Annotated in this window: 39 protein-coding genes and 1 other RNA gene; 28 read left to right on the top strand and 12 right to left on the bottom strand. The window is 40.5% G+C overall.

The genetic code is table 11. The features are described from left to right. Nucleotides 1-78 precede the first annotated feature (78 nt). Both J8L71_RS18540 and J8L71_RS18535 read left to right on the top strand, forming a co-directional pair. Nucleotides 79-528 carry a hypothetical protein gene (locus J8L71_RS18540; protein WP_247655282.1) on the top strand — a complete coding sequence of 150 codons (450 nt, stop codon included), beginning with the start codon at nucleotides 79-81 and terminating at the stop codon, nucleotides 526-528. Then, entirely contained in the window at nucleotides 525-1091 is a 567-nt protein-coding gene (locus J8L71_RS18535; RefSeq protein ID WP_247655281.1) for a hypothetical protein, read from the top strand. The genes J8L71_RS18540 and J8L71_RS18535 overlap by 4 nt, the downstream gene beginning before the upstream one ends. Before the next feature lie 111 nt (nucleotides 1092-1202). Here the strand turns inward: J8L71_RS18535 and dapD are convergent, their stop codons facing one another. From dapD to map, 3 genes are all read right to left on the bottom strand, one after another. Next, complete coding sequence (dapD, locus tag J8L71_RS11610; RefSeq protein ID WP_211000670.1) at nucleotides 1203-2030, bottom strand: 2,3,4,5-tetrahydropyridine-2,6-dicarboxylate N-succinyltransferase; 828 nt, start codon at nucleotides 2028-2030, stop codon at nucleotides 1203-1205. Between the two features lie 9 nt (nucleotides 2031-2039). Continuing rightward, the gene (gene glnD, locus J8L71_RS11605; RefSeq protein ID WP_211000669.1) at nucleotides 2040-4658 is read right to left on the bottom strand and encodes a [protein-PII] uridylyltransferase; all 2619 of its coding nucleotides are present in this window, start codon (nucleotides 4656-4658) and stop codon (nucleotides 2040-2042) included. A gap of 66 nt (nucleotides 4659-4724) precedes the next feature. Beyond that, complete coding sequence (gene map, locus J8L71_RS11600) at nucleotides 4725-5543, bottom strand: type I methionyl aminopeptidase (RefSeq protein ID WP_283241009.1); 819 nt, start codon at nucleotides 5541-5543, stop codon at nucleotides 4725-4727. Between the two features lie 239 nt (nucleotides 5544-5782). On the opposite strand from map, the gene rpsB reads away from it, so the two are divergent. From rpsB to J8L71_RS11530, 14 genes are all read left to right on the top strand, one after another. Beyond that, the gene (gene rpsB, locus J8L71_RS11595) at nucleotides 5783-6511 is read left to right on the top strand and encodes a 30S ribosomal protein S2 (RefSeq protein ID WP_058548383.1); all 729 of its coding nucleotides are present in this window, start codon (nucleotides 5783-5785) and stop codon (nucleotides 6509-6511) included. Between the two features lie 103 nt (nucleotides 6512-6614). Beyond that, on the top strand, nucleotides 6615-7466 hold the full coding sequence (tsf, locus tag J8L71_RS11590) for a translation elongation factor Ts (protein WP_211000668.1): 852 nt from the start codon (nucleotides 6615-6617) through the stop codon (nucleotides 7464-7466). Nucleotides 7467-7624: 158 nt separating this feature from the next. Next, the gene (gene pyrH / locus J8L71_RS11585) at nucleotides 7625-8374 is read left to right on the top strand and encodes a UMP kinase (protein ID WP_211000667.1); all 750 of its coding nucleotides are present in this window, start codon (nucleotides 7625-7627) and stop codon (nucleotides 8372-8374) included. Nucleotides 8375-8387: 13 nt separating this feature from the next. Next, the gene (gene frr / locus J8L71_RS11580) at nucleotides 8388-8945 is read left to right on the top strand and encodes a ribosome recycling factor (protein WP_058548380.1); all 558 of its coding nucleotides are present in this window, start codon (nucleotides 8388-8390) and stop codon (nucleotides 8943-8945) included. A 100-nt stretch (nucleotides 8946-9045) separates the two neighbouring features. Beyond that, the gene (locus J8L71_RS11575) at nucleotides 9046-9807 is read left to right on the top strand and encodes an isoprenyl transferase (RefSeq protein WP_211000666.1); all 762 of its coding nucleotides are present in this window, start codon (nucleotides 9046-9048) and stop codon (nucleotides 9805-9807) included. 22 nt (nucleotides 9808-9829) lie between these two features. After that, nucleotides 9830-10696 (top strand): phosphatidate cytidylyltransferase, encoded by an 867-nt coding sequence (locus J8L71_RS11570; protein ID WP_211000665.1) that lies wholly within the window; start codon nucleotides 9830-9832, stop codon nucleotides 10694-10696. Continuing rightward, nucleotides 10693-11898, top strand: a complete 1206-nt coding sequence (gene ispC, locus J8L71_RS11565) for a 1-deoxy-D-xylulose-5-phosphate reductoisomerase (RefSeq protein ID WP_211000664.1) — start codon at nucleotides 10693-10695, stop codon at nucleotides 11896-11898. The genes J8L71_RS11570 and ispC overlap by 4 nt, the downstream gene beginning before the upstream one ends. 1 nt (nucleotide 11899) lies before the next feature. Beyond that, nucleotides 11900-13252 (top strand): sigma E protease regulator RseP, encoded by a 1353-nt coding sequence (gene rseP / locus J8L71_RS11560; protein WP_211000663.1) that lies wholly within the window; start codon nucleotides 11900-11902, stop codon nucleotides 13250-13252. A gap of 95 nt (nucleotides 13253-13347) precedes the next feature. Further along, nucleotides 13348-15819, top strand: a complete 2472-nt coding sequence (gene bamA / locus J8L71_RS11555; RefSeq protein WP_211000662.1) for an outer membrane protein assembly factor BamA — start codon at nucleotides 13348-13350, stop codon at nucleotides 15817-15819. An 11-nt stretch (nucleotides 15820-15830) separates the two neighbouring features. Beyond that, nucleotides 15831-16349, top strand: coding sequence for an OmpH family outer membrane protein (locus tag J8L71_RS11550; protein WP_211000661.1), 519 nt, complete (start codon nucleotides 15831-15833; stop codon nucleotides 16347-16349). A 7-nt stretch (nucleotides 16350-16356) separates the two neighbouring features. Further along, a complete protein-coding gene (gene lpxD / locus J8L71_RS11545; RefSeq protein WP_211000660.1) occupies nucleotides 16357-17379 on the top strand; it encodes a UDP-3-O-(3-hydroxymyristoyl)glucosamine N-acyltransferase in 1023 nt (340 codons plus the stop codon). A gap of 26 nt (nucleotides 17380-17405) precedes the next feature. Further along, nucleotides 17406-17858, top strand: coding sequence for a 3-hydroxyacyl-ACP dehydratase FabZ (gene fabZ, locus J8L71_RS11540; protein WP_211000659.1), 453 nt, complete (start codon nucleotides 17406-17408; stop codon nucleotides 17856-17858). Between the two features lie 2 nt (nucleotides 17859-17860). Then, nucleotides 17861-18631 carry an acyl-ACP--UDP-N-acetylglucosamine O-acyltransferase gene (lpxA, locus tag J8L71_RS11535; RefSeq protein ID WP_211000658.1) on the top strand — a complete coding sequence of 257 codons (771 nt, stop codon included), beginning with the start codon at nucleotides 17861-17863 and terminating at the stop codon, nucleotides 18629-18631. A gap of 145 nt (nucleotides 18632-18776) precedes the next feature. Further along, nucleotides 18777-19169 (top strand): septal ring lytic transglycosylase RlpA family protein, encoded by a 393-nt coding sequence (locus tag J8L71_RS11530; RefSeq protein ID WP_211000657.1) that lies wholly within the window; start codon nucleotides 18777-18779, stop codon nucleotides 19167-19169. Here J8L71_RS11530 and cydC read toward each other — a convergent pair. From cydC to J8L71_RS11505, 5 genes are read right to left on the bottom strand one after another with little or no spacing between them, the layout of a single operon-like run. Further along, nucleotides 19152-20894 (bottom strand): thiol reductant ABC exporter subunit CydC, encoded by a 1743-nt coding sequence (gene cydC, locus J8L71_RS11525; RefSeq protein ID WP_211000656.1) that lies wholly within the window; start codon nucleotides 20892-20894, stop codon nucleotides 19152-19154. The genes J8L71_RS11530 and cydC overlap by 18 nt on opposite strands. Beyond that, nucleotides 20887-22659, bottom strand: a complete 1773-nt coding sequence (gene cydD, locus J8L71_RS11520; RefSeq protein WP_211000655.1) for a thiol reductant ABC exporter subunit CydD — start codon at nucleotides 22657-22659, stop codon at nucleotides 20887-20889. The genes cydC and cydD overlap by 8 nt, the downstream gene beginning before the upstream one ends. Further along, on the bottom strand, nucleotides 22649-22813 hold the full coding sequence (gene cydX, locus J8L71_RS11515) for a cytochrome bd-I oxidase subunit CydX (protein ID WP_058548368.1): 165 nt from the start codon (nucleotides 22811-22813) through the stop codon (nucleotides 22649-22651). Before cydX ends, cydD begins: the two co-directional genes overlap by 11 nt. 12 nt (nucleotides 22814-22825) lie before the next feature. Further along, entirely contained in the window at nucleotides 22826-23965 is a 1140-nt protein-coding gene (gene cydB / locus J8L71_RS11510; protein ID WP_247655280.1) for a cytochrome d ubiquinol oxidase subunit II, read from the bottom strand. Further along, the gene (locus J8L71_RS11505; RefSeq protein WP_211000654.1) at nucleotides 23962-25545 is read right to left on the bottom strand and encodes a cytochrome ubiquinol oxidase subunit I; all 1584 of its coding nucleotides are present in this window, start codon (nucleotides 25543-25545) and stop codon (nucleotides 23962-23964) included. Before J8L71_RS11505 ends, cydB begins: the two co-directional genes overlap by 4 nt. 297 nt (nucleotides 25546-25842) lie before the next feature. On the opposite strand from J8L71_RS11505, the gene lpxB reads away from it, so the two are divergent. From lpxB to J8L71_RS11475, 6 genes are all read left to right on the top strand, one after another. Continuing rightward, nucleotides 25843-27000 (top strand): lipid-A-disaccharide synthase, encoded by a 1158-nt coding sequence (gene lpxB, locus J8L71_RS11500; protein WP_211000653.1) that lies wholly within the window; start codon nucleotides 25843-25845, stop codon nucleotides 26998-27000. Then, nucleotides 26990-27592, top strand: coding sequence for a ribonuclease HII (gene rnhB, locus J8L71_RS11495; protein ID WP_211000652.1), 603 nt, complete (start codon nucleotides 26990-26992; stop codon nucleotides 27590-27592). The genes lpxB and rnhB overlap by 11 nt, the downstream gene beginning before the upstream one ends. Before the next feature lie 3 nt (nucleotides 27593-27595). Then, complete coding sequence (gene dnaE, locus J8L71_RS11490) at nucleotides 27596-31087, top strand: DNA polymerase III subunit alpha (protein ID WP_211000651.1); 3492 nt, start codon at nucleotides 27596-27598, stop codon at nucleotides 31085-31087. Nucleotides 31088-31103: 16 nt separating this feature from the next. Next, nucleotides 31104-32060 (top strand): acetyl-CoA carboxylase carboxyl transferase subunit alpha, encoded by a 957-nt coding sequence (gene accA, locus J8L71_RS11485; protein WP_211000650.1) that lies wholly within the window; start codon nucleotides 31104-31106, stop codon nucleotides 32058-32060. A gap of 92 nt (nucleotides 32061-32152) precedes the next feature. Continuing rightward, the gene (gene tilS, locus J8L71_RS11480; RefSeq protein ID WP_211000649.1) at nucleotides 32153-33457 is read left to right on the top strand and encodes a tRNA lysidine(34) synthetase TilS; all 1305 of its coding nucleotides are present in this window, start codon (nucleotides 32153-32155) and stop codon (nucleotides 33455-33457) included. Beyond that, nucleotides 33457-33798 carry a hypothetical protein gene (locus tag J8L71_RS11475; RefSeq protein WP_211000648.1) on the top strand — a complete coding sequence of 114 codons (342 nt, stop codon included), beginning with the start codon at nucleotides 33457-33459 and terminating at the stop codon, nucleotides 33796-33798. Before tilS ends, J8L71_RS11475 begins: the two co-directional genes overlap by 1 nt. Before the next feature lie 68 nt (nucleotides 33799-33866). Here J8L71_RS11475 and J8L71_RS11470 read toward each other — a convergent pair whose 3' ends face one another. Beyond that, complete coding sequence (locus J8L71_RS11470; RefSeq protein ID WP_211000647.1) at nucleotides 33867-34763, bottom strand: GGDEF domain-containing protein; 897 nt, start codon at nucleotides 34761-34763, stop codon at nucleotides 33867-33869. Between the two features lie 133 nt (nucleotides 34764-34896). On the opposite strand from J8L71_RS11470, the gene J8L71_RS11465 reads away from it, so the two are divergent. Next, a complete protein-coding gene (locus J8L71_RS11465; protein WP_211000646.1) occupies nucleotides 34897-36870 on the top strand; it encodes a monovalent cation:proton antiporter-2 (CPA2) family protein in 1974 nt (657 codons plus the stop codon). 15 nt (nucleotides 36871-36885) lie between these two features. On the opposite strand, the gene J8L71_RS11460 is transcribed toward J8L71_RS11465, so the two are convergent. Next, a complete protein-coding gene (locus J8L71_RS11460; RefSeq protein ID WP_211000674.1) occupies nucleotides 36886-38031 on the bottom strand; it encodes a patatin-like phospholipase family protein in 1146 nt (381 codons plus the stop codon). Nucleotides 38032-38244: 213 nt separating this feature from the next. On the opposite strand from J8L71_RS11460, the gene J8L71_RS11455 reads away from it, so the two are divergent. The 5 genes from J8L71_RS11455 to J8L71_RS11435 all read left to right on the top strand — a co-directional run bounded on the left by J8L71_RS11455 (nucleotide 38245) and on the right by J8L71_RS11435 (nucleotide 43703). Then, entirely contained in the window at nucleotides 38245-39120 is an 876-nt protein-coding gene (locus J8L71_RS11455; RefSeq protein ID WP_211000645.1) for a DUF3014 domain-containing protein, read from the top strand. A 138-nt stretch (nucleotides 39121-39258) separates the two neighbouring features. Next, nucleotides 39259-39355, top strand: an RNA gene (gene ffs, locus J8L71_RS11450) — signal recognition particle sRNA small type. A gap of 400 nt (nucleotides 39356-39755) precedes the next feature. After that, a complete protein-coding gene (locus J8L71_RS11445; protein WP_211000644.1) occupies nucleotides 39756-40157 on the top strand; it encodes a zinc-ribbon domain containing protein in 402 nt (133 codons plus the stop codon). A gap of 48 nt (nucleotides 40158-40205) precedes the next feature. Further along, on the top strand, nucleotides 40206-40481 hold the full coding sequence (locus J8L71_RS11440) for a hypothetical protein (protein ID WP_211000643.1): 276 nt from the start codon (nucleotides 40206-40208) through the stop codon (nucleotides 40479-40481). 462 nt (nucleotides 40482-40943) lie between these two features. Continuing rightward, a complete protein-coding gene (locus J8L71_RS11435) occupies nucleotides 40944-43703 on the top strand; it encodes a hybrid sensor histidine kinase/response regulator (protein WP_211000642.1) in 2760 nt (919 codons plus the stop codon). Between the two features lie 25 nt (nucleotides 43704-43728). Here J8L71_RS11435 and J8L71_RS11430 read toward each other — a convergent pair whose 3' ends face one another. Beyond that, nucleotides 43729-44418 carry a DUF1826 domain-containing protein gene (locus tag J8L71_RS11430; protein WP_211000641.1) on the bottom strand — a complete coding sequence of 230 codons (690 nt, stop codon included), beginning with the start codon at nucleotides 44416-44418 and terminating at the stop codon, nucleotides 43729-43731. After that, nucleotides 44418-45617 carry a zinc metallochaperone GTPase ZigA gene (gene zigA, locus J8L71_RS11425; RefSeq protein WP_211000640.1) on the bottom strand — a complete coding sequence of 400 codons (1200 nt, stop codon included), beginning with the start codon at nucleotides 45615-45617 and terminating at the stop codon, nucleotides 44418-44420. The genes J8L71_RS11430 and zigA overlap by 1 nt, the downstream gene beginning before the upstream one ends. Nucleotides 45618-45734: the final 117 nt, after the last annotated feature.

The following is a 45734-nucleotide window of genomic DNA, read 5'->3' as shown; positions in this document are numbered from 1 at the left end:
GAACTGTGGGAAGTCCAATTGTTTTGTATAAAAGAGTTAGACTCGGACTTTATATGAGGATTATTTTGGGCTTTAAATATGGAATATGTTTATCATTACACTTCTGCCGATGGTTTAAAGGGAATTTTAGAGAGCAAAAGTTTATGGGCTACTAACGCAGAATATCTAAATGATTTTAGAGAAATAAAGCAAGGCATTGATAGAATCAAATCGCTTAGGGGGAGTTTGTCTGAGTTTTCACAGATCAAACTCGAAGAAATTTATGCTAAATACAAAAATATACCTTTAGATGTTACCCAAAAAGAAATGCGAAGTAAGGACGTGCACCTCGCAAATCAATTTTTAAATTTCCTATGGAATATAATTGATAATAATACCATTGATGAAATTTATACTACTTCATTTACAACTAAGAGTGATAGCCTAAACCATTGGCTAACTTACGGGTCAGAGCAAACTTCATATTGCATAAAGTTCAATAAAGAAAAGCTATTTGATGATGAGTACTTTAGGCAAAGAAAATTTTGAGTGGTTATGATTATGTTGATTACCAACCAACTGAGGAGATGCTTCATTCTTTAATTGAAGAACACTATCTGCCAGAGGTTTTAAGTTACGTGTTAGATTCAAATTTAAATGAAAATGACCTAAATGAAAATGACCTAAATGAAAAATGCGCTATTACTGCAATTGAAATTTTTAATGAAGCGATTTTTAAGATTGCTAGCATAAAAGATCAAGCGTTCGAATATGAAGAAGAGTTTCGTTTTACTCTTTTTTACCCTGGTTTAGTCTCATTAAATGAGAATACTGAAAAGTGTTATTTTGATTTTATAGACTCTTCTGATATCGATTTTATGGAGCTTGAAAATGGAGTGAAAGAGTTTTTTCCTTTATGCTACAGAACCTTAAGTTCTGGCGTTATAGCTCCATATAGAGCGATACCTTTTCCTAAAAATTCAATTGAAGAGATTATAGTTGGCCCATCAGAGAACAAAGACTTGGCTGTTAAAGGCTTGAGGTCTCTTTTGAGTTCATTAGATTACAATGTAAAAGTTTCTAGCACTGAAACTTCATTTAGAAGAATTTAAAAAGCCCTAAACCCAAAGGGCTTAGAGCTTTTTATATACAATTAAAGTTCAGGTAAAACACTTAACTTCAACGTATCGTTGGGTTTCGTTTCACTCAACCCAACCTACGTTTTATTCATCAATTGAGCGAAGTAGGGCGTTTATGCCTACCTTTTCACGTGTTTGCTTATCTACTTTTTTCACGATAATTGCAGCGTATAGGCTGTGGGTGCCATCTTTTGATGGTAATGCACCTGGCACAACTACAGCGCCTGCTGGTACGCGGCCGTAGTGAATTTCGCCAGTTTCACGGTCGTAAATACGGGTGCTTTGGCTGATGTAAACGCCCATTGAAATTACAGCGCCTTCTTCTACTACTACGCCTTCAACAATTTCAGAACGTGCGCCAATAAAACAGTTGTCTTCAATGATGGTTGGGTTAGCTTGCAGTGGCTCTAAAACGCCGCCTATGCCAACGCCGCCAGATAAATGTACGTTTTTACCAATTTGTGCACACGAGCCTACAGTGGCCCATGTATCAACCATGGTGCCGTCGTCAACGTATGCACCAATGTTTACGTACGATGGCATAAGTACGACGTTTTTACCTACAAAGCTGCCTTTGCGGGCTACCGCATTGGGAACTACGCGCATGCCGCCTTGCTGAAATTGCTCCGGCGTGTAGTCGCTAAATTTAAGCGGTACTTTGTCATAAAATTGGTTTACGCCGTCGTTCATTGGTTGGTTGTCGCGAATACGAAACGACAGTAATACGGCTTTTTTAAGCCATTGGTGTACAACCCATTCGCCTGATATTTTTTCAGCAACGCGGGCAGCGCCGCTATCTAGTAGTTCTAGTGCATCGATAATAGCTTGTTTAACATCGCTAGATACGGTGCTTGGGCTAATGCTGTCGCGGTTGTCCCACGCGTTTTCTATCATGGTTTTTAAATCTGACATGGTGTGTCCTTATTCTGTTTCGGCGTTGAATTTTTTACGTAATGCCTGATGAATTTTAACTTGCTCTTCATCAGTCAGCGCTTGATATTCGTTATTTGATACAACAAAGAAATCCTCAGCACGTTCACCTACCGTTGTAATGCGGGCAGCATGAATGTGTAATAAATGCGCTTGGAAAACTTCGGCAATTTTGGTTAATAAGCCAGGTATATCTACGGCCTGTATTTCTATTAAACTGCGGTCTTTGCGTGCATGAGGGCGCAGCACAATTTTCGGTTTAATATTAAAGTCTTTAAATCGTTGTGAGCGATTCTTTTTAAATCGAATCTTTTTACGTGGTTCGCTAAGTGCCTGCTCAAGGCCGCGTTTAATAGATTGCGCGCGGCTGCTTGCAATAGGTTCACCATTTACTTCAAGTATTACAAAGTTAAATAGTACGTAACCGTCTTTGGTGGTAAGTACTTGAGCATGTTGTATTTGTGCTTTTTTAGTACCAATTACACTCACTAAGCGAGCAAACAACGGCCCAGAGTAGGGGCTGTATACAAAGACTTGTGTTCCACCGTGCATGGCTTTATCTGATACAACGACACTTGGCTGGCTCAAATCGGTGCATTTAAGCAGATGTTCACTGTGCCACGATATTTGTTGCTCACTAAAAGCGGTAAAGTAATTTGCTTTAAAACGGCTCCAAATTAAGTCTATTTGTTCTTCAAAATGACCTAAATTAAGTAAGCGCTGTTTAGCTTGGTGCTTTTTATCGCGAATTTGGTCGCGTTGATCCATAGGGTTTTCAAGCCCTAGGCGTAGCGCACGTTGAGTATGTAGGTAGAGCTCGCGCAGTAACGTGTTTTTCCAGTCGTTCCATAAGTTGTCGTTGGTTGCGCGAATATCGGCAACGGTTAAACAATATAGGTAGTCGAGCTGGCGTTCTGTTTTTACGCGTGATGCAAAGTCTTTAATTACACCAGGGTCGTTTATATCTTTACGCTGTGCGGTTACCGACATTAGTAAGTGATTACCAACAAGCCAAGATATCAGCTTGCCGTCTGACGATGGGAAGCCATGTAATTTAGAAAAAGCAATGGCATCCACTGAGCCAAGCTCTGAATGATCTCCACCACGGCCTTTAGCAATATCATGAAATATTCCGGCTAAATAAAGTAGCTCGGGCTTATCCATACGGGTCACTATTTCACTACAAATAGGAAACTCACTGATACCGGTTTTATCAAAAAATTGGTAAATATTTTTAATGAGCTTATGGGTGTGCTCATCTACTGTGTAGGCATGAAATAAATCAAACTGCATTTGCCCAAATATATTTCGCCACTGTGGTAAATATGCGGCTAGCATGCCGTGTTTGTGCATAAGCGTAAACGCGCGGCCCATGCCATTAGGGTGTTTTACCAAGCGTAAGAATGCTTCGCGACACGCAGCGTAATCTTGTAAATCGCCCAATAGACGCCTGCGAACTTGGCGAATTGTGCGTATGGTGCTTGGGTAAATATGAGTGATTTCAGGGTTGTCAGCTATGTGTTCAAATAAAACAAACAGCTGGTCGCGCCTAAAAAATACAGATGGATTTTTTACTCTTATTTGATGGCCAACGCGTTCAAAATTTCTATCAAGTTCTACAACTGGCGCTTCTATGGTTTCTGGAATAATGCTTTGTTCAAAGTACGAAAGTAGCATTTGATTAAGCTCGCGCACGCGGCTCATGATTCTAAACAAACGCTTCATCATGCGCTCAACCGATGATTTACCATCACTACCAAAACCTAAAATTTCTGCAGCATTAGGTTGGTGATCAAACAATAATCGGTTTTCTGAGCGACCTGCAGCTAAATGCAGCGCAAAGCGAATATTCCATAAGTTCTCTAAGCACTCTGAAAGCTCCTGAAACTCTTCATGAGTTAAATAGCCGTGGCTTATTAGCTCTTGCAGTGTTTCGGCTCTAAAGTGTTTTTTAGCAACCCAAATTATAGTTTGTAAGTCGCGCAGGCCACCTGGGTTTTCTTTTATATTTGGCTCTAGGTTATACGCTGTGCCGTGGCATTTTTTATGGCGAAGATTTTGCTCTTGCACTTTAGCAACAAAAAACTCACCTGAGCGCCAAACTGGGGTTTCGATAATATGCGTTTTGAGTTTTTCAAACTCAATGTGGTTACCAAAAATTAGGCGGCTTTCAAGCAAGCTGGTGGCAAAGGTAACGTCTTCACGTTTTTGCTCAATGGCTTGCTCAATGGTGCGCACACTGTGGCCTATCTCTAAATTGAGATCCCAAAGCATGGTAACAAATTGGCCAATTTTTTCGCATATTTCTTCGCTAGGTTGTTGAGTTACTAGCAATAAAAAGTCGATGTCGGAGTAGGGGTGTAATTCACCACGGCCGTACCCGCCTACAGCAATAAGCGCTAAATCAGGTTCGCGCGCTAAATCGTAAACATGAAATAACTTTATTAGTAGGCGGTCAATAAACTCAGCCCGGGCATTAATTAAATTACCAACCGGTTGTTTAGAAAATTCGTTATGTAACCATTTATAAAAATAGCTAGAACAATCGCGATAATCAGTAAGTTGCTCAGCATCGCTAAGCAACTTTTTTACTTTGTTGGGTAATGCCACGTGGGCTGGCTCCTTGTTGAACCTTTCACACGGATAAGGTTTTTCTTATCAAGTGTTTCGGTTTTATTAGTGTTCTATGATCCGCTCGATAGTATCATCTGATCGAAGCGTTAAAATTTCAACTCCATTTTCAGTCACTAATAATGTGTGTTCCCACTGCGCAGACAAGCTACGGTCACGTGTAACAACAGTCCAGTCATCTTTAAGCAGTTTACATTGACGCTTACCTGCATTAACCATTGGCTCAATCGTTAAACACATACCTGCTTTGAGCGTTTCACCTGTACCCGCTTTACCGTAATGCATTACTTGTGGCTCTTCGTGAAATTCGCTACCGATACCATGGCCGCAGTATTCACGAACAATTGAGTAGTTAAAGCTTTCTGCATATTTTTGAATAGCTTCGCCAATATCACCTAAACGAACACCTGGTTTTACCATTTTAATAGCAAGGTATAAGCTTTCTTGTGTTACTTCTGCAAGGCGCTTACCTTGAATGTTTGGTGTACCTACGTGAAACATTTTTGAGGTGTCGCCGTGGTAACCATCTTTGATAACGGTAACGTCAATATTTACACTGTCGCCATCTTTTAAAGCTTTGTCGTTTGGAATTCCGTGGCAAATTACGTGGTTTACTGAGGTACAAACCGACTTAGGAAAACCATGGTAATTTAGCGGAGCAGGAATCGCTTTTTGCACATTTACAATATAATCATGACAAATTGTATTTAACTCATCAGTAGTTACACCTGGCACTACATGTGGTCCAATCATTTCTAGCACGTCTGCCGCTAAACGCCCGGCTATACGCATTTTTTCAATTTCTTCAGGGGTCTTGATCACAGCGCTCATTGAGGCTCCAAAGTTGCGTTTTTTAACATTTATCGTCGCACAAATTTTGCACGCGACGTTGAGTATTTAATTTTAATATGGTATAAAGCGCGCCGTCTTTTTACAAATAAATTCTTAAATGATTTTTTGTATTTAAGGCAAACACAATTTTATTTTAACACACACACGTATCGTCACATACACTTGGGTGCATTTGAAGTTTAAATACTTCGGTGTTGGTGCTATGGGATATGTGGAGGCCTAACCCTAAACAACTATAGAGGATCTATAAAATGGCAAACGTTTCAATGCGCGATATGCTTCAAGCTGGTGTTCACTTTGGTCACCAAGCACGTTACTGGAACCCTAAGATGAAGCCTTTCATCTTCGGCGCACGTAACCGTGTACATATCATCAACCTTGAGCAAACAGTACCAATGTTCAACGACGCACTTAAGTTTTTATCAAGTGCTGCTGCAAACAAAGGTAAAGTTCTTTTCGTTGGTACTAAGCGCGCAGCAAGCGACGCAGTTAAAGAAGCCGCTTTACAAAGCGACCAGTTCTTCGTAAATCACCGTTGGTTAGGTGGTATGTTGACTAACTGGAAAACTGTACGTCAATCAATCAAGCGTCTTAAAGACCTTGAAGTACAAAGCCAAGACGGTACTTTCGAGAAATTAACTAAGAAAGAAACGTTAATGCTTAACCGCGAAATGGAAAAGCTTGAAAAGAGCCTTGGTGGTATCAAAAACATGGGCGGTCTTCCAGACGCGCTTTTCGTTATCGATGCTGACCACGAGCACATTGCTATCCGTGAAGCAAACAACCTAGGTATTCCAGTTGTTGCAATCGTTGATACTAACTCTAACCCAGACGGTGTTGATTACATCGTACCTGGTAACGATGATGCTATCCGTGCAATCAACCTTTACACAAGTGCTGTAGCTACTGCTATCACTGAAGGTCGTGAGAACAACATTGTTGCTCAAGCTGAGAAAGACGACTTCGTAGAAGCTGAGTAATTAGCTGTCATCAAGTCTTCATCTTTTTAAGGTGAAGACTTGCTATTCTTGTCGAGCGGGTAACCCGCTTATCTAACCTGATTTCAGATTTGAGGATTTACTAATGGCTGTAACTACTGCCCTAGTTAAAGAATTACGCGAGCGTACTGGCGCTGGCATGATGGATTGTAAAAAAGCGTTAACTGAAACTGATGGCGACATCGAGTTAGCGATTGAAAACATGCGTAAAAGTGGCGCTGCGAAAGCTGCTAAAAAAGCAGGTAACATTGCTGCTGAAGGTACTATCATCATCAAGCAAAATGCTGGTGTTGCTGTACTTGTTGAAGTTAACTGTCAAACAGACTTCGTTGCAAAAGACGTAAGCTTCTTAGCATTTGCTAACAAAGTTGCTGACGCTGCAATCGCAGAAACAATCTCTATCGAAGACTTACAAGCTAAGTTTGAAGAAGACCGTGTTGAGCTAGTGACTAAGATTGGCGAAAATATCAACGTACGTCGCCTGCAGTACATCGCTGGTGAAAACCTAGTTGAGTACCGTCACGGTGAGCGTATTGGTGTTGTTGTTGCGGGTGTTGCTGACGAAGAAACACTTAAGCACGTTGCAATGCACGTTGCTGCTTCAAGCCCTGAGTACTTAACGCCTGCTGATGTTCCTGCAGACGTTGTAGAAAAAGAAAAGCAAGTTCAAATCGACATCGCGATGAATGAAGGCAAGCCTGCTGAAATCGCTGAGAAGATGGTTGTTGGACGCATGAAAAAATTCACTGGTGAGGTTTCTCTTACTGGTCAAGCTTTCATCATGGAACCTAAAAAATCTGTTGGCGAAGTTCTTAACGAGAAAAACGCAACAGTTACTGGCTTTGTACGTGTAGAAGTTGGTGAAGGTATCGAGAAGAAAGAAGAAGATTTTGCTGCTGAAGTTGCTGCTCAAATTGCAGCCGCTAAAGGCGAGTAAGATTAACTATTTGTGATGCATAAGGAAATTAGATGCAATTAAAGTACTATTTGGTTTTGCGTCACGCATAGAAATTCTTTAAAATAACCGCGCTTTTATGTTTATCATAAGCGCGGTTATTTTTTATCCATATTTTAATAAAAGTTGGCCCCAATACTATGACTATCAATCGTAAACCTATTTTTAGACGTGTTCTTCTCAAATTAAGTGGTGAAGCTTTAATGGGAGACGAAGGCTTCGGCATCGACCCAAAAGTATTAGATCGTATGGCTCAAGAGATTAAAGAGCTGGTAGAACTCGACGTAGAAGTGGGTTTGGTTATCGGCGGCGGTAACTTTTTACGAGGCGGATCGCTTGCAGAAGCAGGTATGAACCGCGTAGTAGGCGATCACATGGGCATGCTTGCAACCGTTATGAACGGCCTTGCAATGCGTGATGCGCTGCACCGTGCATTTGTAAACTGTCGTTTAATGTCGGCAATCCCACTAAACGGTGTATGTGACGCTTATAACTGGGCTGAAGCAATTAGTTTATTAAAATCTGGTCGTGTTGTTATTTTTGCAGCCGGTACAGGTAACCCTTTCTTTACTACTGATTCTGCAGCGTGTTTACGCGGTATCGAAATTGAAGCTGACACAGTAATTAAAGCAACAAAAGTTGATGGTGTTTTCAGTGATGACCCTGTTAAAAACCCAGACGCGACGCTTTACCGTCACTTAAGCTACAATGAAATCATTGATAAAGAATTAAAAGTTATGGATTTAGCGGCATTTACTTTAGCCCGCGATCACAATATGCCATTGAGCGTATTTAATATGAATAAATCAGGCGCGCTAAAACGCGTAATTATGGGTGAAGAAGAAGGAACACTTATCTCTTCACAAGCCTCAGATGAAGTAATCAAATAATTAGGATTGAACCGTGATTAACGATATTCAAAAAGATGCGCAAGAGCGCATGCAAAAGAGTGTAGCAGCATTAGGTAGCCAATTATCTAAAATCCGTACTGGACGTGCTCACCCTGCAATTTTAGACGGCATTATGGTGTCGTACTACGGTGCAGATACACCACTTAACCAAGTAGCTAACGTGACGATTGAAGATTCACGTACACTTGCTATTGGCGTATTCGATAAATCTTTAGCGCAAGCTGTTGAAAAAGCAATTATGGCATCTGATTTAGGTTTAAACCCTATGTCGGCAGGTACGGTTATTCGTGTACCTCTTCCTCCACTTACGGAAGAACGTCGTAAAGATTTAATTAAAATTGTGCGTGGCGAAGTAGAAGGCGGCCGTGTAGCTGTTCGTAATATTCGTCGTGATGCAAATGGTGATGTTAAATCTTTGCTTAAAGAGAAAGATATTTCTGAAGATGAAGCGCGTCAAGCTGAAGATGCAATTCAAAAGCTTACAGATAAGTTTATTAAAGAAATGGATGCTCAATTAGCAGCTAAAGAAACAGAATTAATGGAAATCTAATCCATTAAATAACCTACACTTTAGGTTGTTAAATATATTAGTTTTGAAACGCCGTCTGGGGTATACTAGGCGGCGTTTTTTTATGGAATAGTCAATATTTATGGTTCTAGACGCTGACACAATTTCACAGCAAAGTTTACCTAAGCATGTTGCCATCATCATGGATGGGAACGGACGTTGGGCTCAAGCTAGAAATAGACCTCGTGTGTACGGGCATAAAAAAGGCGTGGACGCTGTTCGTCAATCAGTTCAGTTTTGTACTAGGTTGGGGATACAATCGTTAACCCTATTTGCTTTTAGTAGTGAAAACTGGCGCCGCCCAGAAGATGAAGTAAATACTTTAATGGAGCTTTTTTTGTTTGTTTTAACAAAAGAAGTTAAAAAGCTTCATAAAAATAATGTAAAACTGACCATTATTGGAGATTTATCACGGTTTTCAGAAGGCCTGCGCAGTAAAGTAGACGCTGCTCATAAGTTAACTGAAAATAACACCGGACTGTGTTTAAATGTTGCAGCAAACTACGGTGGACGTTGGGATATGGCTAATGCAGCTAAACAGCTTGCTTTGCAAGTGGCGCAGGGCACACTCAACGCAGAAGATATTACAGAAGAGCGCTTAGCGCAGCATATGAGCATGGCAGATCAGGCTGAACCTGATTTACTCATTCGCACAGGTGGCGATGTTCGTATTAGTAACTTTTTACTATGGCAAGCTGCTTATGCAGAGCTTTACTTTACCGAGACACTTTGGCCTGATTTTAATGAAGCAGCATTTGCTGAGGCCATTGCGTGTTACGTTGCCAGAGAGCGACGTTTTGGTTGTACGGGCGAACAAATAAAACAATTACTCGCTCAAACCTAAAAATAGAATAAGGGTCACAATTTTGTTAAAACAACGCATTTTAACCTCGCTCGTGCTAGCACCGTCTGCACTGGGGCTGGTTTTTTACACACCACTTACGTTATTTAGCTACTTTGCAGGTGCAATTGTAATGCTAGGCGCGTGGGAGTGGTCAGCATTTATGGGCTTATGTGGAAAGCTTAAACGTGGCGCTTTTGTTGTGCTAATAGCGGCTCTGCTTGGCTTACTTAACTTACATTGGCCGATTGAGTCGTTATGGGTTAATGGAAAGCTAGCTGGGGATGCAAATTATATATTTACACTGTCCTTTGCGTGGTGGATTGTAGCCAGTTACTTAATTTGGCGTTATCCAGCTATGGCTAAAGCGTGGAATGAAGGTTTAGTTATGCGCGGTATTGCCGGGCTACTAACGCTTGTGCCGTTATGGCTTGCGCTTAATACTCTTCGTAGTGCGCAGTATGCTGAATCGACTCACTTTGGGTCAGTACTTATTTTAGTGGTGTTAGGCATAGTATGGAGTGCTGATATAGGCGCTTATTTTTCTGGTAAAAGCTTTGGTAAGCACAAGCTAATGCCTAAAGTGAGCCCCAATAAAACGATTGAAGGTTTAGCCGGTGGTGTTGTTGCTTCAATCATTTTTGTTTTAGCTTTTTGTCACTTTACTGATGTCGATTTAGTTGTGTGGCCTATATATGCTGTGATGACTGCATTTATTGCGTTATTTTCTGCTGTTGGCGATTTGCTAGAAAGTATGTTTAAGCGCGAAGCCGGCTTAAAAGATAGCGGCAGCTGCTTACCAGGTCATGGTGGTATTTTAGATAGAATTGATAGTTTAACTGCAGCAGCGCCAATATTTGTGATGTGTTATGCATGGACCTTGAGTTTATGAGTCAGAAGCAACAACTGGTTATTTTAGGTGCTACAGGTTCAATCGGTTTAAGCACATTAGATGTAGTAGCCAGAAATAAAGAACTATTTGACGTATTTGCACTAACTGCCGGCCAAAATGCTAAAAAAATGGCCGAGCTGTGTATTGAGCATGAACCGTTGTATGCTGTTATGGCTACGCAAGCGGCTGCAGAGGAGCTTAGCTCTCATTTAAACAATACGCCTTGCCAAACTCTAGTTATGCACTCAGTGCAAGCTATGAGTGATTTGTGTGCTCATCCTGATGTAGACACTGTCATGTCGGCTATTGTGGGTGCTGTTGGTTTATTACCTACGCTTAGCGCTGTAGAAGCCGGTAAAAAAGTATTGCTTGCCAATAAAGAATCGTTAGTAATGTCAGGGCAGTTGTTTATTGATAAAGTAAAACAGCACAACGCGACCTTATTGCCGATTGATAGTGAACACAACGCTATTTTTCAGTGCCTACCTCATTCATTACAAAATGCACAAAGCGATAAAAATCTGCAAGATAACGGTGTAAGTAAAATTTTGCTTACCGGTTCTGGTGGGCCATTTTTAACACGTGATATAAATACCCTAAAAGATGTAACAGTTAGTGAAGCCGTTGCACATCCTAATTGGTCTATGGGTCAAAAAATATCTGTAGATTCAGCGACTATGATGAACAAAGGCCTTGAGTTTATTGAGGCTAAATGGCTGTTTAACTGCAATACCAGCGACATAGATGTTGTCATCCACCCGCAAAGTATTATTCATTCTATGGTGCAATACCACGATGGTTCTATTTTAGCGCAAATGGGCAACCCTGATATGCGCACGCCTATCGCACATGCACTTGCATATCCTGAACGAATAAATGCAGGCGTTAAACCGTTAAATTTCTCTGATATATCTGATTTTTCATTCACCAAGCCTGACTTTTCTCGCTATCCAAATTTACAATTAGCGATTGATGCGTGTAGTGCAGGTCAGGGCGCTACCACAACGGTTAATGCTGCAAATGAAATTGCTGTTGCGGCATTTTTAAAAGGCCAAATTGGTTTTACTGATATATACAAAATAAATGCACAAACGCTTGAAGTTGCAACGTATACCAATGTACAAAGCTTGGATGAAATTTTAGAGTGCGATAAATTAGCGCGTATTAGCGCTTCAGAATTTATAACAAAAGTGGCGCATTAATATGTTTGATTTTTTTTGGAATCTTGGCTCATTTATTTTAGCGCTTGGTATTTTAGTGGCCATACATGAATATGGTCACTTTTGGGTTGCTCGTAAGATGGGTGTTAAAGTGCTGCGCTTTTCAATTGGTTTTGGTAAGCCGCTTTTAAAATGGCACGATAAATACAAAACCGAATACGTAATAGCAGCTATACCGCTAGGTGGTTACGTAAAAATGCTCGATGAGCGAGTGGACGAAGTACCTGCAAACGAGCGTCACTTATCGTTTAATGCTAAATCGGTTCAAGCACGAATAGCTATTGTAGCAGCGGGGCCTATGGCAAACTTTTTGTTTGCAATTGTAGCGCTTGCAGCAATGTACATGGTGGGCGTGCAGTCGGTTAAGCCTGTAGTCGGTAGTATTACTGAGGGAAGTAGAGCCGAGCAAGCAGGCATTATGCCTTCGCAACATATTATAAAAATTGGCGATGACGACATTACTACATGGCAAGATGCTACATTTTCACTTATGTCTAGTTTAGGTGAGCAAAGTGTTGACGTGACTGTACGTGATGAAAACCTTCAAACACGTGTTAAAACGCTTAATTTAGATGGCTGGAAGCTTGATCAGCAAGATGTGCCACCACTAAGCTCTCTTGGCATCGTGCCATTTAGACCTCAAGCTACGCTCACAATCGCAGCTGTGACTAAAAACTCAGCAGCAGAACAAGCAGATTTACAAGCTAAAGACATCATATTGGCTGTAAACGGCGAAACTATAAGCAATTGGCAGCAATTAGTTAATCTTATTACGCAATCGGCTAACAAATCTTTACAATTTAGTGTAAAAAGACAGGATAGTATAAAAACCATTACCGTGACTCCGCAAGGACGAATTGATGATAATGGTGTTGAGCAAGGCTTTTTAGGCGTTGCCCCTGTTGTTCAACCATGGCCAGATGGCTACGTTGAGACTAGACATTACGGCCCACTCGATAGTATCGTGCGAGGCACTAAAGAAACTTGGCGCTTAATTACCCTTAGTTTTGACATGATTGGTAATTTAATTACAGGCCAGGTTTCGGTTAAAAATTTAAGTGGTCCTGTGGGCATTGCCGTCGGTGCTGGAACCAGCGTGAGCTATGGCTTAGTTGCCTTTTTGAGCTTCTTAGCTCTGATAAGCGTTAACTTGGGTGTATTTAACTTATTACCCTTACCAGTGCTTGATGGCGGACACTTAATGTATTACATAATTGAACTTTTTCGTAAAAAGCCGGTCTCTGAAAAGACACAAGAGTTTGGTTTTAAAGTGGGTGCCTTGCTGCTCATTTTTCTAACATGTTTCGCTTTGTTCAATGATGTATCGCGTTTGTAGTTATAGCGTGACAATTACTAATTAGAACACGATTGTAAAGCATCATTAAATTGATGTTATGCGGTAATACAGTTGTAAAGGATAAAGATAATAAAATGGCTATAAAAAAACATTTGGCAGTAACAAGTTTATTGGGTGCAAGCTTTGCAGCCCTAGGCCAAAACTCCTTTATTGTTGAAGACCTAAAAGTTGAAGGTTTGCAGCGTGTAGCACTTGGTGCAGCGCTTACGCATATTCCTATTAACGTAGGCGATAACGTAGATGACTATACGATCTCAAAAACAATAAAGTCACTTTATCGTTCTGGGCACTTTGACAACATAAAAGCGCTTCGCGATGGCAACAACGTTATTTTTAAAGTAACTGAGCGTCCTACAATTAGCTTTATTGAGTTTGAAGGCAATAAAGATATTAAAGACGAGCAGCTTAATGAATCTCTAGATCAGCAAGATATTCGCCAAGGTGAGCCACTTGATAAAACCGTTATCGATAATATCGAAAAGGGCCTAGTTGAGTTTTTCCACAGTATTGGTAAATACAACGCTAAAGTAGATATCAGCGTTACTAAACTGCCACGTAACCGTGTAAAGCTAAAACTTGAATTTGATGAAGGTGATGCCGCATCAATTCGTCAAATTAACTTAGTGGGTAACGAGCTATTTTCTAATGAAGAGCTTTTAAAACTTGCTGAATCGCAACAAGATTTACCGTGGTGGCAGTTTATGGGCAGCGATCGCTACCAAAAACAAACCATTGAAGGTGATTTAGAAAAAATTCGTAGTTACTACCTAGACCGTGGTTACCTACGTTTTAATATCGATTCAACGCAAGTATCAGTGAGCCCTGAACGTGAATCAGTTTACGTTACAGCTAACTTAACTGAAGGCGTAAAATATACCGTTAAAGGTTTTGACTTTATTGGTGATTTACTCGGACGCGAAGATTTAATTAAAAGCGTTATTCCACTTCGTGCAGGTGAGTTATATAACGGCTCAGTAGTGACTTCATCAGAAGAATTTATTAAAAGTTACTTAGCACGATTCGGTTATGCCAATGCTGAAGTACGTACAATTCCTGAAATTGATGACGAAAAGCAAGAAGTTCAGCTAACACTTTCGGTAAACCCGGGTAAACGTGTATACGTTCGTCGTATCATTGTGGGTGGTAACCAAAACACAGCTGATGAAGTTCTTCGCCGTGAGATGACACAGCTAGAAGGTGCATGGTTATCTAATCAAAACCTTGAGCGTTCAAAATTACAAATCCAGCGTTTACCGTATATGGAAAACGTTGATTTTAACGTAGTACCAGTACCTGGTGTTGACGATCAGGTCGATGTAGATTTTACAGTTAAAGAGCAGTCAGCGGGTAGCTTTAATGCGGGTCTTGCATATGGTTCATACCTTGGTCTGCAGTTTAATATTGGTGTGACTGAATCTAACTTTTTAGGTACGGGTAACCAAATCGGTTTAAATCTAAATACTTCTGTAGGTTCTGAAAGCATAAGCTTATCTTACACTGACCCTTACTTCACGCCAGACGGCGTATCGCAAGGTAGTAGTATTTTTTACACTAACTACGATGCAAGTAAATTTAGCTTAGTAGACTACAAATCGAAAAGTTACGGGATAGGTACCAATATTGGTTTCCCAATTGATGCTGTAAATCGTGTGAACTTTGGTGTTCGTTGGATAAAAGAAGAGCTTTCAGATATTGCCGAGTACGAACAAACTCGTGTTCTTCGTGAAACGTTCCTAGATCCAGAAAATCCTGATGCTGGCTTTGACTTTACCAAATATGAGCTAAGTGTAGGTTGGTCGCGTATTACCGTTAACCGTGGTTTATTCCCTACGGCGGGTTCGCGCCAAACCTTAAATTTAACAGCCACTACGCCTAACTCAGACCTTCAGTACTTTAAGCTGAACTACGACTCGCGTTTTTACTGGCCAATATCAAACGATCATCGTTGGGTATTCTCAACGCGTGCAGCGCTTGGTTACGGTAATGGTTATGGGACCACAAATGGTTATGAGCAAACATTACCATTCCAAGAGTTCTTCCAAATTACAGAGATGGAACTACGTGGCTTTGACCGTAATACAATATTACCACGTGCCGTATCACGTATACCGCAATCTATTCCGGGTACTCCTGGTGCTGATGGCACAACAACAGGTAGTATAGGTGGAGCAGATCAGTTCGATATATTGATTCCACAAGGCCGTATTGGTGGTAACGCTAAAGCGGTAGCGGGTATGGAGCTAATTGTTCCTACGCCGTTCTTAGATGAAGAAAATACCAGTTCTGTACGTACAAGCTTCTTTGTAGATGCTGCGAACGTATGGGATACTGAATTTAGCGTAGACCGCTATCAAAACTTAGCGCCAGATGAGCGTGCTAAATTAGATGACTACTCAGACCCAATGCGTTTTAGGGTTTCAACCGGTCTTTCATTACAATGGATCTCTCCGATGGGTCCAATGTTGATCAGTTTTGCGTATCCATTGCAAAAACAAGAAGATGACGATACGAAAACGATCAGCTTTAACATTAGTAACACTTTCTAAAGGAGTTTTTTGTGAAAACATTATTTAAATCAACAGCAGTAGCAGTTTTAGCAACATTAATGATGGGTACTTCAGCAAGTGCATTTGCACACAAAGTAGGTATCGTTGATATACAAGAAATCTACAAGCAAATTCCTCAAATGGCTAAAATTGAACAATCGCTACAAACTGAGTTTGCAGAGCGCCGCCAAGAACTTGAAAAGTTACAAGGCGATATTCGCTTTGAAGCAGAAAAATTTAAGCGCGAAAGCACAACGATGAGCCAAGCTCAAAAAGATGCATTACGTGACAAGATTCAGGGCATGCAAAAAAATCTTGCTGAACAAGGTCGTCCTTTAGAGCAAGAAATTAAAGCACGCCAAAACCAAGAGCTTGCTAAAGTTCAAGGTGTGATCATCAAAACAATTGAAGAAATTGCTAAAGATGGCGACTTCGATGAAGTTAAAGTTAAAGACACAACGATCTACTTTAACCCTAAAGAAGTAACTGATCTTTCATCTAAAGTTGTAGCAGCTGTTAGCAAGAAATAATCACTCTATGCAAAATTATACGCTTTCGCAAATTGCGGAACTTCTAGGCGCCGAGCTTCAAGGTGATGGCGCTTTAGAAATAAAAAAAATAGCGACACTTGCAAATGCCCGTACTGGGCATATTGCATTTTTAGCGAACTCAAAATATCGTACGCAGCTTGAAACTACACAAGCTAGTGCTGTAATAGTTAGCCAAGCTGATGCTGAATTTTTTGAAGGCAGTAAAGTGATAGTTGCTAACCCCTATGTGAGTTACGCAAAACTAGCGCAATTTATGGATACTACGCCTCGCTCGGCCTCTACAGGTATACACCCAAGTGCAACTATTCACCCTTCAGCTATTGTAAGCGACAGTGCCGCGGTAGGCGCTAATGCTGTAATTGAAGCTGAAGCTGTTATTAGTGATAACGCGCAAATTGGTCCGAACAGTTTTATCGGAGAACGTGTTAAAATAGGCTCTGGCACTAAGCTTTGGCCTAGTGTGACTATTTATCACGATGTTGAGATTGGCGCAGATTGTTTGTTTCAAGCAAATAGTGTTGTTGGTAGTGATGGATTTGGCTATGCCAATGAGCGCGGGCAGTGGGTAAAGATACCCCAACTTGGCTCAGTGATTATAGGCGACAAGGTTGAAATAGGCGCAAGCACTACTATTGACCGTGGCGCACTAGATAACACCATTATCCATAGCAATGTTATTATTGATAATCAGTGTCAAATAGCACACAACGTTGAAGTTAACTCGGGCACAGCGATTGCTGGCTGCACCGTACTTGCAGGAAGCGTTACCATTGGCAAGAACTGTCAAATTGGCGGCATGACTGCAATTAACGGTCACATGTCTGTATGTGATGGTGTTATAATTACTGGTATGAGTATGGTGACTAAATCAATCACCGAACCAGGTGTTTACTCATCAGGTATGCCCCATACAACTAATAAAGAATGGCGTAAATCAATTGCTCACTTGCGTAACCTTTCAGACATGAAGTCACGTCTTAAAGCGCTTGAAGCATTGGCTAAGTCATAACGTTGAACACTAATAAGGATGCTATTTTGGCAAACGAATTAAATAGCCTTGATATTCAAGAAATTTTAAGTTTATTACCACACCGTTATCCGATGCTTTTAATTGATCGTGTTATTGACTTTACGCCTGGCGAGTCACTACATGCAATTAAAAATGTGTCTATTAACGAGCCTATTTTTACTGGCCATTTTCCAAATCAGCCAATTTTTCCTGGTGTGCTAATATTAGAAGCAATGGCGCAAGCCACTGGTTTATTAGGGTTTAAAACTGTAGAAAACCGTAGCGATAACGAGCTTTACTTATTTGCTGCTGTAGATAATGCGCGTTTTAAACAACCAGTAGTTCCTGGCGATACAATGCATCTGCATGTAGAGTTTTTAAAAGAGCGTCGCAATATATGGAAATTTGCCGCTGAAGCAAAAGTCGATGGCAAAGTAGTATGTAGTGCCGAAATTATGTGTGCGAGAAGAGAGTTTTAATAGTGATCCATTCTACAGCAATAATCGAACCTGGCGCTAAACTAGGCAACAATGTCTCAGTTGGTCCGTATAGCTATATTGGCAATGATGTTGTGATCGGTGATGACTGTATTATTGAGTCTCACGTTGTTGTTAAAGGGCCATCTATTATTGGCTCTGGAAATCATATTTTCCAATTTGCGTCAGTAGGCGAAGCCTGCCAAGACAAAAAATACAACAACGAGCCAACCACATTAATCATGGGTGATAACAACGTTATTCGTGAGTGTGCAACTATCCACCGAGGTACTATTCAGGATCAAGGTGTAACTAAAATTGGTAGCAACAACTTATTTATGGCTTATACCCATGTAGCGCACGATGCTGTGATTGGTGATAACGTTATTTTTGCTAATAACGCAAGTGTTGCAGGCCATGTACACGTAGGCGATTGGGTTATCTTAGGTGGTAACTCGGGTGTTCATCAGTTTTGTAAAATTGGTGACCACGCATTTATTGGCATGTACTCAGGTGTTAATAAAGACGTGCCTCCATTTGTTACTACTATTGGTATGCCAGCAGGTCCTGCAGCAATCAACAAAGAAGGCATGAAACGCCGTGGCTTTGAAAGCGATGAAATAATGGCAGTACGCCGTGCTTATAAAGCATTTTATCGTAAGAGCTTAGGTGTTGATGAAGCAATTTCATCACTAAGTGAAGACGCTGCAAAGTATCCTGCAGTGCAAACCATGATAGATTTTGTTAAAGGCTCTGAGCGCGGCATTGTAAGATAATTACAAGCTTTGCTTTGAGCATTAAAACCACCGTAGATGATAAATCGAAGGTGGTTTTTTATTGCCCAGAGTTTAAAGCCAATTCAGTTAATACTCAGGGTACTCAAGTTAGTATGCGCTTAATTTTTATAATAAAAGCCATTCTATGCGTTTACCTAAGTTAGTTGTCACTCTTTTTATTACTTCAGTTTTAGCCGCTTGTAGTAGCCAGCCACTCATTAAGTCATCTACAGGAGAAATAACTCAAGTAGGAAAAGCATCTTTTTATGCTGATAAATACCACGGAAGAACAACTGCTAATGGAGAGCGTTTTAGCCAGCAAGCTGCAACAGCTGCTCATTTAGAATTCGATTTTGGTACTAAGGTGGTTGTTACTAACCTTGCTAATAATAAATCAGTCATAGTAAGGATAAATGACAGAGGCCCTTATGTACGTGGCCGTATTATCGATTTATCAAAAAGCATGTTTAAAAAGATAGCCGACCCTAAAGTCGGCGTTATTGACGTGTCTGTTAAGATATTAAAACCGGGTAGTTAGTGCCACATAATCTGGATAAGCGCTACTGATCTCTTTATGAGAGCCTTGTGCAACCACTTTACCGTCTTCTAACCATATAACATTATTCATTTGAGCAAGAAGAGCAGGGTCGTGGGTAATTGTAAGTACGCTTGCGTTACCCATTACCTGCATAATGGCGTTCATTACGGTTTGCTTAGATTGGTTATCTAGCCCTTCGGTAGGCTCATCAAGTACTAAAATAGCGGGGTTTTGTAATAAAGCCTGAGCAATCGCTATACGCCTTGATTGGCCTTGAGAAACGCTTCTGCCTCCGGTACCTAAACGTGTTTTTAAACCTTCTTGTAAATCATTAAACCAAGGCTCTAGCTGCGCAAGTTTAATGGCTTCAAGCATTTCTTCTTTTGTCGCACTTGGTGCAGCATAGCGTAAATTTTCACTCAGGGTGCCATCAAAAATATGGTGCTGCTGCGCTAATATATTTATAACGCTTGCGCGGGCGTCATTGCTTAGTGAGTGTAGTTCTTGCGAGTTATTTTGATCACTCAACGTAATGCTGCCTTGCTGAAGAGGCCATAGCCCAGTTAGCAAATTTACAAGCGTAGTTTTACCGCTGCCGCTTCTACCTACAATGGCTACTTTTTGTTGCGCTTTTAGCACAAAGCTCACATCAGTTAATGCATTATGCTCATCGTATTTATAGCTAATGTTATTAAGTATTAGAGCGGTATTATTTTTATCGAACTGAGTATCAATTAAAGCGCTGTGATTGTTGCTCTGATCAGACACTTTATCTTGAAGTGTAAACAGTCGCTCTGCGGCTTTGAGTACATTAGGTAGCTCTATAAAAGCATTTGGGAGGAGCAATACACTTTCAAAGCTTGCCAATACAAATAGGCTTAGCATAGCAAGCTCTACATTTACCATGGCCCCGCTGTAAACCAATGGCACAATAGTAACGATAGCGCCTAGCATAGCTAATTGCACTACCAGCAAGCTTAAGCCATCACTGTTTGCCAGTGCTTTATGGCGACTATAAAGTTGCAGGTTGTACTGTTCATTCAAATCATCACATTTTGAAATTTGATTGCCACCTGCTTGATAAATACTAAGCTCTCTAAGGCCTGTTAGCGTATCTGAAAGTTCAGCTCTAAGCTGAGCACTTAATTGTGTTTCTTTATGGCTATTTTTATTTAATTTAGCACTTAATAAAGCTGGTAAAACAACACCAATTAATAAAATGCCAGTAAAACAAATAAGCGCAACGTTTGCGTTATAGGCCGCCATAAACACCATAATAATAGGTATGCTTAATAGCGCTACTAGCATAGGCAGTAATATATTTAAGTAAAATTTATCTAGGGCATCAACATCGTTTTGTAAGCGGTTTACTAAATCTGCGCTGCGACTCATTGCTAAATCTACATTGTTTAGCTTACTTAGCGTTGCAAACATATTTACGCGAATTTCGCTAAGCAATAAAAACGTCGCGTTATGCGTTACTAAGCGCTCACCATAGCGTGATGCGATACGAACAATCGCTAAAAATCGAATAGTCCCTGCGGGTGTAAAGTAGTTCATTTGCACGCCAGCAATACCTGCAGCTGCCATTGAGGCTAAAAACCAACCCGATATAGCGAGTAAGCCCACGTTTGCAAGTACAGTTAAAGTGGCTAAAAAAGTACCCAGCAACATAGCTTTATAGTGCGGGCGGCAAAGCTTTAATAGCCTAATAAAATTAGTCATTATCAGATCCTTGCACTTGAGTGCTTAGCAGTGTTTTAAACGCACCATTTTGCTGAGCAAGGTGTGAGTATGTGCCTTGCTGCGCTACCTCACCATTTTGCATAACAATAATATTGTTAGCATTTTTTACTGTATTAAGGCGATGAGCTATAACCAGTACCAAATGTGTTTTTGCATAATCGTTTATTGCACGCTGAATAAGCTGCTCTGTTTGGCTATCAAGATGTGCCGTTGGTTCATCGAGTACTAAAATAGGCGCTTGTTTTAAAAATGCACGAGCAAGGGCAATACGTTGCTTTTGTCCGCCAGAAAGCCCTTCGCCTTGCTCGCCTATCAATGTATTAAAGCCATTAGGTAATGTGTTTATAAAATCTAAAGCGCCAGCTTGGTGTGCTGCTTGCTCAAGCTCTAATTGTGAAGCGTCTGGTTTTGCTATTTTGATGTTATCGCTAATGCTTTGATAAAATAGCGTTGGCGTTTGCGGGATCCAGGCAATTTTATTTTGTAGCATATTAATATTAGTTGCATCTAGTGGCTTGTCATTAATACTGATTTGCCCAATCACCTGAGGGTGAAACCCTAATAGGCAATCAAATAAAGTGCTTTTACCTGAGCCACTCGCACCAACTACAGCTACTAAGCCTTTATTGGGTAGGGTTAAGTTTATATTTTTTATACCTTCATTACTGTTTGGGTATGTAAAATTTAAGTTGTTAATGCTTATTGTATTTATAGGCTCGCTAACGTATGCATTGTTTTGTTGTGACTGTTCAGGAAGGGGCGCATTTAAAATAGTTACCATGTCGGCTGCAGCGCTAATACCTTGCAAGCGAGCGTGGTAGTGGCTGCCTAATTGGCGAAGTGGTAAATAAAATTCAGGCGCAAGTAGCAGCACTACAAAGCCGGTTGCAAAATCTAGCGTGCCAAAAAATAGCCTAAAGCCAATTATTACCGCAACGAGTGCCACGCTAATAGTGGCTAAAAATTCCAGCGCAAATGACGATAAAAAAGCAATTTTTAATACATCGAGTGTGGCGTGTCTAAAATCATCAGAAATTTTAGCAATATGTTTAAGCTCAGAACGGGTGGCATTAAATAGCTTAAGTTGCGTCAAACCTTGTATGCGGTCAAAAAAGTAGTTACCTAAAACGGCAAGTTGTTTCCAACGTTTTTGATTTAAATCTTCAGCTTTAGATCCAACTAAAATCATAAAAAAGGGAATAAGCGGAGCGGTTAGTAAAAATATTAAACCCGCTTTATAGTCGGTTGGAAAAATTACCACCAAAATTGCTATAGGAATAAGGGCACTGTAAGCAACACCAGGCAAGTATTTAGCGTAATAGTCGTGCAATGCTTCAACGCCATCGTGCAAGGTGTTAAGCGTTGCTCCTTGACCATGTTGTTCAATGTAGCTAGGCCCTAATTGGGTTAATTTGGTTAATAAGGTTTGGCGCATAGCCGATTTGATTTTAAGTGCAGCAAAGGCACTTAGCCTTTCACTTAGTGCTAAAAAAAGCGCTCGTAGTAAAATAATGCCTGCAAGTGGCCATAGTAAATGGGTTACTTGAGCAAGGCTTTCACCTTCAAACATTACATTATGAATAGTTTGGGCGAGTAAGTAAGCCCCTGCAATCATTAAAATAGCGTTAAAAGTACCCAGTGCAATGCTTAACTTTAACCACATTGCAGCGGGTTTACTTTGTAGCTTTAAAAATGCGCGCAGAGACTGCTGCTGCGCGCGATCTAATCGAGGGTTAGTCGTCATTTTTAGCTGAGTTTTTCTCGTTTAATAAATCGTGCATAGGTTGTTCATCATCAGCTATGCTGTTTTTATTTTGGTGAAACTCGTACCACATTACGTTTATTACACCTAAGGTACAGGCTAAAAGTACACCTAAAATCCAAGCAAAATACCACATACTTTAGTCTCCTTAGTAGCTACCGTGAGTGTTGTTTTCAATTTCATCTACCGTTACTCTGCGCCACATTTTTACGTAACACCACGTGGTGTAGGCCAGTATTAGCGGTATAAAAATAACTACGGCAACAAACATAATATTCAGCGTTTTATGACTAGATACCGCATCCCAAATAGTTAAGCTAATATCAGGATTATTAATTGAAGGCATAATGAATGGGAATAGTGATACGCCCGCCGTCATAATAATGCCTATTAACATGACACTTGTAGAAACAAGGCCAAGCGCAGGCTTATTAATTTTTGAGAAAAACAATGCGCTTAGTGCCATTACAAACCCTAAAATAGGGAAGGTCATTGTCCATGGTCGTTCACTGTAGTTATTAAGCCAAGCACCTTTTGCTGTAGTTACCACTTTAGCTAAAGGGTCTGCATGGCTTTGCGTGTCCGGCATAGAGATAATTTGATAGCCATTAATATTAGCAACCCAAACACCAGCTCCAGCAAACAGTACAATAAATACCATTAGTGCATAGCGACCATATTGCCCTGAACGTTCAGCTACTGCATCGGCGGTACGTAGTTGTAACCACATACCAGCATGAGCTATTAACATAGCCACACTAATTAAACCTGCAAGCAAAGCAAAAGGATTTAATAAACCAAAAAACGAGCCTTGGTAACTTACACGCAATAAGTTATCAATATTAAACGGTACGCCTAAAAACAAGTTACCAAACGCCACACCAAATACTAAGGCCGGAATTGCACTGCCTGCAAACAAGCCCCAATCCCAGTTGTTACGCCAGCGTTTAGAATCTATTTTAGAGCGGTAATCAAAACCAAGAGGTCTAAAAAATAATGCAAATAGCACCAGCATCATAGCAAAGTAAAAACCCGAAAATGCCGCTGCATACACCATAGGCCACGCTGCAAATAAAGCACCGCCTGCGGTAATAAACCATACTTGGTTACCATCCCAGTGCGCGCCAATGGTATTAATTACTGTGCGACGCTCTGAGTCTGTTTTACCTACTAGGCGTAGCAGCATAGCCACGCCCATATCCATGCCATCGGTAATAGCAAAGCCAATAAGTAACACACCAATGAGCAACCACCACAGCATTTTTAATGTTTCATAATCAAAAATCATAATTGCTCTCCTGCATCTTTATCTGCTTTATTTGGTAACTCAAAGTGGTATTTACCAGTATGTAATGAGCTTGGCCCTTGTTTAATAAAGCGAACCATTAACCAACCTTCCACAATAGCCAAGCCAGTGTAAAAAATAATAAACCCAGTTAAGCTAATTAAAATATCGTTTACCGTCAGTGACGAGGTCGCTAAAAAGGTCGGCAAAATTTCAGATATTGCCCAAGGCTGACGGCCATACTCGGCAACAATCCAGCCAAATTCAATGGCAATCCAAGGCAGTGGAATACTCAGTACCGCAGCCCACAGTAACCAGCGTTTTTGCTCAATAATACGGTGTGCATTGTAGTAAAATGCCAATATAAACACTGCCAACATAGCTACGCCACAGGCAACCATTATTCTAAACGACCAGAACATAGGGCCAACGCGAGGGAAGGAGTCTTTCACTGCTTTTTGAATTTGCTCCTCGGTCGCATCTACTACATTTGGCGTGTAGCGTTTAAGCAATAAGCCATAACCCAAATCGTCTTTAAGCGTATCAAACTTGGCTATGTTTTCAGGTGTATTGTCACCACCTCTTAGTTTTTCAAGGTATTCGTAAGCAATCATGCCATTACGTATACGTACTTCGTGTTGCTTTTCTAAATCAGAAATACCTGTTACTTGCTCATCTAAAGAGCGTGTCGCAATTAAACCAAGTGCGTAAGGGATTTTTACCGCCGCATGGGTTACTTGCTCGTCCGAATCAGGAAAGCCAATAGCTGTAAATGCAGCAGGGGCTTCTTCTGTATGCCACTCTGCTTCTATTGTTGCTAGTTTTACTTTTTGAACTTCGCCTACTTCGTAGCCCGATTCGTCACCTAATAAAATCACACATAGTATGGAAGCTAAACCAAAGCCCGATGCCACCGAGAACGAGCGCTTAGCAAAGGCTAGATCACGGCCTTTTAATATGTACCAACTACTTATACCTAGCACAAACATAGAGGCTGCTACATAACCCGCCGATACGGTATGAATAAACTTAACTTGAGCTACTGGGTTAAATACAAGCTCAGCAAAGCTAGTCATTTCCATACGCATAGTTTGATAGTTAAATTCTGCCCCTACCGGGTTTTGCATCCAACCATTAGCAATCAAAATCCAAAGTGCCGACATGTTCGTACCCAGTGCCATTAAAAATGTTGCACCTAAGTGTTGGCGTTTAGTTAACCTATCCCAGCCCAAAAAGAACATACCCACAAAGGTTGATTCTAAAAAGAATGCCATTAAGCCTTCAATAGCGAGCGGCGCACCAAATACATCACCCACATAATGCGAGTAATAAGACCAGTTAGTACCAAACTCAAACTCCATGGTAAGGCCCGTTGCCACACCAATTGCAAAGTTAATACCAAACAACTTTCCCCAAAACTTAGTCATGTCGCGGTAAATCTCGCGGCCGGTCATAACATAAACCGATTCCATAATAACTAATATCCAGGTCATACCTATGGTTAAAGGTACGAATAAGAAATGGAAGAGTGCGGTAACAGCAAACTGTAATCGCGATAGATCCACAAAGGTTTCATCTATCATTTTTAGCTCCTTGAGGGTGACGGGTTAACAAGGCAATAAAATTGGCAAAGTTAAATTTAATAAACTTTCAGTAATTACTGAAAGTTTGGAATATTATTTACTTTTGCACAATTTTTGTCAATAAACATATTAGAAAAACTTAATATATATTTACCATGCTACATCAGTATTAAAAACAAACAATCTTTTGTGGAGGTTTTAGTTACAAAAACCATCAATTTAAAGCGTTTAATCAAACACTAAAACACGGTAAACTAAACCTTATGAACGCCTGGTTTACTTGTGAAATAAAATCGAATGAATAAAGAAAAAAAACAACTACGTATTGGTATTGTGGCAGGTGAACTGTCGGGCGATATTTTAGGTGAAGGTTTAATTAAATCACTTAAAGTACATTTCCCTGATGCTATTTTTGAAGGGATTGCTGGGCCTAAAATGCAGGCTCAAGGCTGTAAAACACTCTACGATATGGATGAGCTGTCGGTAATGGGGCTTGTTGAAGTATTAGGGCGCCTGCCTCGCTTACTAAAAATACGCAAACAGCTCGTACAGCATTTTGTAGATAATCCACCCGATGTATTTATTGGTATAGATGCCCCCGATTTTAACCTTCGCGTTGAGAAACCATTAAAAGAGGCAGGCATTAAAACTATTCAATATGTGAGCCCGTCTGTGTGGGCATGGCGCGAAAAGCGTATTCACACAATAAGTGCTGCTACTAACTTAGTGCTTGCATTATTGCCGTTTGAAAAAGAATTTTACGATAAACACCAAGTTCCTTGTACATTTGTAGGGCATACACTTGCTGATGATATAGCCCTTGAGCACGACGACAGCCAAGCGCGTGCAGAGCTAGGGCTAAGCCTAGGTGATAAAGTACTTGCGTTACTGCCGGGTAGTCGAGGCTCTGAAGTCGGTTTATTAAGCGAAACCTATATAAAAACGGCAGCAGAGCTGCAGGCGCAAAATCCAAATCTTAAAATTGTGGTGCCACTGGTAAATGCAAAGCGCAAAGCCCAGTTTATTGATATTTTAAATGCCACAGCACCTAACCTTAATATTAGTTTGCTAGATGGGCAATCAAAATTAGCGATGCAAGCGGCAGACGCCATTTTACTTGCATCGGGCACGGCAACACTTGAAGGCATGCTTTATAAAAAGCCAATGGTAGTAGGTTATAAAATAAAGCCGATGAGCTATTGGATTTTTAAAACTTTATTTACCTTTAATATTAAGTATTTTTCGCTGCCTAACTTATTGGCCGATGAAGAGCTTGTGCCTGAATTTTTACAAAGCGAATGTAATGTAGCCAATTTAACAGGTGCACTTACGCCTATGTTAAATACCGATAACAAAGAATTAAAAGCACGCTTTTTAGCTATTCACGAAAAAATTAGATTAAATGCCAGCGAACAAGCAGCTAATGCTGTGGCGGAGTTAATAAATGCAAATTGAACGACCTAACGTAACCTTTATTGCCGGTGTAGATGAAGTAGGGCGCGGCCCGCTTGTAGGCGATGTAGTTACCGCTGCGGTAATACTCGACCCTACTAAACCTATTGCAGGTTTAGCTGACTCAAAAAAGCTAACAGATAAAAAGCGCCAAGCTCTTGCTTTAGAAATAAAAGAAAAAGCACTGTGCTATGCATATGGCCGTTGTAGTCCAACTGAAATTGATGAATTAAATATTTTACGCGCCACCATGCTTGCTATGAGCCGTGCAGTTGAGGGGCTAAGCACACAGCCTGAATTTGTATTTATAGATGGTAATCGTTTACCTAAGTTAACTATGCCCGCGCAAGCTGTTGTTAAGGGCGATAGCTTAGTGGCCGAAATATCAGCGGCGTCTATTTTAGCAAAAGTAGCGCGTGATGATGAAATGATTGAACTCGATGCACGCTACCCACAATATGGGTTTGCAGGGCATAAAGGTTACCCAACGAAAGCGCACTTTGCAGCACTTGAGCAATATGGCGCTATAGATGAACACCGTAAAAGTTTTAAGCCTGTGCAACGCGTATTAATGCAAGCTAAGGGTGAGGCGTAAACCATGGCTGCACCAGATTTTGTACATTTACGGGTTCACTCAGATTTTTCGATGGTTGATGGCCTGGCCAAAACCAAGCCAATAGTCGCTAAAGCGCAAGAGCTCGAAATGCCTGCGCTTGCTATCACTGATCAAATGAACTTTTGTGGTTTAGTGCGGTTTTATGGCGCCACGCACAATGCGGGTATAAAGCCGATTGTGGGTGCTGATTTTTGGCTACTTAGCCCTGAATTTTCAGATGAACCATGTCGTATAACTATTTTAGCGAAAGACAACGACGGTTATAAAAATATAACGCTATTGATATCTGAAGCTTACCAGCGCGGGCATGTATTTCATCGCCCCGTAATTGACCGCGAGTGGCTAATAAAGCACAAAGAAGGGCTTATTATTCTCTCGGGCGCTAAAGATGGCGATTTAGGTAAAGCGCTTTTAAAAGGCAATCCGGGCGTTATTGAATCTGTTGTTAGCTTTTACAAGCAGCACTTTAGCGATCATTACTATTTAGAGCTTGTACGAACTAACCGCCCTCTTGAAGAAGACTACTTACACATGGCGGTAGAGCTTGCAGCCAAAGAGCAGTTACCGGTTGTAGCCACTAACGAAGTGGTATTTTTAAAGCCTGAGAACTTTGAAGCGCACGAAATTCGCGTGGCCATTTTTGACGGTTACACGCTTGATGATAAACGCCGCCCTAAACGATTCTCCGAAGAACAATACCTTAAAACGCCAGAGCAAATGGCTGAGCTTTTTAGCGATATTCCAGAGGCGCTACAAAATACCGTAGAAATAGCCAAACGCTGTAATGTAACGGTGCAATTAGGCACTTACTTTTTACCCGATTACCCTACGGGTTCATTAAAAATAGAAGACTTTTTAGTTAAAGTTTCAGAAGACGGCCTTGAAGAGCGACTACAGTTTTTATTCCCAGATGAAGAAGATAGAAAAGTAAAACGGGTTGAATACGATGAGCGTTTAGCTGTCGAGCTTGGCGTAATTAACCAGATGGGTTTTCCGGGTTACTTCTTGATCGTAATGGAGTTTATTCAGTGGAGTAAAGATAACAATATACCGGTAGGCCCTGGGCGTGGTTCTGGTGCAGGTTCATTAGTAGCATATGCACTTAAAATTACCGATCTTGATCCGCTTGAATTTGATTTACTCTTTGAGCGATTCTTAAACCCTGAACGTGTATCAATGCCCGATTTCGACGTCGATTTTTGTATGGACAGGCGCGATGAAGTAATTGATCACGTATCGGCGTTGTATGGCCGTGACGCGGTATCGCAAATTATCACCTTTGGTACTATGGCGGCAAAAGCGGTAATACGTGATGTTGGCCGTGTACTTGGTCATCCGTATGGGTTTGTTGATCGTATTTCGAAGATGATCCCCGGCGATCCAGGTATGACCCTTGCCAAAGCGTTTGAAGTTGAGCCGCGTTTACAAGAAGCCTACGACGGTGACTCTGAGGTAAAAGATTTAATCGACATGTGTCGCATCCTAGAAGGGTGTACACGTAACGCCGGTAAACATGCGGGTGGCGTAGTAATATCGCCAACCACTATTACCGACTTTGCTGCACTTTATTGCGATGACGAAGGTAAGTTTCCGGTTACCCAGTTTGATAAAAACGACGTAGAAACTGCAGGCCTTGTTAAGTTCGATTTCTTGGGTTTACGTACCTTGACCATTTTGCAGTGGGCTGTGGATATGACCAACGTGCGAATGCAGCGCGAAGGTAAGGACCCTGTCGATATCAACACCATTCCACTGGATGATAAAAAAAGTATAGAGCTATTACTGCGCGCCGAAACAACAGCAGTGTTTCAGCTAGAGTCGCGCGGCATGAAAGACTTAGTACGCCGCCTTAAACCCGATTGTTTTGAAGATATGATTGCACTCGTGGCCTTGTTCCGCCCAGGTCCACTGCAATCAGGCATGGTAGATAACTTTATCGACCGAAAACTCGGCCGAGAAGAAATTTCTTACCCCGACGCGCAATACCAACACGAAAGCTTAAAACCAATACTCGATCCTACGTACGGCATTATTTTGTATCAAGAACAAGTAATGCAAATAGCGCAGGTGCTCGCAGGCTATACGCTTGGTGGCGCCGATATGTTACGTCGTGCAATGGGTAAGAAAAAACCCGAAGAAATGGCAAAACAGCGTTCAACGTTTGAAGATGGCGCACGCAATAATGGTATTGACGGCGAACTCGCCATTAAAATCTTCGACTTGGTAGAAAAGTTCGCAGGGTATGGTTTTAATAAATCTCACTCGGCGGCCTATGCACTTGTTTCGTACCAAACGCTTTGGATGAAAACGCATCACCCAGCTGAATTTATGGCTGCGGTGATGTCGGCAGATATGGATAACACCGACAAAATAGTAATTTTGGTAGATGAATGTGAAAACATGAAACTCACCTTATTACCGCCAGATGTAAACGCCGGTGAGTTTAAGTTTACGGTAAACCTGCAAGGCGAAATTGTTTACGGTATTGGCGCAATTAAAGGCGTAGGTGAAGCGCCGGTAGATGCTATTTTAGAAGCACGCGCAAAAGGCGGCCCGTTTAAAGACTTATTTGATTTTTGTGCCCGTGTAGATTTAAAACGCTTAAATAAACGTGTTACCGAAAAATTAATTTATGCCGGTGCACTTGATCAGCTCGGCCCAGAAAAAACCCAAGCAGGGCGTGCAACATTACTGGCAAGTTTAAAAGATGCTATGCGCGCAGCCGATCAGCACAATAAGGCAGAGCAGCTTGGGCAAAGCGATTTATTTGGTTTATTAGCCACCGAGCCTGATGAGGTAGAGCAAGCCTTTATAAAAGCCACGGGCCTTACAGATAACCAATGGCTTGAAGGTGAAAAGGATACGCTAGGCCTTTATTTAACAGGGCATCCGATAAATCAGTACCGAAAAGAACTTAGGTATTATACCAGCGGTAAGCTGGTGGATTTACAGCCAACTAATCGTGATGTACTCTCTACAGCGGCTGGTTTAGTTATTTCAGCGAGAACCTTAATTAATAAAAAAGGAAATCGCTGGGGGCTAATAACTTTAGATGACAAGAGCGCCCGTATTGATGTACGCTTGTTTCCAGAACAGTTCGAAATGTACCAAGAAATGCTTCAAGTTAACAATATCTTGGTAATATCTGGACAGGTCAGCTTTGATAACTTCTCCGGTGGCATTACAATGACCGCCAGAGAAATAAACACCATTGCTCAAGCGCGTGAAAAACGTATTAAAGCGATTAAAATGACGCTGAACATGGTGCAAATCGAGGCAGGTTTCTTCGATAAATTACAAAAAGTACTCGAACCTTATAAAATGGGAACGTGTCCGATCAAGGTTTATTACCAACGCCCCGATGCGTTGGCACAATTAACCCTAGGGATCGAATGGTGTGTTACGCCGAGCGACGACTTAATTCATAAGTTATCACTCATGGCGGCACAAGATGTAGAACTAGAATTTAACTGATTAGGTAGTTTAGAGCATGAGCCTCAATTATCTTGATTTTGAGCTTCCGATTGCAGAATTAGAAGCAAAAATTGAAGAATTACAAAGTATAAGCCGCGCTGGCGAATTAGACCTTGAGTTAGAAGAGGAAGTCAGCAAATTAAAAGAAAAAAGTGCTAAGCAAAAAGAGGAAATATTCTCAAATTTAGGCGCTTGGCAAGTATCGCAGTTAGCGCGTCATCCGTTGCGTCCTTACACTCGAGATTATATCGAGCGCATTTTCACGGAATTTGACGAGTTTGCAGGCGATCGTACTTTTGCTAACGATCCGGCTATTTTAGGCGGTGTTGCACGTTTAGATGGCGAACCAGTCATGGTTATTGGCCAACAAAAAGGTCGCGATACAGCTGAAAAAATTAAGCGCAACTTTGGTATGCCAAAGCCAGAAGGTTACCGCAAAGCATTACGCTTAATGGAAATGGCTGAGCGTTTTAAAATGCCAATTATGACCTTTATCGACACACCAGGTGCTTACCCAGGTGTTGGCGCTGAAGAGCGTGGTCAGTCTGAAGCAATCGCACGTAACCTAAAAGTAATGGCGGCGCTTAAAGTGCCGACTATTTGTACGGTTATTGGTGAAGGCGGCTCAGGTGGTGCATTAGCGATTGGTGTTGGCGACAGAGTTAACATGTTGCAATACAGCACGTACTCTGTAATTTCGCCAGAAGGCTGTGCCTCTATTTTATGGAAAAGCGCAGATAAAGCACCCCTCGCAGCAGAAGCTATGGGTGTAACCGCTGAGCGTGTTAAAGAGCTTGATTTGATCAGCAACTTAGTTGATGAGCCTTTAGGTGGCGCACATCGTAATTACGATGCAATGGCGCGTAACTTAAAAGCTCGTTTACAGCGTGACCTTGCAGATTTACAGGCACTTTCGCTTGAAGACATGCTTGATCAGCGTTATAAACGTTTAATGTCATTTGGTTACTGTTAATTAAGTAGCTATCGCATTAAATGTTAAAAAAAGCCGCTTATGCGGCTTTTTTGTTTTAAAATACTAGCAACACAAATTTTATAGCGTATTACATGCAATCATCAGCCATTTATCAACAAGTTAAACACGTACTTGCGCATTTTTTTAAGCAACAACAGTATAACTTTACTGTAGCGCTTTCGGGTGGGGTTGATTCTGTTGTATTGCTTCATGTGATGCACTTGCTAAAGCAAGAAATGCCAACGCTAAACGTAAGTGCTATTTATGTTAATCATGGTTTAAGTCAACACGCTCAAGACTGGCAACAATTTTGCCAAACATTGTGTGCTGATCTCAATGTGCCTTTTAATGCAGCTGCGGTGCACATAGAGCAAAAAACACGAACAAGCCTTGAAGCGCAAGCACGTGATGCGCGTTATAAAGCACTTGATGAACTAAGCGCACCTGAAAGTATTATTTTATTAGGTCAGCATTTAAACGATCAAATAGAAACATTTTTACTGCGCTTAAAACGTGGCTCGGGCCTAAAAGGCTTAGGCGCTATGCAGCAAACTCGCACTCTTAGTAGTGGGCGTATATGTTTTAGGCCGCTTATAAATGTAACGCGTAGTAATATTGAAGCCTTTGCCGCTGAGTTTAATATTAACCACATTACTGATGACTCAAATACGGATGAACGCTTCGATCGTAATTTTTTACGCGCAAGTGTAGTGCCATTACTCGCTGAGCGCTTTAATGGTTTTGAGCAATGTGCGGGGCGAAGTATAAGTTTATTACAGCAACAGCAAGCGCTTCTTGATGAGTATACACAAATTGATTTAAGCCAAAGTTTAAATGAGCAGCAAGGTTTGTGTATTAACCAAGTAACTCGTTATAGCGATGTACGAACAGCAAATGTTATGCGTGCTTGGCTAGCGCTATTTACTCAAGTTATGCCTTCGCAAAAACAGTTGTCGCAAATAATAAACCAAGCTTGCAATGCTCAAACTGATTCGCAAATGCAGATTGATTTAAACGATGGGCAAATACGCCGTCATCAAGAATATCTATATTTTGTTGTACCGCGTAAACCATTAAGCAATGAACTTTTAATCTCAGATGAGCTAACACTTAGTGACGGCCGTTTATTATTAAAACAACGCGGTAAAGGTGTGCGTGAGCCATTTACTAATGAACAAGTAAGCGTGCGATTTGATTGTAATAGTGCGCGTATAAAGCCGTTAAAAAAGCCAGGCAGCAATACGCTAAAACATTGGTTTAAAGATGCAAAAGTAGCGCCTTGGCTGCGTTCACAGGTGCCATTAATATTTTATAACGATGAGCTTGTGCAAGCAGTGGGTTATTTTGTAAGTGAGAAACACAAAGATGAAAACGGTATTATTTGGGAGTGTAAATAATGAGTGAGCAGCCGCATGTAGGCTTGTCGTTAGTTAATAAAGCGCCAATGGGCATGCTTTTAACTGCTTTAGTTGCTGTTATAGCAAATGTTTTACTAGAGCTTAATATTATTACTTTGGGCTATGCTGTTGCTGGTGGCGTGGTATCTGCGGCGTTACTACTTGCCTACTGGTTAGGAAAAGGCGGGCTATTTTTTATTTTAGGCGTAAGTTTACCATTGGTTTTAGTATTATTTACCCCGCTTGCGAGTATTACAGCATTACTTAATTTAGTGAGCGGCTTCTTTTTTGGTTTTTGTGCTGCGTTGTTTATTTATAAATTGGTAAATGCAAAACTTTAGAATTGGAATTTTTGCAATAAAAAAGCCTAGCGGGGGAAGCTAGGCTTTTTTTAATACAGTTAAAAATACTAATATGCTTTTGCGCAGTTACGGCCAGATGCTTTTGCTTTGTATAAGCCTTTATCGGCTCGAGCAAAAATTTCGTTTTCGCAATCTTGGCTGCTTGCTAAAGAAAAACCAATGCTGGTTGTGACTTTGTATTGAGACATGAGCGGTGACTTTCTAACTAAGCACATGATTCGCTCAGCAATGACCTTATTGGTCGTAAATTCAGGGTCTTCAATCAGTAATGCAAACTCATCTCCACCAAATCTAAATACCGAATCAGTGCCTCTTATGCTGCTACATAATACTTTTGAAAACTCCCTGAGCATGTCGTCACCTACTTTATGGCCAAAGTTATCATTAACTTGCTTAAAGTTATCTAAATCAAGCAGCATAAGGCTAAATGGGCGTTGGTAACGGCGGCAGTTTTCGAGCTTTTGAAGCAAAAAATCATTAAATTGACTGCGATTATTTAAACCCGTTAATGCATCTTTTGTAGCAAGTTTTAATACACGACTATACATCATTGCGTTACGAAGCGGATAAACGAGTGCCGAATGTAAAGTGCGCAATTTACTTTCTATCGCTGCATTAAGCTTAAATTGGCTAAAGTAAATTAACTGGCCTAAGTGCTCTTTACCAATAGATAAGTCATATATATAAGGCGTAGTATTAGTGTCGCTATCTGAGGTTTGTGCAGTGCCTAGCGTTGATTGAAACTGCAGTCCAGAAAAATTGAGCAATTGCTTAGCAAATCTTGCATAAATAGCTAAAACATCTTCAATAACTAAGCTTGTTTGTAACTCAGTAACTAGATCATGCGTTACCGCAGACTCATTAACTTGTGTGTGCTCCGCTGAAAACGGCAAAAAGTCGCCGCGACCAGATACACGTTGTGTCAAAATATGGACGTTTTCCATTAAAATCTCCCCCGAGGGTGTTGCTTTGCAGTAACTAAGCGATTTTTATGCCATATTTTAAAATTGCTTGATAAACATATGGTTGCTATATTTAGAGTACATTCCTTAGTTTAATTGACGCCGGAGCCCAAATTTGCAAAGTATAAACGCTCAAATTTTTGGCTTGTTAGTAGCGGCAGTGCTTTTTGTGTGGTTTTTTAAGCGCATAGGGTTGCCACCAATTTTAGCGTACTTAGCTACGGGGGTTTTAGCGGGTAGCCATGGTATTGGTTGGCTTGCTCAATCGCATGAAATTGAATTTGTAGCAGAGTTAGGAATTGTATTTTTACTCTTTAGTCTGGGATTAGAGTTTTCTATTTCTCGGCTAATGGCAATGCGTAACCTCGTATTTGGGCTTGGCTCCTTGCAAGTGGGTGTTACCAGCTTACTCTTCATTATAATATTATATTGTTTAGACTTTTTCTTACTTACCAGTTTTACCATTGGCACAATTATGGCGCTTTCTTCAACGGCTGTAGTGGTAAAGCTATTAAAAGAAACCGGTGAATTAAATCAGCGCCGTGGGCAACTTGCCGTGGGTGTGTTGCTGTTTCAAGATATTGCCGTAGTGCCTTTACTTATTATTCTTCCGTTGTTTGCCTCAAGTGGCTCGCAGAGTATTGGCTGGGCGTTAACTTTTGCTTTAACCAAAGGCGCATTTGTATGTGTTTTATTGTGGGCAATTGGCAAGTGGGTGCTACCTAAAGTATTTAACGAAATAGCCCAAGTACGTACCGATGAGCTATTTGTACTGACCACTATTTTGGTTGCACTGTTTGCAGGCTTATTGACTTATATGTTTGGCCTATCTATGGCCTTAGGGGCTTTTTTAGCAGGAATGATGCTAGGTGAGAGTCATTACAGGCACCAATTAGAAGCCGATATAAGACCATTTCGCGATATTTTAATGGGGCTATTTTTTGTAACCGTTGGTATGCAGCTCGATATTTTATTTGTCCTCAACCACAGCTTACTAATCATTGCAGCCTTGCTTGGTTTATTAATACTAAAAATTACTGTTGTTGCGCTCAGTGCTCGGCTTATGCATGAGCGAAATCAAGACTCCCTAGCATGCGGTATTATGCTTTGGCAAATGGGAGAGTTTGGCTTTGTGTTAATAGCTCTTGCTGGGCAGCACCAATTATTAAACTCTGAACAGGCTTCGTTTTTAATTGCGCTTGGCGTGTTATCTATGGCAATTACGCCATTTTTAATTGATAAAACGCCTTTTATTCTAAACAAATTAGGAATTTTAGAGCACCCAAGTATGGCCACAGAAAGTGAGCCACAAAGCAGTACGCTTTACAGCGATCATGTTGTTATTTGTGGTTTTTCTCGGGTTGGGCAAACGATAGCACGGTTTTTAAAACCCGAGGCCATAGATTACGTAGCAATAGAAAGTAACCCTATTTTGGTTCAAGAAGGTAAAGCCGCCGGTGAGCCTGTAATATTTGGCTATGTTAAGCAAAAAGATATTTTAAAATGTGCGGGCGTAGAACGTGCGCGTTTAGTTATTATTACTTTTACAGAGTTTGAACATGCACAAGTGGTTATAGACGCCATAAAACAACTCGCCCCTAACGTAAAAATACTGATAAGAACCCGTGATGATAGCCAACTCGGTTATTTAAAAGAGCTAGGTGTAACAGAAGTAGTGCCTGAATCGCTTGAGGCGAGTTTAATGCTTGTTTCGCATGTATTATCTATGTCGGGCGTCCCCATGACACGCATTGTGCGCCGAGTTAGTAAAGAGCGTCGAAACCGTTACCCGTTAATGCAAAGTTTTTACGCGGGCTATTTTAAAGACAGTGAAGAAACCTCAACTGACCGCTTAGAGTATTTACATGTAGTAGCATTACCGCCGCAAGCCTTTGCAGTTAATAAAGCAATAGAAGAGTTAAATTTAGCTAAACGCCGAGTAATCGTTAAAGCACTGCGCAGAGAAGGGCAAGAAATAGATACGCCCGATGAGCAAACAACGCTTTACGCTAACGATGTACTTGTACTGCAAGGTAAACCTAGAAGGGTAGAGCGGGTAGAGCACTACCTGCTCGATGGAATAGAGTAACGTGCCTGTTTTGGCTTAATCTAGCTCTAAAAACTTACGTATTTCCGGTAACTTTTTCATACCGTCTTCAAAGCCTATTTGCATTAAATGCTGAGTGTAGCGTTTTTCGAATAACAGGTAGCTGGTTAAACTCGATTGTGAATGCTTTTTAACACCAATAGTGCGCAGTAGCATTTTAATAGCCCACGGCATATCGCTGTAATACTGCGCGGCAATGGCATTAAAGTTTTGTGATGGGTTAATTACAAAGGTATCAATTTGTTTAAGCTCTTGGTGTTTATCGCGAGCGGGTAGTAGCCCTAAAGTGCGATTAATACGGTCTAAGCGCTCTAAATCCGATTGCATGGTGTCGGTAAAAACACTATCGAGTAAATGCCCAGCCACAGCCGAAAGGCCCGGGTAATGAGGAGAATACCCTGGAGGATGAAGCTCTTTAGGTTGATCGACCCCAATAATAAATATTTTCTCTGCCCCTAAATGAATAGATGGGCTTAAAGGCGAAAGCTGATGTATTGAGCCATCACCAAAATAATGGTTATAAATATTCACACTAGGAAACACCATAGGAATGGCGCTTGATGCCATTAAATGCTCAACATTAATACGTGTTGCTTGACCTTCGCGTTTTGCACGCTGCCACGATGTTTGTGTGTTTGACTGAAAAAATGCCACAGAATCACCGGTGGTGTAACTAGAGGCTGTAATCGATAATGCATCTAGGTAATTACGGTGTAAATTACGCTCAATTCGGTGTAAATCTAAAATTTCGTTTAACAGCCCTCGCAAAGGGCGATTATTTAATAAGCTCGCAGGAGGGTGGTTTATATGCTCAGATTGAAAGCTGGTTAATATATTACGTGCTATATGGCCAAATACACTTAAAAAGTCGCTTTTATACACCATAGAGGTTGAAAAGTTTTTCCAAACAGATTCAAGTTTACGTACAGCTAAATGTGCACAAGAGGCATAACATGCTAAAGCGGCTGAGTTAATAGCCCCAGCTGAGGTGCCATTTATTACTCTAAACGGTAAAGGAGCGGTACGTGGCATGCTGTGGGCAAGGGCTTTTAAAACACCCACTTGATAAGCGGCTCGTGCGCCACCCCCTGTTAATAACAGAGCAATTTTTGGTTTTTCTGGATCGACTTGCTTGATTTTCATATTAGTGTTTAAACTGTTCAACGTCTTTACTTTATTTATTAACTGTAAGTCTTTAAGCTAGAAGAATCAAAGGATAACTGAGTTACTACGTATAGTAAGCTTACATTTATATTTGTGAGCTAAAATAGTTACAGTAATAGTTTTGCTCATAATGAATTTTTTCCATTCAGAGCACTCTGAGTGATAATGCATTTTAATTTTTATGGAGTTTGTATGTCAGATAAACCAGAAGCGTCAGATGTTCAAAAACGTCCGCCTAATAACAACTTTTTATTCGCCGTTATTATTTTAATTATTGTGGTGTGTGCTGCCGCATTTGTACTTTTAAAACCAAGTGAAGAGCCACAAAAGCGCACAGAGGTAGAGCAAGCACCAAAAGAGCAGCCAATGATGGAGCTTAAACCAGAGAACGATCCTGTTGTTGAAGCGCCATCAGTTATGCCAGAAAAACCAGAAAACCTAGAAGTGCCAGCACAGCGTCCAGTTGAGCCAGAGCCTGAAGTAGAGCCACTACCAACGCTTGATGAAAGTGACGATGTAGTAGTCGCAAAAATCGACGAATACCTAAGTGATTCAGTAATGAGCTTAATGGTAACCGATGACGTGATTCGCCGTGGCGTTGTATTTATAGATAACATAGCCAAAGGTAAAATTGCTAAAAAGCACACACCAGTGGTCAAGCCAGAAGAAGAGTTTAGTGTAAACGAGGGTGACATTTTAACAATCGATCCAAATAGCTACGAGCGTTACACTCCTTATGTAAAAGTATTCACAAGTATGAGTGCTGCACAAGCTGTGCGCATGTACGAAGAATATAAACCACTTATAAACAACGCTTACAGCGAAATTGGTTACGGTGATGATGAGTTTAATCAAACGCTTGAAGATGCTATTGATTTATTACTCGATACACCAGAACCAGAAGGTGAGTTACCATTGCTACGCGATTCAGTAACGTATCAGTATGCATTTTCTGAATGGGAGCAACTTCCTGCTGCTCAAAAACAGCTTTTACGCATGGGTCCAGAAAACATGAAAAAAGTAAAAGCAGCACTTCGTAATATAAAAGCGCAGTTAGAGAACAAATAACAGCCACAAAATATATTTAAAAGCCGCGATTGTATATGAAGTATGCAATCGCACTTTCTTTTTTGATTATCCCTTGAATAACACAGTAAAAGTAGAGATAATCTCTCCCGCGCCAACCAAGGCCCTCAATGGTAGTCTTATTGGTCCTCTCGCAACACTAGCAGGCGAACCTGGTCAGGCCCGGAAGGGAGCAGCCACAGTTTGTGACGTGTGTGCCGAGATGTGGCTGGTAAGACTGCCACCCAAATTCCTCATTTGGGTGTTTAAACTTCTCTTATAAAATTAAAATTCATTTACATATTTCCTAAAAAGTTTTATTTCGATCTTGTCGTTATTATTTGTTACTCAGCAACCTAAACTCCTTAAATACTAATGCATGTTGAGAAAGCGTTTAGCTGTATTGAGTTTTTGTTCAATACCAGTATATGGCTGGCAACCCATAGCTAACCTTGAGCGGCTCGCGCGTATTTTTCGTATTTCACCTTACTTAAAAATAACAAAAACTTAGTGATAGTATTGTTTTAGGTAATTTGTTAAAACTGCATGAAGTAGATGAGCGAACGTGACATAAAAAGAACATGCACGATTCGCGCACTTTTAAATGATTGAATAAGCCGCTATGCGAAACGAGAATTATGAGAATTCCATTAAATAAAGAAAAATACTCAGAGGAGTCTAAACGCTCTGTAGGGTACGAGTATCTTGAAAGTTTTTATTCAGATATCGAATATGATTGTTTGAAATGCAAAAAAAGAGAAATTTTTTCAGCAAAAGATCAAAAATATACCTTTGAGGTGAAAAAAGCATATATGTGGGTTCAAAGAGTTCTTTGTAAGGTTTGCTGGAAAGAAGAGCGTTTATTAAAAAATGAATTACAACTGCTTGAAAACGAATATTGCCTAGATAAAAAATCAAAGCTTAATGATGAGGTTTTTCTCCAAAAATGGCTGAATAAGCTAGAGGTTTATGTCACCTATGGAGCGAAAGGGAGTGATCCTCGCGCTGTATTTATCAAAAAACACCTTACAAAAGCATAAATACGCTTTTGTAAGGTGTGGTTTTCGCAATGCATTTGTTTGCGCGTTATGTATTTTGGAGAAAAATTAAAAAAGAATCTGTTTTTATTTTTAGTTGCTATTTCGTTTAGCTCGTTTGCTGAAGAGGACGACATTGATTGCGGTAATGCGTTTACAACCATAGACATAAATCGATGTGCTGGCATTGAGCTTGAGTTAGCAAAAAAAGAGCTGAAAAAATATCTTCTGGCTAGTTTTGAGTACCACTTGCTTGAACCAAAACTAGTTCAATCGATAAAGCTTGCCCAAAAAGACCGGCAAACGCATACGCATTCTCATTGTTAATTTCTATACACACAGTGGCGTGGTGGAAGCATTCTTAGTGTTATGGGGATATCTAGGCTAACAAAGCAACAAATGCATGAACTATGGAAAAACTTTTCAACCTATATGAATAGTACTTCACCTGTTTAGCTGAACCTAGTAAGCATTAAAACTTTAATCGCTGTACAAAAAGCGGATTATACTACTGCTATACGCTTAATCTTTTGGCTTCTTATAATAGTTATTTTAGCTAGTTTACTATGTGCAGCTGTTAATGTTTTTGTTGCTACGCAAATTTAAATAACGAGCTCATAAATTTACCTTTGGCTGGTAAAGTCATCTGAGTTAATTAACCTACTGAAAAAAAAGAATATTTACTCGTTCCTATTTTATTGCTGCTAGACAACCCTTGATTTGTACGTAATAATGTAAAAATAACATTAATTTACACTCAACGTGTTAACAAAGTACCAAGGTTATTTAATGCCCCATACAAGTAAGTGGATACTCGCCATTTTATTAGGGTTGCTAGGTGGTTTAGTTAACCTCTTACCGTTGTATTTTTTCGATAGTTCTGAGTTTTTATTCGGGCAAGTATTTGTATTGTGTAGCTTAGTGTTTATTGGGCTGCGATATGCGTGCTTGAGCCTTGCTATTGTATCTTGCTTTTTACTTTACAGGTGGGGGCATTGCTGGCCGAGCATAGTGTATTTACTCGAGCTTTTTTGGCTTTATAGATTTTGTTTACGTCGTTCTAAACCCATACTCCCCCTTGGTACTGTTTTTTGGCTTCTAGTTGGTTTACCAATAATTTGGGGAATAGGGCAGTTTCTTATTAGTCTCCCGTGGCTAACGCTAGTTGTTGCAATATCAAAGTACCTTGTAAATGCTTTAATTAGTTTAGTTTTAGTCGACTTATTTAGTGTATTTGTTCCTCATGCCAGCCGAGCATATCAAGGCAGGCCGCTTGCCCGCATTCTTAGCTATGTTGTAAGCGTTATTATTATATTGGTTATTTTGTTGACTAGTGTAATTTTAGTGAACGACCACCACTCTCGTTTAGAGTATGAGGTGGATGCCCAGCTTGAAGAAAAAGCCAAATATATCAGCACGCAATTGAGCGATTATTTAACCTTTCATAAAAACGCGATAGTAATGAGTAGTGATGCAATAAGCGCAGGAACTGACATTGAACAGCAGCTAAAAAGGTTAATGAGTTTATTTCCTGGGTTTACTTCAAGCTTATATGCAAACCCGAGTGGCTTTGTCGAAATAACGTCGCCTAATAACCTTATAGCGGGGTTAACTAACGCGCAGCGTAATGTAACTGACCGTGAATACTTTAATCAGGCTAAGCAGTATCCTTTGGGTTACAGTGGCGGCGTGCTTAGAGGTCGAGGGCTTGGTTATGAAGCTATTGTAGCGCTGTCTGCACCTATTTATCGTGATGGCGAGTTTTACGGCGTAGTAGAGGGGTCGTTAAAACTTGGACGATTAGAGCAGTTTATACCTAATTTATTTGAAAACACTGGCGAATTAGTTGTACTGGATGATGAACGAAAAGTAGTTTTTAGCTCGCTTGAGCAGTTTGAAATATTAACCGACTTTAACGAGGATGGTTTTAACGGGCGTAACATGGGCGATAAAAATTTATTCCGTTCTAACAATAACGAGGTTTATCACAGTTCTAAATATGTTAATCCGCAGAACAACTGGCAAGTAATTACTTTTTATAATCGTAAACATTTGAGTATGGCCGTAGCAAAAGCATGGTTGCCCAGTATTTTGTTAGGTGCTGCACTAATTACTTTGGTTGTGCTATTTGTACGCCAGCTTGCAAATTTATTAGTTCAGCCAATTACAGGCTTAACTAATTTAATGCAAAGCTTTAACCAATCAAAAAAACATACTTTTAATACTGATTCGAGTTGGCAGGAAGTACTTCAGCTTCAGCAGCAGTTTGAAATGCTAGCCACTGCGCTTAAGCATTCGATAGAAAACCTTCAAGCATCTAACATAAAAAACCAAGACCTAAATAAGCAGTTAAGTGAGTTTAATCAACAACTAGAAAAACAAGTGGCAGAGCAAACTAAAAAGCTTAAAAAAGCAGTGGAACGTGCCAATTTAGCTAATGTGGCTAAATCGCAGTTCTTAGCAAACATGAGCCATGAATTACGTACCCCGATGAATGGTATTATAGGCATGGGTGAGGTATTGCTGCGTGATAGTTCGTTAACCGACGAGCAAAGGGGTCTTTTAGACACCCAACAAAAAAGTGCACAAAATTTATTAAAAATCTTAAACGATATTTTAGACTTTTCTAAAATTGAGGCTAATGCAATGCAAATTAGCGCGCGTCCTACAGATTTAGCCCCGTTTATTGAAAACATTAAATCGTTGTTTTCTCCAATTATAAGCTCCAACAATGTGCAATTTATTGTCCAATGCAGTAACACTCTACCTGAATGTATTAACGTTGATGACTTACGTTTAAATCAAGTTATCATTAATTTGCTATCTAATGCGTACAAGTTTACTGAGCGCGGGTTTGTGCGGTTAACGTTTGATTATGCCGATCAGCAATTGCGTGTAAGTGTGTCTGATAGTGGTATAGGTATAGCTAAAGAGCAGCAGTCGTTATTATTTAGTGAGTTTACTCAAGCTGATATAGGTGTTGCGCGTAAGTATGGCGGTACAGGGCTTGGTTTGGCAATTAGCCAAGGCTTAATTAAAAAAATGCAGGGTGAAATTTCTTTAAATAGTGAACCAGGCAAAGGCAGTATGCTTAAGTTTTATATTAATGCACCTAAAGCTAAATATATTAAGGGCGCAGCAACAGTCGAGTCACAATCAGTACCAGTCCTTGGAAGCAAAAAATTACTCCTAGTGGAAGATAACCCTATAAACCGCCAAGTAATCGCTAAAATGCTAGAGCCAACGCATATACAACTGACTATGGCTAACGATGGTATAGATGCGTTAAAAGTACTTAAAGGGAACACCTTTGACTTAATTTTAATGGATTGCCAAATGCCAAACATGGATGGTTACGAGTGCACGCAAACAATACGTGCTAACGAGGTAAACACTAAAGTACATGTGCCCATTATTGCTATTACCGCCAATGCCTACGAAGATGATAAACAGCGCTGTTTAAACGTAGGCATGGACGATTTTGTATCTAAACCAGTAAATACGCAAAGTTTGTATAGTGTTATTACTAAAGCAATTAACGTTGACTAATAAACCAGCGTTAGTTGTTAATAATTTAAATAAAGTCGAGGGTTAGTAACAAGCGTTGCTCGTTTTCAGCCACGGGAGGTGAGCGATGCACAAGCCCTGCGCCTTCGTTTTCATCCCAGTACTCACCCTTAAGCAGCGCAACATCGCCTTGCTGGAGTTGATTGATATTATTTAGGCTTTTAAATAGGCCCGACTCTTCGTCTGGCTTACCTAAATTACCTGCACCAAGTTTTGAGCGCTCTACATCGCTATGATTTAACCACTGCGTAGCAACACCTTGGTAAGTAGTCACTAATCGGCACGGAATTTTGTCTACATGAAAGCGCGGGCACATGGGTTTATCTAATATTTTTAGCCTTAAACCGGCGCGTTTTAAATCAAACAGACAGCAAAACATTTCAACTAACAGTGCTATGTCTTCGCACAAAGTGTTAACTTCGTCGCGGTTATTATCACTTGGTTTAAGCGCAGTAACTAACTTATCAAATGCATCCTCGGGCGATACCGCAAGTTCGAGTGGCTTTAAAGTATTAGCGCTAATGAGCGTATTAACTGCATTTGTTAATGTTTGCTCAAGGTCTCTTTGCCAAATAACAATGTTAGTGTCTTGGTTATAAATTTGTGGAAAAACACTGGCATCACTACCTTCTACTGCTCTTCGGTGGAGTTCTTCAGCTGGTTTTATTTGCGCTGTTAACGGGGCCAAGGCGTTCATTACTCTTCCTCCCAAATAGGAAACGGGTCGTTATAGGTTCTCCAAAAATCTTTACCTTTAAGCACAGCCTCTTCTGGAAGTAAGCAATCATTAAGCGCTTTTATCATGGCTTGTCGATTCAAAGATTGCCCTATAAATACCAGTTCTTGGCGCATATCACCAAAGGGCTCTACCCATTTACTGTTTATATCTGCAAGTAGCTCGGGCTCTGTGGGCCAGTCTTTTTGAGGAATTGCTTTATAAAACATGCCAGCAAATCCGTAATGAGCTATGCCACCAGCTTGACTCCACTGCGCGCAAAATAAAGGACGAGTTGCGAGCCAAAAATAACCTTTAGAGCGAATGAGTTTGCCAAATTTCTCGGTATTGTGAAGAAAGTTATAAAATTTTTCAGGATCAAACGGACGGCGCGCCGTATAATTAAAACTGCTAATACCATACTCTTCGGTCTCGGGAATGTGTTCACCGCGCATTTCTTTAAGCCAACCAGGGGCTTGTTGGGCGCGTTCAAAGTCAAACAAACCGGTGTTTAGTACTTCATTAATATTAATACTGCCATTTGATATAGGAATAATTTTGGCTTGAGTATTAAGTGTATTTAAAATGGCAGTAAGTTTATTTAACTGCTCTTCGGTAACTAAATCGGTTTTATTAATTAAAATTACATCAGCAAATTCAACTTGATCTACAAGTAGGTCAGTTACGCTTCGCTGATCGTCTTCACCAAGTGACTCGCTAGTATCTTGTAAATCGTTTGCTTGCTCGTAATCGTTTAAGAAGTTAACGGCGTCAACTACGGTCACCATCGTATCAAGAGTGGCAACATCACCAAGTGAAACACCGTTTTCATCAGCAAAAGTGAACGTTTCAGCAACCGGTAGGGGTTCCGATATTCCTGTTGATTCAATAACTAAGTAATCAAATTGACCATCTTTAGCTAGCTTACCTACTTCAATGAGTAAATCTTCTCGAAGGGTGCAGCAAATACAGCCGTTACTCATTTCAACTAGCTTTTCATCGCTGTGACTAAGCGATACATCACTTTTAATTGTGGCTGCATCAATATTTATATCGCTCATATCGTTAACTATAACGGCTATTTTTTTGCCTTCTCTATTGTTAAGAATATGACTAAGTACGGTGGTTTTACCGGCCCCTAAAAAACCTGATAACACTGTGACGGGCAGTTTATTTATCATTTTAAAATCTTACTAAATTGAAATTTCCGGTATGTTATATTATATCAATTTTATATTCTAGTAACGCCAGCCGCTTTATTAACTTCTACATAGGCGAGAACAAAATAACACCTTGTT

Origin of the sequence: Pseudoalteromonas sp. MMG007 (assembly GCF_018100985.1) — a bacterium.
Taxonomy (GTDB): domain Bacteria; phylum Pseudomonadota; class Gammaproteobacteria; order Enterobacterales; family Alteromonadaceae; genus Pseudoalteromonas.
Note: the sequence above shows the minus strand (reverse complement) of the source record. Positions and strands in the feature narration are given on the sequence as shown.

Bases quoted from the DNA above. Each gene is read 5' to 3' on its own strand.
- dnaE (WP_211000651.1), top strand. From the start codon at position 27,596: ATGGCTGCACCAGATTTTGTACATTTACGGGTTCACTCAGATTTTTCG.
- rpsB (WP_058548383.1), top strand. From the start codon at position 5,783: ATGGCAAACGTTTCAATGCGCGATATGCTTCAAGCTGGTGTTCACTTT.
- J8L71_RS11575 (WP_211000666.1), top strand. From the start codon at position 9,046: ATGGTTCTAGACGCTGACACAATTTCACAGCAAAGTTTACCTAAGCAT.
- J8L71_RS11440 (WP_211000643.1), top strand. From the start codon at position 40,206: ATGTATTTTGGAGAAAAATTAAAAAAGAATCTGTTTTTATTTTTAGTT.
- tsf (WP_211000668.1), top strand. From the start codon at position 6,615: ATGGCTGTAACTACTGCCCTAGTTAAAGAATTACGCGAGCGTACTGGC.
- bamA (WP_211000662.1), top strand. From the start codon at position 13,348: ATGGCTATAAAAAAACATTTGGCAGTAACAAGTTTATTGGGTGCAAGC.
- cydC (WP_211000656.1), bottom strand. From the start codon at position 20,894: ATGACTAATTTTATTAGGCTATTAAAGCTTTGCCGCCCGCACTATAAA.
- J8L71_RS11475 (WP_211000648.1), top strand. From the start codon at position 33,457: ATGAGTGAGCAGCCGCATGTAGGCTTGTCGTTAGTTAATAAAGCGCCA.
- J8L71_RS11455 (WP_211000645.1), top strand. From the start codon at position 38,245: ATGTCAGATAAACCAGAAGCGTCAGATGTTCAAAAACGTCCGCCTAAT.
- cydB (WP_247655280.1), bottom strand. From the start codon at position 23,965: ATGATTTTTGATTATGAAACATTAAAAATGCTGTGGTGGTTGCTCATT.
- J8L71_RS11445 (WP_211000644.1), top strand. From the start codon at position 39,756: ATGAGAATTCCATTAAATAAAGAAAAATACTCAGAGGAGTCTAAACGC.
- cydD (WP_211000655.1), bottom strand. From the start codon at position 22,659: ATGACGACTAACCCTCGATTAGATCGCGCGCAGCAGCAGTCTCTGCGC.
- J8L71_RS11435 (WP_211000642.1), top strand. From the start codon at position 40,944: ATGCCCCATACAAGTAAGTGGATACTCGCCATTTTATTAGGGTTGCTA.
- J8L71_RS11460 (WP_211000674.1), bottom strand. From the start codon at position 38,031: ATGAAAATCAAGCAAGTCGATCCAGAAAAACCAAAAATTGCTCTGTTA.
- zigA (WP_211000640.1), bottom strand. From the start codon at position 45,617: ATGATAAATAAACTGCCCGTCACAGTGTTATCAGGTTTTTTAGGGGCC.
- rseP (WP_211000663.1), top strand. From the start codon at position 11,900: ATGTTTGATTTTTTTTGGAATCTTGGCTCATTTATTTTAGCGCTTGGT.
- J8L71_RS11505 (WP_211000654.1), bottom strand. From the start codon at position 25,545: ATGATAGATGAAACCTTTGTGGATCTATCGCGATTACAGTTTGCTGTT.
- pyrH (WP_211000667.1), top strand. From the start codon at position 7,625: ATGACTATCAATCGTAAACCTATTTTTAGACGTGTTCTTCTCAAATTA.
- lpxD (WP_211000660.1), top strand. From the start codon at position 16,357: ATGCAAAATTATACGCTTTCGCAAATTGCGGAACTTCTAGGCGCCGAG.
- J8L71_RS11530 (WP_211000657.1), top strand. From the start codon at position 18,777: ATGCGTTTACCTAAGTTAGTTGTCACTCTTTTTATTACTTCAGTTTTA.
- rnhB (WP_211000652.1), top strand. From the start codon at position 26,990: ATGCAAATTGAACGACCTAACGTAACCTTTATTGCCGGTGTAGATGAA.
- J8L71_RS11430 (WP_211000641.1), bottom strand. From the start codon at position 44,418: ATGAACGCCTTGGCCCCGTTAACAGCGCAAATAAAACCAGCTGAAGAA.
- J8L71_RS18540 (WP_247655282.1), top strand. From the start codon at position 79: ATGGAATATGTTTATCATTACACTTCTGCCGATGGTTTAAAGGGAATT.
- tilS (WP_211000649.1), top strand. From the start codon at position 32,153: ATGCAATCATCAGCCATTTATCAACAAGTTAAACACGTACTTGCGCAT.
- dapD (WP_211000670.1), bottom strand. From the start codon at position 2,030: ATGTCAGATTTAAAAACCATGATAGAAAACGCGTGGGACAACCGCGAC.
- ispC (WP_211000664.1), top strand. From the start codon at position 10,693: ATGAGTCAGAAGCAACAACTGGTTATTTTAGGTGCTACAGGTTCAATC.
- cydX (WP_058548368.1), bottom strand. From the start codon at position 22,813: ATGTGGTATTTTGCTTGGATTTTAGGTGTACTTTTAGCCTGTACCTTA.
- J8L71_RS11470 (WP_211000647.1), bottom strand. From the start codon at position 34,763: ATGGAAAACGTCCATATTTTGACACAACGTGTATCTGGTCGCGGCGAC.
- accA (WP_211000650.1), top strand. From the start codon at position 31,104: ATGAGCCTCAATTATCTTGATTTTGAGCTTCCGATTGCAGAATTAGAA.
- lpxB (WP_211000653.1), top strand. From the start codon at position 25,843: ATGAATAAAGAAAAAAAACAACTACGTATTGGTATTGTGGCAGGTGAA.